A 41,030-nucleotide genomic window follows, 5' to 3' on the forward strand; every position below is an offset into this window, starting at 1 on the left:
GGAGTATTATGCTCGTTTCCTAGACCGAAAACCTCACCTATGTTGCATTTCATCGAAGTTTCGACACCGAATATATTAGCATCCTGAATATTCATGAACTTAACCTGATTACCCAAAAAAGGAATGGGTTCTATCATATCCTTATACCAAGTATTGAAGATTGCGACATCGATCATTTGACTGTGAGATATCCAATTGATTCCACCCTCGGCACTATATGCCTGCTCTGCTTTCAAGGTAGGATTTGGCCGAACTTTTAAAATACCACCGGCATTCATTTCCGTAAAAAGTTCGGCCATGGTAGGCATTCTAAAACCTGTTCCAAAATTCGACCTCGCAGCAAAATTCTCGGAAATATGATAAACAACCCCGATCTTTGGATTCAATTGAGCATAAACCTCACCATCATAATCGTCAGCAACGTTTACACGGAATACATCGCCTCTTAAACCTATGGTTGCAACCAAAGGATTGAAGGTGTTGATCTCATCCTGAAGATATAATGCTCCGCCAAATCCGCTGTGTTTCCCAAAAATAGTGGCATCGATAATTATCAAGTTAAAATCTCCACCTGTTGTGAAACGATGATCATCGGAAGGGACAAAAGTATATTGCACATCGGCCCCTGCTTTGTTTGACTCACTTCGATGATGATCGTAACCGCCGTTACCATCGTAAAGATAATCTACCCAATTGTTATAATTTGTATAACCTTTTACAATCCAAACCTGCTTTCCCCCGTTCGAGTTGCCCGAATATATCACATTTCCATTTATTTTAGAGGACCACACTCTATCGTCTTCTTTTCCCGGATCCACCATAAGAGCGTTTTTTTGGCTAAACCATTCAAGACCGCAACCTCGATCCTCATATGCAATATTCGTCATAAAACTCAAATTATTGGAATTCCCAATCCTCTTAGTAGCCTTTCCGAAAAACGACCCTCGATAAAAATAGTCCGCCTGACGGAAACTTTCATCTTGCTTCTCTTCGATAGAAAAAAGAAAACCCCAGTCTTTTATCTGACGAGTATGTTCAATACCAAGGCGATGAAAAAGCCTTGTATCTTGCGTCCATTCCCACTCCTCATATGCTGGTTTATCCCAAGCCCCAATCTCAGTTGTTATACGATAAGTCGATTTTTCTTCGGGTTTACGGGTAATAATGTTTATTACGCCCCCCATTGCATCTGAGCCATAAAGCGCGCTACCGGCAGATTTCACAACCTCCAGTTGTTCAATCTGGCCTATAGGCATGGAATCCCATTTAATCTCACCTGTATCACCTGCAGACATTGGAACACCATCTATCATCACCAAGACACGCGTGCCTGCCCCGTGTACAAATCCCGACGAATTACGAATTGATATTTGGGATTTATTCATCGAAACCCCTCCAATAAATCTCATTGCTTCATCGGCTGAAAGAAAATTCCGCTCGGCAATTTGCTCAGCTTCGATAACACTTGTAGTCACAGGGCTATCCTGAAGCTTCTGTCTCGTTCTGCTAGCGGTAACAATAACTGGCTGAGATTGATAAGCCTTTGGAAGAAGGCTGAAAGTAATTTCCTGATCTGCAACAACAGTGACATCCTGACTGGTCGTTTCATATCCAATCATTGAGACTGTAAACTCGAAGGTTCCCGAGGGTAAATCACTAATATTATATTCGCCAGCAAGATTTGTTGAAGCACCTTTTCCTATACCGGCAACCACTATATTAGCACCAGGCAGCCCCTTCCCCTTTTCGTCCACTATTTTCCCGTTTATCTTATGGGTTGTAGCGGCAAAACTGGTTAAGCCGATCAATAAACCAAGACAGACTGTTAATACAAGTCTCTTACTCATAATTGACCTCCGTTTAGCGGCTTTCAAGATGGAAATAACCCGGGTTGCCGATTCCCTGGTATGGCGTTGTAAAATCGACTAACATGCGTATTTTAGGTTTCGAAGATTCTCCTATTTCGAGAGAACCCAACTTGTTTGGATCTTCTTCATCTATGTATTCTGTCGCCAGATTCCTCCAACCAAGCCCATTTTCCGGATCGTTGAGAGCTGCGCTATCTAAAATAGCCACAAATGTCCAATTATAGGAACCTTGATTCAATTCAATTTCGAAATGAACCGAATCTGTCCTCGCCGAAACATCACTCTCAGGAATTTGGTAAAAACCTTTTAGCAAGTTTGGATCTAGAACCAACTCATCAGGTTTTTCATCGACGATGACAATAAAACACATAATTGCCTGCTCCGGCCATTCGCCGTTAAAAATAAGATCGCCTTCGACTGCCGTATATCTCGGCGCAAGGCCGTATTCACAGTTACTACCCAAAAGGAATAGCCCTGCAACAACCATAAACGCTAATATCCATACCCTATTTCTCATTTATTTACCTCCGAAGTTTAAATAAAACTCTTCTTCGGCGACACACTGTATTTGTTAAATCTAAATACGATACGAATAGATGTCAAGCGCTATAATATAGACTATTAGAATATGATACTATTACATTATGTAATAGCTATTAATAAAGCGCCTCAAGAACACAATCTATAGAACTTTTTTGTAGCAATTATTTCTGAACGGGAATATCAGATTCTGTAATAAGGTGATAGGTCACTTTCTGTTCTTGATAATATGAGAAACTGTTCTCCTCTTGAGTCGATTCATCGACACTAGTTATTGTGAAATCCAAAATCCAATTAAACATTGAATAAATAGGATAACCTGCCTTAAAATCGAAATAAACTGTTCCGTTACCCTCTCCACGACCTTCGTTATAATAGTGGTATGTTGTCCCCTCGTTGTCGACAGTTCCTTCGCCGGTATTGTCGATGATGATCTTAATCTTGCACTTTACACATGGATGGCCATCCTTCTCGACAAAATCTTGCACCGTATAGATCTTCTTGGTCATCTGGTGCATATCCCCCTCTTTGGTATTAACATCCATTGCGTTTTCTCGCACCCATTCGGACCCGATTTTCAATAGTTCTTGCGGAAAGTGGTCGAAGAAAATCGATGCGTAATTACTAGCCATCATTTCTCCACGATCGACTCCGGATTCATCCCTTTCAAGGTCTTCCAGGCCGAACCATCCGATAAGCTTGCCATCAGTGTCAACAATTATAGATAATTCTTGCCCAATAATATCATCTTCCTCTCGCTGAGGCTGATACATCCCATTCTGAAATATACCTGTTTCGCTCCCAAGGAATTTATATGTAACCCCTGTTATTTCATTCTCAACAGAATCGACTGTAAAGGATTCCCAACTTGTCGTTTTCGACAGAGTGCTTTGATGATAACCCTGTTCGGTGAATTCGGTAAGATTATCTGCATTTGAGCGATAAAAAACCTTTTGGCCTTGGGCAGGTTTATAAGAAACTGGGATGCCCTTCTCGAGATAATCGCCAATAAGCTTCTTCTCCCCACCGCAACCAAAAACCAGAAGTGCGACAATAACGCAAATCAAACCTAATATAATACCTTTTCTCATTTTCCCTCGTATTCTTTAGTGTTACTATTTTTTTATATCATAATACCGACACAAAATACATGATCGAGATTCTCGGAAACACCGAAAAATTCATACCCCACAAAAAACCTTTTAAAACTAAGAACAATTTTTGGTTTAATATAAAACTCTATATCCGTCGGCGTTTCACTAATGCTATATATTGGAGGCGGATCGAAATCTTTCTTCACTTCATCGTAAGCAGATATATTTATTAATATGCCACCATTCGCAAATGTCGAAATCGAAAAGACCTCGTTCAACTCAAGCCTATATCTAACAGATGGCCCGAGAAATAAATTAATATCTGTTCCATTTTTATACCATACATCATAAAGCAATGTATCTTCAGGCTCTGGACTATTCTTTAGATTTAATGTATCGGACCAACTCGAGATTATCATTATCCCTGCGCCAAAACCTAATCTACCGTTCTCTCCTATAACAGGAAAATCGATACTTCCACCCACACCCATAGGACTGATATCATGTGCAACACTATTGCCATATTTGAATTCTGCAAAAATCGAAAAATTTCGCTCTACGGCGAATAAGTTCGTGGAGAAAATGGATATTACGAATATTAAAATTAATAATACTAGCTTAAACTTAATCATACTAAATAATCTTTCAATGATTGGACATTAGATATTCCGCTTAAATTCACTCCCCTGAGTATCCTTTTGATTAGCCCACGAAGCACCTTGCCTGGACCCGCTTCTACAAATTGGTCGAATCCTCTTCTCGACATCGAATTCACCAATTTAATCCATTGGACCGGGCTTGATATCTGTTCGACTAAAAGCCGCCTTATCCGATCGGGATCGCTTTCCTCTTCGCCGGACACATTACTATAATAGCTGACTTTCGGTTCGTCAAACTTTATTTTTTTAAATAAATCTTCCATTGTATTTCGCGTTTCGCTCATCAGAGGCGAATGAAACGCCCCAGACACAGGCAAACGAACAACTCTTTTTGCACCACTATCGATAAGTTTTTGCTTTGTTTTATCGAGCATCGACTCCTCGCCCGAAAGAACAATCTGCCCCGGGGCGTTATAGTTTGCCACTATTATTATGCCTTTATCACTTATTTCATCGACAACACGCTGTGCGGCCTTTTCGTCAATGCCCAACGAAGCTAACATTCCACCTTTTTTTGCGTGAGACATCGAGCGCCCTCGCTCGATAACACAATTAAGCGCATCCTCGAAAGAGAGGACATTGGCGGCATAAAGCGCAGAGTATTCTCCAAGTGAATGCCCCGCTACGCCCTCGAAAGATCCACTCACCCCGGGACACGCGAGTATCCCTGCACTTAAAATAAAAAGGCAAGGTTGTGTGTTTTCTGTTTTGGAGAGTTTATCGTTATCGGTTTCAAAGCAAATATTGGCCCAATCCTTGCCGGATATCTCCCTAGCTTTTGAAAATATTTCTTTAAACTCCGGAACCGTTTCGTAAAGTTCCTTTCCCATACCCTTTTGTTGGCTTCCCTGTCCGGGAAAAACGAAAGCTCTCATTTTATCTTCCTAGGCTCTAAAAACAACACTGCCCCAGGTGAATCCAGCACCGAAAGCAACCAGTAGAACAGTTTGACCCGGCTTAATTCTCCCAGATGAAAAAGCCTCATCGAGTGCAATTGGAACACTTGACGCGCTAGTATTACCATATTTATCAAGAGTAATAACAACCTTATCCATGGGCATTTTAAGGCGCTTAGCCGTGAATTCGATAATCCTAATATTAGCCTGATGCGGAATCAGCCAGTCCAATTCGGAGATTTCCAATCCCGCAGATTTAAGCCCCTCTAAACTAGCTTCTTCCATAGCTCGGACTGCCGCTTTAAATGTCTCATTACCAAGCATTTTTATTGTATGGAGATTCTCCTTAACGGTCTTCTCGCTAGCAGGGAGCCTGCTTCCTCCAGCAGGCATCTCCAAAAGTTTAGCAAAAGTGCCATCGGCAGATAAGAAACTTCCCATAAGACCGGAAGGATCATCATCCTCAGTTCGGCCTAAAATAGCCGCGCCAGCACCATCTCCAAAAAGCACACAGGTTCCCCTATCATCCCAATTTGTTATCTTACTGAGAACTTCAACACCAACAACGAGGATATTTTTGAATCCTTTTGTTCTGATGAGTGAGTCTGCAATTACTAGAGAATATACGAAACCTGTGCATCCAGCTGAGAGATCGAAACAAGGTATGCGCCTGCAACCCAGTTTTTTCTGGAGTATGCATGCCGTGCTGGGAAAAAACATATCGGGAGTTATAGTCCCAATAATAATTGCATCTATGTCTTGCGGAGATAGATGCGCGCGTTCGAGCGCTCTTTCTATGGCTGGCATAGTAAGAGTCGAGGCAGAATCATCGGAAGAAGCTATGCGTCTTTCTCTAATTCCTGATCGACTAACAATCCACTCGTCTGTTGTATCTACTATTTTCTCCAGATCGGCATTAGTCAATACTCGATCCGGTAGATTCGATCCGGTCCCCAATATCTTCGTTTTCATCTTTCCTCACCTTTCCTTTAATGTAATCCTCGATTACTCCGGCAATATCAGCGAAAGCCATCACAGATGCCAGCGATATTGCGTTGGTTACAGCTGCGATCGAGGATTTTCCATGCCCTATAACAATATTGCCCTTAATACCGAGTAGAGGTGCTCCTCCATATTCTGCATAATCGAATTCCTTCATAATTTTGCGGAAATGGCCTTTAATAAGCAAGCCACGGGCGAGTGTAAAGAGGTTGTTTCTCCGTCCTTTTTTAGCTATGGATTTGAAAAACCCCATGCTACCCTCACCGAATTTAAGAAGGACATTACCAGCGAATCCATCGGTAACAATAACATCAGCTTCGCCGGTAAGTATAGCTCCTCCCTCGACATTGCCGATAAAATCCAAATTGCTTTCCCTCAAGAGCTTATTTGTTGCTTTTGTAAGAGTATTACCTTTGGAATCCTCTTCGCCCACAGATAACAATGCCACCTTAGGATTTGATCTATCGAGAACTTCTTTGGCGTAAAGTGAGGCCATCTGTCCGAAGCGAAGCAAATTTATAGGTTTGCAGTCAACATTGGCACCGATATCTACAACGAGCGTGGGTCTTCCTTCGATTGTGGGAAAAAGAGTCATAAGTGCTGGTCGCTCAACACCGGGAATCCTGCCAATTTTTACCAGTGCGGAAGCCATTACAGCTCCTGTGTTGCCCATACTAACGAAACCGTCGGCTTCTCCTGTGGCGACGAGATCAACGCCCATCATTATACTGCAATTTGGTCTTCTTAACGCAGCCGTTGGGCTTTCGTCCATACCAAAAGCATCATCGGAGTTTAGAATCTCGATTTCTTCTGGGAGAAATTTATTGCCGAGCTTCTCAGTAAGTTCATCTTTCTTACCAATAAGTAAGATTTTTAGGTTCTCTTGCTCGGCAACAGCATTAAGGGCGCCTTCCAATGTGACTTCTGTCCCATGGTCGCCGCCCATAGCATCTAGAGCGATAACAATAGGTTTCTCGCGTGAGGCAACCTCTCTCGCCCATCGATAGGCAAATTTCTTTGTATAATAGGACCAGCGCCCCATTGCGCCCTAAACTTGGCCTAGGTTGATTTAACAGAAACGGCTATTCGCCCTGAATAATAACCGCAACTCGGGCAAGCCCTATGAGAAAGGGTTGGCGCCTTACATTGCGGACACTCGATAACATTCGGCATCTTGGCTTTCTGATGAGTGCGCCTTTTGGCTTTACGGGTCTTTCCTGTTCGATGCTTTGGCAGTGCCATGATTATCCTTTCAATTATTATTCTTAACTTTATTAAGTTTTTCCCATCTAGGATCGATTATATTATTTTTTTCTTCATTGAATTCTATCCCAACACAATTTTCGTCACAAATTGGAATTCGGGGGATATCGAATACTATTTCTTCTCGTATCCTCTCGCGTAGGTCTATTAAACCGTTCGTTTCATCTAAAAATGCAAAATCTTCGTCCAAAAAATTAGCGAAACGAGACGCACCTCTTTCAACTTTCATCTGCAATTCAAATTTAGATTCCACCTTATATCTGAATTTTTTTAAACATCGCGCACAAATAAGTTCGACGCTTGTTTCTATTTCTGCATTGCCAGATATCATTCTGCCGAATCTTGATAATAAAATAATAATCAAGATTCTTTCCTTAAACTCGACATCGACAAATTCGAGATCGAGATCCTCTGGCAAAACGGAAACTTCCATCCGCGTTTCGCCTTCTAAAATGTCAAATACTGGAATTCTCAAGTTAAACATTTCGGGAAATTATAATTATACTGTATCGATAGGTCAAGAAGAAATTTCTCTGTTTAAATTTATGTCTATATTTTCATCTTATCTTTTTGTGTTATTACTCCAATAAAATATAGTATTATTGTAATAACACAAAGGGCAATAATAGGCCCACCCATCTTCCAAAAACCAGGTCCAGAGGACATATACCAGACCCCTACTTTCCTTAACAATTGGATTAAAAGGGATGCTCCAACACCTATAAGAAGATATTTAAAAATATGCCTTCCCACAGGCTCAAACGCTAATACTCCAGTAAGAATAATGAGAATATCGATAATAAACCTTCGAATTTCCATTGATACTTGTGATTGTAAAAGAACCTCGACCACACCTACCCATATCGCTGAAATAACAAACTGAAGCCAATATATTCTAACATTTCGTCTGCTTTTTCTCATATTAGTTAAATAGGTCTTTCAATCTACTGAAAATATTTTCGTCATTATGCTCGGCGGAATGCTCGGAGTCGAATTCTGCTAATTCTGCGAAAACTTCCTTTTCCTTTTTACTCAACCTCGTCGGAGTGCGAATGAAAGCCGTCACTACTATATCGCCCCTCGACCTTGAATTCAATGCCGGTAATCCAGAGCCTTTTAGCTTGAATGTTTGACCGAATTGAGTTCCAGAAGGGATTTTTAGCGCTTTATCCTCGCCCTCGAGGGTTGGAATTTTTACCTCCGCGCCAAGTGCGGCCCGCGAGAAGGTCAATGGGAACCTTATGTAAAGGTCTTCGCCACGGCGATTGAAAACCTTATGAGGAATTTCTTTGAAGAAAATAATAAGATTACCCGGAGGTCCTCCAGCAATACCAGCATTGCCTTTTCCATCCATAACAAGATAATTCCCTTCGGAAACACCGGGTGGCACTTCAAAATCTATCGATTGGCTTCCATCGATACGACCTTCACCAGAACACTTTGGGCAATGTGCTGTTACAGTGGTGCCTGTTCCACCGCAAGTCGAGCAGGTTGTAACTGTAGATATTGAGCCGAGAAGGGAAGCCCTTACTGTGCGCCTACGGCCGGTCCCGCCACAATCCGGACAGGTTTTTTCTTTCGCACCCGCAGGAATACCACTTCCCCCACACTCCTTGCATACATATTTTTTGGATAATTTAATTTTCTTCTTGGCCCCGCTGAGTATTTCTTCGAGCGAAACTTTAACCGTCACCTGAAGGTCGCCACCCTTTCTGCTTCTGGAAGCGCGACCACTACCACCAAATCCACCACCAAAGAAACTACCACCGAAAGGGTCCACTCCACCAACAGCCTCCATAAACATTCTTAAAGCGTCAGATATATCGAATCCCCCCATACCAGCAAAGGGATCTTGAGAACGCCCAGTTGTGCCGTAAGTATCGTATTGCCGCCTTTTCTGTGGGTCCGAAAGTATAGCATAAGCCCCAGATAACTCTTTAAAGAGATTCTCTGCTTCGGGATCGGAATTAGTATCCGGATGGCATTCCTTCGCTTTTTGTCTGTATGCTCTTTTAAGTTCTTCTTCAGTAGCGCTGCGATTTACACCTAATATTTCGTAAAGATCTTTCAAATCTAGTCCTTTTCGTCTTCCAAATGGTTGGAAACCAAGACTTTAGCAGGCCTGATAAGTCGTTCACCACACTTAAATCCTTTTTGTAAAACTCCCACTACTGTATTCTCCTTTTCATCCGATGGCACCATTGCCACTGCTTCGTGTATCTGGGGGTCAAAACAATCGCCGATCTCGCAAACCGTATGTATATCTTCAGAATGCAGCATATCCACAAATTGCTTGTGAATAAGGTCTATCCCCTCGACAAGCAAATCGACTGATGGTGGTTCCTCATAGGATTGAATTGCCCTTTCGAAGTTATCGAGAACATCTAGAATTTTGAGTAGCAGGGCATCCCTAGCTGCAGAAACCATTTCGCTGAAATTTTTCGTTTGGCGTTTTTTATAATTATCATATTCCGCCGCAAGCCTCAGATAGGCATCGTTTAATCGTTCCTTCTCTTCCTTTAACGACTCGATCTCAGCCGTCAGGTTTTCTAAGTTATCGGTTTTCTGTTCTTTAATTTCTTTTCCCTTTTTTTTCTTATCACCCATTATTTCTCCATAACTTCTTCTTATATTATTGAATAATGATGTCGCGAGCCTGTGGTTAAGCTAATTAACCGCATAAGATAAACATAACCTTGAATATGTCAAAAAGTATTATGTTATTAAACCTCATCTTATATATGATTACAATTCTTAAAATAGTCAAAAACTAATATTTAATTAGATGCCTCTAAATTAATGATTTTTATCTCCCAAAAGATTTAGACAGGGCGTCTCGAGCATATATTAATATGCTTATTGCACGAGCGTAATCCATACGAATGGGGCCTAAAAGGCCGACTATCCCACAATTAGTGGCTATCGGGAACTCGCAGGTAACTATAGACAAATCGTTCATGGAGCCACCAATACGAATGCTCAATGGTTGCCCATGCGAAACCGCAAGTAACCGCGTAAGATTCTGCCTGTTTTCGAGGAGAGAGATCAGGCCGCCAAGGTTAGAGGTTTCTCTGAATTCAGGTTTTTCCAGCAGCTGGCTCGTGCCGTAATAGTGAAGGCATTCCTCCTGGTCGAAATGGAATATCGTATCTACCGAGTTTATCAAGCGCAGAAGGAAAGCCTCTTTCAAACTAACTATATCTTCGAAGCGTTTTTCGATATTAACTCGTATCTCGCCGAATGTCTTTCCGGAGAGCCTTTCGTTAACCAAATCCACAACAATATTCAGTTTTCGAAAATCTATATTATAGCTAAAACGTAGTGGAACGCTTTTCACCATACCACTCGTTGTAGAAACGATAAGGAAAACCTCCATGGGCGATGCCGGGATATACTCGACCCGGAAAAGTTTCAAATCCTCGCCGTGTGGCGCAACTACTATCCCAAGCTGTTTACTCAGTTTGGCCAAAGTTCGCGCGACACCATCGAGTAACTCGTTTGTATTAGTATAGAAAGTCGAAGAAGAACTATCAATTTCCGCAATCTCGCTCTCTTTTAGTTTTTGGGGATCCATTAAATTCGAAACGTAATAACGAAAGCCATCGTTTGTAGGAACTCGTCCTGCGCTGGTGTGAGGCTTTTCGATAGCACCTTTAGCTTCTAAATTCACGAAGATATTGCGAATAGTCGCAGAAGATATCGTCGAGCCCAGGCGCTCGGCGATAGTCTTGCTTCCGACCGGATGCGCCGTCTCTATAAAAACCTCGGTGAGGAGTTTTAAGATAGATGATTCTCTGTCTGTCAGTTCCACAATTACTCTCTGAGCACTTCCTATAAACCATAAACCAAAGCTTGTGGTTTATGAGGGCTACCAATTAAATTAAAAAGGGGGCTATAGCCCCCCTTTATTATCGAGTTTATCTGTATTAATACATTCCCATTCCGCCACCGGGCATCTGAGGTGCCGCTGCGGGAGCTTCCTTATCCGGAATCTCGGTTACGAGACACTCGGTAGTCAGGAGCAGCGAAGAGATGGAAACAGCATTCTGAAGGGCGATGCGGACGACCTTGGTCGGGTCAATGACGCCTGCGACGAAAAGGTCTTCGAATTCCTCTTTGTCGGCGTTAAATCCAAACGCGCCTTCGTTTTCCTTGATTGTGTTGATAATAACACCACCGTCGTGGCCAGCGTTCTCTGCAATGAGTCGTGCCGGCTCTTCAAGCGCTTTGCGAAGAATGCGTATCGCAACATTAGCATCGCCTTCGAAAGCAAGTTCATCTAGCGCAGATAAACAGCGAATAAGCGTTACACCGCCACCGGGAACGATACCTTCTTCGACGGCTGCGCGAGTAGCATGAAGGGCATCCTCGACACGGGCCTTTTTCTCCTTCATCTCAGTTTCGGTAGCAGCACCGACTTTAATCACAGCAACACCACCGGCAAGCTTGGCAAGTCTCTCTTGGAGCTTCTCACTGTCGTAATCCGAGGTGGCTTTCTCAATAGCGGCACGAATTTCCTTGATTCTGCCTTGAATATCGGCCTGAGCTCCACCACCCTCGACTATAGTCGTGTTATCCTTATCTATAGTGATTCTCTTGGAGCTGCCAAGGTCTTCGACGCGGGTGTTCTCGAGTTTAAATCCGAGTTCTTCTGAGATAACCTTGCCGCCGGTGAGAATGGCGATATCCTGAAGCATTGCCTTCCTACGATCGCCATAACCTGGAGCCTTTATAGCAGCGCAACGAACGACGCCGCGGAGTTTATTCACAACAAGCATCGCAAGCGCTTCACCCTCGACATCTTCTGAAATGATGACAAGCGGTTTACCCTTTTGGGCTACCTTTTCAAGAAGCGGTAACATATCCTTCATATTAGAAATTTTCTTATCATGGATGAGGATAAGAGCGTCCTCGAAAGAGACCTCCATGGCCTCGGGATCGGTGACGAAATAGGGCGAAAGATAGCCGCGGTCGAACTGCATTCCTTCGACTGTATCAAGTGTTGTCTCGGTGCCTTTGGCCTCTTCGACAGTAATAACGCCGTCTTTGCCAACCTTATCCATGGCCTCAGCAATAAGTTCACCAATGACGCGATCGTTATTCGCCGAAATAGCTCCTACCTGAGCGATCTCCTCAGAACTTTTAACTGGGACCGAGATGTCCTTGAGTTTTTCGATAATATTAACGGTAGCAGCCTCGAGGCCTCTGCGAAGTGCCATCGGATTGATGCCCGAAGTCACATTCTTCACGCCCTCTAAGAAAATCGCCTCGGTGAGGACTGTCGCCGTGGTCGTGCCGTCACCGGCAATATCGCTGGTTTTCGATGCGACTTCTTTTACGAGCTGTGCGCCCATATTCTCAAATGGATCTTCGAGGTCGATCTCTTTGGCGACTGTGACACCGTCTTTAGTGATTGTGGGGCCACCCCATTTTTTATCCAGGACAACATTTCTGCCCTTAGGACCGAGTGTTACTTTGACTGCACGGGCTAGCTTGCTCACTCCAACCTTCAATAAGTCTCGTGCATGTTCGGAATATTCTATTTCTTTTGACATTGTTACCTCCTTATTCGAGTATTGCGAGGATATTGGATTCCTGCATAATTAAGTATTCATCACCCTCGATTGTGATCTCAGTGCCCGCATATTTGCCATAAAGCACTTTCTGTCCAGCCTTCACTGCCAGAACTATAAGCTCTCCACTGTCAGAAGTTCTGCCGGGACCTACTGCAATGATCTCGCCCTCCTGAGGCCTTTCTTTAGCGGTATCAGGAATAATAATCCCACCGCGAGCAGTTGTGTCCTGATCGATCGGTCTGACTAAAACACGATCAGAAAGCGGTTTGACGTTCATGTGTTCCTCCTTGTGAGTTATGTTTTTCAATTTGGGTTTTCAATGATTAGCACTCTAACAATTAGAGTGCCAAATTCGTGTAAATATATCCAAGGGATAAAAGATGTCAAGAGAAAATCTAAAAGTAACTACCAAAATAAAGTGGGGTAGCTAGAACTATCCAAAACCCAATATGCCAATTCAAGCTCTTAATAAATTACTAAACTAAGGCAATGGCGCGGGTAGGGCGATGGCGCGAATTTTGCCGTAATTGCAAATTTCGTGACAGAAAGGTGGTGATCTGGTGGATTTTTGCCCAAGCTATTTAAGCTGTTAACAACCTATGATACTTATAGCAAAAATCGTGACATCGCCGATATCTATAATGAAAAACGACGTTTGCCCTTAAACTTCGATTTAGTTATTAATCCAGTTGCTAAAGACTAAACTGCTCAAAGTTTTTCTTAGTTACATCGCCCTAAAACAACCCAGAAATATTTCCATCAGAGTCTATATCGATACTATCGGCTGCAGGTTTCGAGGGTAATCCCGGCATAAGGAGAACGTCTCCACACACTACTACTACAAAACCTGCGCCAGCATTGACATAAGCACTATCAACGACGAAAGTGTAATCCCTCGGACGACCTCTAAGTTTCTTATTGTCCGATAACGAGGCGGGGGTTTTCGCTATTATCAGATGTAGCTTATCGAAACCAAGAGCTGTAAGATTTTTATTAATATTACCTTTAGCTCGGTTTGAATAGGTTATATTGCCAGCACCATAAACCCTTTTAGCGATTATCTCAATCTTCTCTGTTATTGACATATTCTTATTGTATATAGGTTGGACCTTGGCGCCGCTGTGAACACTTTCTGAAACTGCTTCCGCCAACTCGATGCAACCATCACCTCCACCGTTATAAGGATCACAAATTACAGCGGAAACCCCTTTGTTCCTGGCTCGTTTCAACACAATTTCGATCTCTTCCGGATCGTTATCCGAAAATTTATTAACTGCGACAATAATAGGCAAACCAAAGTTCTGCATATTCTCTATATGAGCATCGAGGTTTTCCAGACCTTTCTTCAAAGCCTCGACATTTTTCCCAATTAGGTTTTTTTTGTCAAGACCGCCATGATATTTCAAAGCCCTAATAGTCGTAACTAAAACAACGGTATCAACATCGAATTTTCCAACTTGAGATACAAAATCGAGGAATTTTTCCCCTCCAAGATCTGAGCCGAAGCCAGCTTCGGTAATAGTTACGTCCGAATACGCCTGCGCAAGGCGTATTGCCTGAATAGAGTTGGTTCCATGAGCAATATTTGCGAATGGACCACCATGGATTATCGCGGGGGTTCCTTCGCATGTTTGAACTATATTAGGTTTGATCGCATCCTTAAGAAGTAATGCCAGTGCTCCCACTGCATTAAGGTCCTTTGCTAAAACAGGTTTACGGCTTCTAGTATAGCCAAGCACGATCTTTCCAATGCGCTCTTTCATATCATTAAAATCATCTGCAAGACAGAGAATGGCCATTATTTCGGATGCAACAGAAATAATGAATTTATCCTCGCGAACAAACCCATTCGCAGTGCCACCCATCCCAACTACCACATGCCTGAGTGCCCTATCATTCATATCCAGAACGCGCGACCATGTGATTCTCCGAGGGTCGATATCTAGTTTATTGCCATGATGGATGTGATTATCCAACATCGCAGCAAGAAGGTTATTCGCTGTGGTTACAGCATGAATATCACCTGTAAAGTGCAAGTCAATTTCATCCTCGGGAAGGACAGTGGAAGCACCTCCGCCAGTCGCACCTCCTTTTATCCCGAACGTTGGCCCCAAAGAAGGTTCGCGCAAAGTAACTATCGATTTTATCCCAATCTTATTTAGCGCCATTGAAAGACCGATAGAGGTCGTTGTTTTTCCCTCTCCTGCCGGTGTCGGTGTAGTTGCAGTTACTAAAACCTGCTTGCCTTTGGGCCTTCCATCGGTCAAATCACTGATGTTCGGATAAATCTTGGCTTTGTAAGGACCGAAATAGTATAAGTCCTTTTCATCAAGGCCAACTTGCTTTGCAATTTCCGATATGTGTTTCATTTGGTAAGTCATACCTTCTCCTTTCAGTTTTATAGAAGATATGACTTTTATACAATACAGTCAATATCTTTTAGTATTACTGTCAACAAGAAAAGAGATTAAGGTATCAGGAAACTCAATTTAACAGAAATTCAGTATGGCAATTCCTAAATCGCCCTATTGAATATAATAAAAATTTACAATTAAAGACCGAATCGAGGTAACTCCATTTTTGGAGTAGCGTATTCGCCAGCCTTAATTACATTGGTTGCAGAACCGGAGTTAAAGGGAAATCCGGCTGTAATAACGTAATGATCGCCTTTTTCGATAAGCCCTTGTTTTGCTGCTGTATCTAATGATATTCTAATCAGTTCATCGAAATCGTCAATCTCTGGTATTTCCTTTGGGATAACCCCCCAAAATGAGCCGAGACGGTGAAAAGTATCTTTTTTATGAGTAAGGGCATAAATCATTGCCTCAGGGCGATAACATGAAATCATCTTCGCAGTGAAACCACTACTGGTGGGACATATAATGACAGGTGCGTTAAGAGTTCGAGATAAACCTGCCGCCGAACCGGACACAGCCATAGGCACTGAAATCTCCTGAGGGATTTCCTCCTTGCGGAATCGCCTAAGAAAATGATAATCCTTTTCGGTCTCGATGGCTATTTGAGCCATTGTCTCGACAGCCTTTATCGGGTATTTACCGATTGCAGTTTCCTCTGAAAGAAGTAGCATATCTGCCCCATCGAGAATTGCATTAGCAATATCGGCAACCTCCGCTCTGGTGGGTCGTGGATTTCTTGTCATCGAAGCAAGCATCTGTGTAGCTATGACAACCGGTTTACCGCGTAAGTTAGCTTCATGGATTATTCTTTTTTGAATCCCCGGGACCTTTTCTTGCTGAACCTCAACACCTAAATCGCCTCGGGCAACGATAACCCCATCGGATATCCGAACTATCTCATTCAGGTGCTCGACTGCCTCGTGTTTCTCAATTTTTACAATAAAAGGTATGTATTTATCAACAGCACGAGCAATGTCTAAGAGCGGTTCTAAGTCTTCTGCAGAGCGCACAAAAGAGGGTGATACAAAATCGATCCCAAGAGAAATGCCCAATTTGAAGTCATCGATGTCCTTTTGAGTGACCGCAGGCACATCGAATGAACCATCTGGATAATTAATTCCTTTTCGCGAGGTTAATGTTCCATCCACAATGACTTCACATTCTACCTCCGGAGGTCTAACATCGATTATCTTAACCTCGATCGAACCATCGGCAAGAAAAAGATAATGGCCCTTTTCTACATCATTGGCAAAGTTCTTATGATTTACAGGTAAACGATTTCCTACATTATACTCGAGTGTAGAATCAAATATTATTTTCGAGCCCGCTTCCAGTTTAATCGATGGTTCCTTTAGGTCTCCAAGCCTAATCTTCTGCCCGCCTAAATCCTGCAATATACTAACAGGAACCCTAAGGTTTTTTCTTACTTCTTTAATAAGAGCAATCGTGCGTTCGTGTTCTTGGATGCTACCGTGAGAAAAATTAAGCCTGAATGCGTTAACTCCAGCCTTAATAAGACCTTCAAGCATCTTGCGATTCGATGAAACCGGTCCGATTGTGGCAATAATTTTTGTTCTTCTCAAATTCTTCATAATATAACCTCTTCAAATGAATTTCATTATAAGAACGAACCCGCATTTGTCAAAACCCTACAGAAAATCCTCGATGTATGCATGTATTTGCTTCCCAACCTCAAAATTAACATTGAAGTTAAAATAAAAAACTGGGTAGCGGACTTTCAGATTTTCTTCACGATAACTGTGTCTTTGCGAATTCTAATCTCGGTTCCCGGAACAGCTTCACCACTCGACTTAAACCATCTTAGCAACTTTTTTCGGTCGGGCTGGGGAGTCAAAAATTCAGAGGGAAGCAGCGAACCGCTGACGACCCCTAGATAAGGTGTTCCTGGCCTATATAAAATTGAAAAACAGCCCCTTTTCGTATTGCCTTGAGGAAGGAATTTCTTTAATCTGTTCTTTTTATCGTCGATTTTGGCCTGAATCCTCCCCTTTTTTTCAGAAAGATTATCTAATTCCATGCAAAGCTGTTCGATTATCGGGTCCGAAGATAATAGGTGCTCGATTTCTTTCGTTAACAACTCAATTAGTTTCTTAATATTTGAAGAATATTTTTCCGAAGCTGTAAGAAGTTTGTCGCTCAGGAATACTTGATAATCGGTTAATCTTTCGAGACCTATAGCCTTGTTTCTAATATTTGTTTCGAAAGCGCTTTCTATTTCACTCGTATCTACCGAAACCAAAGACCTCAATAAAATTGTATCCTCTTCAGATATTGAAATCACAAGACCTCCATGAATTTAACCCTCCAAAACAACCATCGCAATGGCGTTTCCCGCAGTATGGCTCAAAGATACATGAATCTTATTAACGCCGAGTTTATCCGCAGCCTCCTTAGCTTTGTTTGACAAACTCAAAAAAGGGCGACCGAATTCGTCTTTCACAACGGATATATCTTTCCACTTTATACCCCCGCGAAGACCAGTTCCTATGGCCTTTAAAAAGGCCTCCTTTGCGGCAAACCTTCCTGCATAATTAATAGCTGGATTCTTTTTACTATTGCAATAGACTATCTCGTTTTTCGCGAAGATGCGATTAATAATATCCTCGCCGTATTCTTCAGTGATCCGTTCTATACGAGGGATGTCTATTATATCAATTCCGATTCCGAGAATCATGCTATTAATCACCCATTAATAAAGCTTACCTTCTTCAAACCTTTTCTTTAACTTTTCCAACATATCGCGCGTCATAGAATCGAGATCCCAGTCTGGTTTCCAATCCCACTCGTTTCGTGCAATCGAGTCATCGATGCTATTCGGCCATGAATCGGCTATAGGTTGACGATAATCAGGTTTATACGTGCAATTAAATTCAGGAATATACTTTTTAATACTCTCGGTGATTCCGGCGGGTGTTACACTAAATGCGGCGAGATTAAAGTCGCTGTGATGCTCAATTTTTTCCAGGGGCGCTTCAGCAAGGTCTAGCGTGGCCTTGATGCAGTCGGGCATGTACATCATCGGAAGCATAGTGTTTTCCGAGAGAAAGCATTGATAAGAGCCTTCAGAGACAGCTTTATAATATATCTCCACGGCGTAATCGGTCGTGCCACCACCCGGCAAGGTCTCAGATGAGATAATACCTGGATAGCGTAGGCCCCGAACATCTATACCGAAGCGCTTAACGTAATAATCGCAAAGCCTTTCAGCACAGACCTTGGTAACGCCATACATAGAGGTAGGGCGAAGTATTGTGTCATTTGGTGTGTTATCTCGTGGAGTATCGGGGCCAAAAGCGGCAATGGAAGAAGGAATAATTACCCGTGTAAGATTCTTATCTATCGCGCATTTTAGTGTATTGATAGTGCCGTTCATGTTTACATCCCAACAGAGAAAGGGATTCTTCTCGCCAACCGCCGAAAGTATAGCGGCCATGTGGAAGACTGTATCGATTTTGTGTTGGTCAATAATAGCAGCTATCTGCTCATATTTAGTAACATCGCAAAACTCGTATGCCCCAATATTTTTGATATTAACCTCTTCTGAGGGTCGAATATCGGAGGCGATAACATTCTCCGCACCATATTTTTCTCCGAGTGCAAAACAGAGTTCTGTGCCTATCTGACCGCAAGCCCCGGTAACTAGTATTCTCTCGATTTTTTTAGACATATAAACCTCGATTTAGCAAGAAATTAAAATAATAACCGATGTCGTTTATTAAATCGACACCGGTTAATATAATCGAAATTTTTACAGATTCCGCTATTTTTTCTTGATTTCGCCGATAGGGAGAACAAACCTTCCATGGCTTTCATGCAAAACTTCGGCAATAGCAAGATACATTGCTGAAAAACCGCAGATGATGCCCTCGAACCCTGCAATGGTTCCGATAAGTTGGTTTCCTGTCCAATCGCGAATGGCGAGAAGCCAAAAGAGAATGGTCAAGCTAAAAAAAACAAATTGCAATGCCCGATTCTTGCCCCAGGTACCGAACCACATTCCGAATGTAAACAATCCCCACATAAACAGATACCAACCAACAAACTGCGTCGGAGGTTTAGCAATACCCATGTTCGGCATCACGAGAAGTACAACAAGAGTTAGCCAGAAAAGGCCATAGCTGCAAAATGCTGTTACTCCGAAGGTGTTGCCTTTTTTAAATTCAAGAATACCGGCGAATATCTGTGCCAAGCCACCGTAAAAAATACCCATGGCTAATATCATCGAACCAAGCGGGAAAAACCCTGCATTATGGATGTTTAGAAGCACAGTAGTCATACCGAATCCCATAAGACCAAGCGGTGCGGGATTAGCGAGTTTATTGTCCATTCTTCTCTCCTTAGGGGTTTGAGGTTTACAAATTTAATTGAGTAAAATATATCTTATGCTTTTCAAGAATGCAAGAGAAAAACTAATCAAAAAATCATCATTTCAATGTTCTTATAAAATAGGTTTTGGAATAATCTTCTGAGTGTTGTAGTATGAGTTAATGTATTCTGATAATTCACTTTTGGAACACATTTTCCTTGCTCAATTCAAAATGGCTTCATATAATCATGCCAAACTGGAGATGTTATGAAAAAAATGCAATGTACCATAAAGCGCGAAGTGAGTATTGAGGGCGTGGGCCTTCATACAGGAAAACCCGTGAAACTGACTTTTAGGCCTGCGCCGCCTAATACATGGGCTGTGTTCGTGCGCGAGGATGTCGATCCACCGCAAAGAATTTTAGCATCGGTGACCAATGCCACTGGCGAGCATGTTCGCGGAACTACGCTTGCCAACTCCGAGGGCTATCGCGTTACAACTATCGAGCATGTCCTTGCCGCCTGCGCCGGCCTTCAGATAGACAATATTGAGATTGCTCTCTCCGCTGAAGAGCCGCCTGTGCTCGATGGCAGTGCTAAGGAATTCGCAGACAAGCTTCTCGAAGCTGGTATAGTCGAGCAGGATGTCGAAAGGCAATTCTTCGTTGTCAAAGAGGTTATTCAATACAATAATATCGGGCGTCAAACCGATATCCATGTGGTGCCTTTCGATGGTTACCGATTAACATTTATGGTAGATTATCACAATCCAGCCCTCGGAACACAATACACTACTCTGGTCGATATCGAGGAGGAATTCCTTGAGGAATTCTCCTCAGCACGTACATTCTGCTTTCTCTCGGAGGTCGAGGACCTCCTTAAAGCGGGGCTTATCAAGGGCGGCGATCCGGAGAATGCTCTTGTTATTATCGACAAGGAATTCACCGAGAACGATGATAGATTCCTCAGAGATAATTTCCATATAAACGAGAAAACGAAGCTTAAGATTGAAGATAGTCCGCTGCTTTGTGGTGTCAAACAGCGCTTCTACAACGAACCTGTGCGACATAAAGTCCTGGACTTATTGGGAGACATGCATCTCCTTGGCTTCCCCATTAAAGGATTTGTTTTAGGCGCGCGTTCTGGCCACTCGGCGAATATCGAGCTAGTTAAACTTATCAAAAAACAGAAGGATAAACTAGAAATAGCCGGCCAGTTCGGATCGGGAAAAAAGCGCGCTATCCTCGATGCGAAAGCAATAATGAAAATACTCCCTCATCGCTATCCATTTCTCATGGTTGACGAAGTCGTCGATTTTGAAAAGGGTAAATGGGCGATCACGCGCAAGAATGTCACTGCAAACGAGTTCTTTTTTCAGGGACACTTCCCGGGATATCCGATAATGCCCGGTGTGCTTCTCGCCGAAGCTCTCGCTCAAACCGGAGCGTTCCTGCTCATGGATGGTTTCGATGATCCAGAGCGTTATGTTACCTATTTCCTCGGAATCGACAAATTACGTTTCCGAAGGGAAGTTACTCCGGGCGATACACTCGTTTTTCGGGTGGACATGATCAATTTTAAGCATGGTTTATGTAAATTTGATGGCAAAGCTTTTGTCGATGGCGATTTAGTTTGTCAGGGCGAATTTATGACTATGGCTGTGAAACGGCAAAAAGCATCCGGGTGATTTTAATGTTGACATCGGGCGTGAAGTAGATAAAATAACCGAAGCTCTTTGAATTGTCGCCCTTTCGGTCCGACGCTTAATTTGCGAGCGTTCATAAACACGCTCTCATACAGGAGCATACGAACGAATCAAAGAGAGGTGCTGGAGCGAAAATACAGGAATATGCTTAGCATATTTATTTAATAACTAAATAAGTAATCAATTTGGAGAGGTGCCGGAGCGGTTGAACGGGGCGGTCTCGAAAACCGTTGTCCCTTTTTAGGGACCCCGGGTTCGAATCCCGGCCTCTCCGTGTTTTAATAAAGCTCGATTAAAGAATTAATCGAGCTTTATTATTTTATAATGTGGTGCATTTACACTTGCGCCAATCTTTCATTGCTGTCGGCTTCAGACGACGTATTTATTATTCCCAGCCAGACCGTAAATCCAGCGTTAGATGGGTTTTATGCTCGTCGGCCCTGTCATTTCGGGAAAGGGGAGATATTTCCTCCATATCCAGCGAGATTTCTCGCCGCTACGCTCCTCGAAATGACAATGCAATCCTATCTTTTCCTAAAAAGATAGGAAATCTATACAAGCTCTTTTCCCTGTGAGAAAAAGATTTGATTCAACAAGGAACCGAGAGGATTAGAGCAGGCGAGACATGCCCCAATCCCTTTTATTTCATATTGTGGGACTCCCCTATCTCAGCAGCACTACTGTGCCGTTACAAACAATCTCGCCTTCTACAATAATAATATAAAGATATAATCCTTCGGGAGCCGGCACACCCTTGCTATCAAGGCCGTTCCATGTTCTGCCAGCATAATCCTCATAAGAAGCCGCCGGGCTTATCTCACTTCGCCACACCTCTATGTTACGCGAGTTGAATATCACAACAGTACCCTCTTCGGACATCATGTTCGGATATGTGAACGCTGCATTATCATTGATACCATCATAATCCGCTGTGATTGGATTTGGGAAAACCGCACAACCGACCTCTGGTTCGATAAGAAACTGCCATTCGAACTGCGCTGAATTAGCATCGCAACGATCGGGTGAGTCATATACTGTGATTCCTACAAAGACAGTATCGCCCGCGATAAAGCTAATATTGTGGTTTTCCGGAATAAAGCCAAGTATGCCATCGTTTTCGCTTGTATAACTCCAGGAGAATTCGTGGTATTCGTATTCGACGCCATCGATGTTCAGTATCAGCGCCGTCGGATCGACACCGGAGAGTATGTCCTCGATTTCGATATCGATGTTCTGTTGAACATCGCGGGTCATACTGTTTTCGACCGGAAGCGTCATTTGCGCGGTGGGCGGTGATAAATCGACCGTAAACATGAAGTCGAGCGTCGAAGTGATGTCATTGCCAAAAATATCCTCGGCGCGAAGCAGGCTAATGTTCACCACTGTGGCATCATTCCACATAGGCAAAGGCCGGAAGATGAGCAGCGGTTCCGCCCATTCGAGTTCTGAATCGTCTGTGGTATAGCTGATCGAATTGACCTCGAGCTCGATTGTCAATTCGACAACGCCATCCGGATCTTCGATACGTATAACTATGCTCTCGGGATCGCAGGCAGTAAAATCGCCATCTTCAGGCGTAACTATTGAAGGTACCGGCGGATTTGGATCTCGGACGAACCACGCAAAATGTGTGGTGTCGATGTTAGGATCGCAGTAGTCCGGCGAATCCGCTGCGACAATCTCGAAGATGATAGAATCGCCCGGTATCCATAAAAGCCCCGCGCCTGCTGCATCGAAAAGGAGTGTCGGATCGGCCCAGGATGGATTAGCACCGGCGGAATAAGGTGTTCCATCAATAATCGCAACTATCGATGTGGGGTCTATTCCGCAGCCAATTTCGAGAATATCGAATTGGAAACTCGCTGGCGAAGATGTCTGATCCACAAGCGGTGGCGAAAAGACGCTCGGCACCGGCGGCATCAGATCGACGAAGAAGCTCCACCTAAACGGAAGGCCGTTAACCGTGTTGCCATCGGTGTCTTCCGCGCGCTCGAGGCTGACATTGACCTGCTGACCGTTAGTCCATAGCTGCCACGGTGTGAATGTCAGAATCGAGTCTTCGACCCAGGTGACGACAGTGCCATCGACGAGATATATGCTGTCCTCAATGACCAACTCGAATGTCGCGGGGTCGAGCGCGAGGCCGCTGTCCGGCTGAACTATTTTAAGCGCGATAATCTGGTCGTCGCATGCCGACCACGCGCCATCGAACGGTTGGATTATCTCCGGAGTGCCTGTCTCGCAGGGATCCATATAAAACGGCGGATCGAAGCCGCCGGCAAAAGTATCGCCGGGGACGAACACTCCGCCGGTTGTACTATCCGGATACCAGACCCACATTGTATCTCCCGCGCAGTCGATTGGATAACAGAAATTATAGGATTCGATGAACCACCAATGCATTTCGCCGCATGGGAACGGCCCAACGGTGTAACATGTGTCGGTGATTTCCTCGACAACGAGGCCGCTGTCGAGATAGACGTCGAAGTAAATCGGCGCGGTGCCGCTCGGCATCTCCCAGCAAAGTTCGACCGTGCCGGGCGTAAGCGTGTCGTCCGGTTCGGGGCTATGCCACGCGAATGGCCCGGGTGCTTCGTGCTCGTAATGGACGACCATGGTATCGTAGGCCGTGCAGCCAACGCCGTCTATTATTTCGAGGACAAGCGTCGTCGTCGATTCCGGCGCGAATTCGAAGCTCGAATCAGTGGAAACGACCGCTCCATCGAGGTCTCGCCAAGTAATCGAAATCGGATTAACTGGCGAACCAAATAAAACCGGCGGACAACCCACTGTGCCGATGCCATCCGGGCAAACCCAAATATCGCCGCCCGCGTTCGCTGTAAAGCTGCTAATCGAAACATAAACGGTATCCATCGCTGTGCAACCTGTGGAATCGGTGACGAGGATGACATATTGCGTAACAGCGCCAATCGGCGGCGTGGCAACGATATCCTCGATATGTCCGTCAATATAAGCCCCGGCTGGCGCCCAGATATAGGTGAAGGGCGGAGTTCCGCCTGTGGTCGTCGCGTTAATCGGGAAGCTAAGACTGCCGGGCGCTTCGCAGATCACAGTGTCGGGCATATCAATTGTAACAACAAGGTCGCAGTCGATGATGAAGATATCCCAACATGTCGTGTCGATATTCGCGTCGCAATAATCCGGCGAGTCGCCCGATATCGCGCAGAATGTTATCGTATCACCACGCGGGAAAATGTATCCGGCGCATTCGAGGTCGATAACAAAATCGCCGGCAAGAGTATCGTATGTGACACACGGATCGCCGATGCAATGAACATCCGAAAATCCGGAGCCACTCACTTCGATACAAACCAACGACGGATCGACGCCGGAAAGAGCGTCAACAACGTTGAATCCTGCGGAGGTCGTGAAACCGGGGGCATAGCCGCCGGTCGGTGGAATCAACCCCGTAGCAACAGGCGCAGTATAATCAATTGTGAAGCTGAAGACAAGCGGCGAGACGATATCGACGCCATAGATATTTTCCGCGTGAAGCAAAGAAACATTCACGGCATCGCCATCCGACCAAAAATCCGTTGAAGGTGAAAATATAAGTATATTAGGTGCGTGGAAGGTCAGGAAGGCATCAGTTGTAGCATACGAGACGCCGTCGATCTCAAGCTCAATCGTAGCTTCGACAATGCCCGAGGTATCGTCTATCTGGATAATTATGCTTTCGGGATTGCAGGCCGAGAAGGTTCCGTCGAGGGGGCGAATAACGCTTGGTATCGGGCCATCACAGGGGTAGGTGCGGAAGGTCCGCCCCGAATCGGTAGCTACTGCCGAGTATTCATTGTCGGGACCTAAGAAAATGTATGTTGAATCGCCTATCGTATCAGCAGTGCAATAGAAGTATTCCGTTGCACAATGGTTATAGGCCACTACTCCCCAACTATGAGTCTCTCCGCAAGGGAAATCCACTGCAAAGGTTGTTTCTGAGATTGCAGTAGCAACAACCGCATCATCGACTATTACATCGTATGTAAATTCCGGAGAACCACCCGGGCTCTGCCACAGGAGATCAATCGAAGTCGGCGATGGCGGAAGTAATGAGCCAGCTGTTGGTGAAATCATAACCGGCTCACTCGTTGGGATAAAATCTACAGTTATAGTAATTGTGTCCCAGTCCTCGGTGGAAATCAAAGCGTCGTCTGTAACATGAAGAATATAACTCGTTGTGGTCGTGGGATATATAGTGGGATTCGGATCGCCACTCGTCCACGAACCGCCAATCTGTGACCATTCCCACATATATGGGGCAATACCACCATAGGCGCTCGGGTGACACCCGAGCTCTATTGAGTCACCCGGACACACTGTTACATCTACACCTGCATGAACATAAACATGAGGTGGCGGCATGATTAATGTCCAGCAAGAATCAAAAGAATTAGCGCTACATGTATCCGGTGCATCGGCCATGTGAAGGCAAATCTCTATAGTGTCGCTTTCTGGGAAATCGAGCCCTAAGGCTCCAGCATCCCAAGTAAGACATGTATCATCTGTTATCCATCCGCTGCCGAAGGTATAAGGAACACCCTCGACATTTAATATTACAGAATCTCCATCTACTCCGGCAACCTCATCCGAAATGCAAAAATCGATCACCGGGCTTGTCGAGGATATCTCTGTTCCAGGGGAAGGCGTAACACCATAAACAACCGGCGGAACGAGATCCATGTAGAAAGTTATGCAAACAGAATCGAGCATGGCATGGGCCATGGAGTCCATAAGTTCGGCTAAGCACACGGTAACTGTCTCATGTTCACTCCACACTACAGAGGGCACAAGGCAAAGCTCACCAGACATCGGTGAGATTGCCGAATAGGTGAGGAGCCCTGAGGCATAATCGTAAACTGTTCCATTGGCAACCACAACAGCGCTTGCGGGATCGATTCCATTGGAAGCCTCGACAAACCAGCAAACACCTTGGTAATCGCATGCACTGATAGTTCCCATATCGGGCAGGATAACCATAGCTGTGGGAGTCGCAAGATTAACTATTAGCATCCAACAAGTGTCAGCCGCATTCGGATCACAATAATCCGGATCATCGCGCGAACCCCTGAGGCAGAAATTTATCGTGTCACCATCGGAAAAGCTAAGCCCTAAATCAAGTAGCGAAGCAGTAAAAGTTATTCCATCCCACGAGAGACCTGCTGTTGGTAGTGTATAACTTAAGCCTTCGATTGTGATATAAATCTCATCATCAACAAGGCCAAGACCGTCATCATGGGGACGAATAGAAACAGTCGGCGAAGCACCAACGAAAGTGCCTGGAAGCGGTGTGATGTTCGTGAAATAAGGAGGCGTTAAGTCGATTGTAAAGTTGCCAGAAACAGCGGTGGGTAAGGATGAACCGGAAATACTTCTTGCTGCGATCAAGCTGAATGAGTGCAAACCCTCTGTCCAACACGGCATTGTGGGCTGGAAGACCAGCGTATCAGCAAAATATGTCAGTCGAGGATCGGTGATTCGATAAACCACACCATCAACTTGAAGCTGGATTGTCGTGTCATCAATAGCAATATCATCGTGGAGATATATAATAACCGGTTGACATGTGCATGCACTAGCCACAACACCATCGAGATTGATATCGAGAGGTTCGACAACCCAAGCCTCGGGTGTCGATAGGCGAATATAAAATTCCCAACAGAACGAAGTGTCATTCGGTGGGCAGTATGTGTAGCCGGGAGCATCGAATAAACTATCGAGACATATTCTAACGGTATCCCCATCGACAAAAGTCAGACCAGTAATACTGAGATGAGAACCATCCCATATGGGTGTCAATCCACTCACCGGAACGCCGTCAACAGTTACAGTAATATAATTAAAGCTCTCGGGACTAACCCCCGCTGGCAGGTCTTCTATATCAAGACCGATAGTCGGCGAGGCGTTATAAAGTGTGGTATCGTTCGGCGGGATGGTATCTGTTATCACCGGTGGTTCAAGATCGACTATAAAAGTGCATGGTTCCACAGTAACTGCACAATAAGCGTAGTTCATTGCCTGTGCCAATTCAGCAACGACGGTTGAACCGTGCGCCCATCCGGGATCGGCGGGAGTGAAGGTCGCAATAGTCGTTCCGGCGGATGCCGTAGTAACGACCAGCTCAACTCCTGGGTAATAAGTAACACCGTTCACAATGGCTATTGTCGATTCCGGAATCACACCGACAACATCGTCTAACATCCACCAAACGATCTCTTGATTATAACAGGAAGTAACAAGACCGCAAGGCTCCGGGATTCTCCTACCAGCAATCGGAGACTCGACAACGGTTATTCGGCAAGTATCGACATCTGAGAAGTCGTTAGAGTCTGTAACAGTAACTATATAATCGGTAGTTACAATCGGGAAAACGCTAGGATTCGCAAGGAAGCTTGAAAAACCGGATGGTTCGCTTTGCCATGAAATTCTATAGGGCGGCGTTCCGCTATCGGCTGTGGGATCTCCTCCGATTGTAACCGTGTCGCCCATACAAATAGTCGTATCCCATCCAGCATTGGCAATAGGAAAAACAGGAAGAACAACCATGACATCATCCTGAGATCCGAGAAGACCGCCTGCATTACCAGAGGTAGTTCCCGAATCATCGACTACGATTATTGAGTTATCAAATAAACCCTCGACACCAAATTCAATATCCACAGAAAAAGTAATAACAATAGAATCCCCTTCAGATGTGCTAAACCAACCCCATTCAAGAATTGAATCACCAGGAGATGGATCGAGAACACTATCGCGAGTCGCAGTTCCGAATAATTCTATAGTTGCTGGCGTTGTGCCGTATGTGAAACCCGGGGGCAGAATGTCCGCAAATTGAATACCATATCCCGGATCACCACCACTCTGAACAAGGACAATGCGCCATGTCGTGTATGTCCCACTCATTGCCGGAGTGTGTGTGCAATATTTAATAACAGAATAATCCGCATTAATTGGATTAAGGTTCTGCCCTGCAACAGCAGCATAGGAAGCCCAATCGTTATCATAACCATACATCTGAATAAGCATGGTCGTATCAGCTTCGAGGATATGCGCACCAGGATCGAGTTCAATCCTCGCGCCGCGTAGCGTGGTGCCGGGAAGATTGAACCATGCAGTCGAATAGGATGGCGGACCGCCATCGAGAACAATCGAAGCCTCGTGTCCCGATACAATTGTAACATTCAAATAATCATTTGTGTATCCTGATGGAGTCATGAAAATATAGCGCTTGGAATACTGCTCCTCAGGAGGAACAACCATAAATGCCGGGTCACCGAGGGGATCATCACCCAAACCGGTGAAAAAATCCGGTTCGCCTTTAGTTAAAACACCACCAACAATAAATTGCCCTACAAGAATAGGCTCATCGGAGGTGATTCTCGTGGGGCTATCGAGCAGCTTACCATCACAATCGGCAGCATAACCTAGAAGAGGTAAATAACTGCCCGCATCGCATGGTTGACCATTCCACTCCCATGTTTCACCGCGATTCAGTGTAACTGGAGTAGTGCCACTTGCATCCACTATCGTGATGTTCGTCCCATCGACAGATGCGACTATTTTTAAAACGTCCTCTTCCCAATCATTTCTGGGCTGAATCGGAAATACATTGAATATTTTCCCCCAAGCAGATAGTGGCGGCATCTGTTCGATAAGATAATCCGCTGCAGGAATTGTGTTGGGAACTTGCGCTATCTGACTTCCAGAAATAATAGCAATGGGTTTATCTGAAGTTATCTCAGAACCAGTTAAATCATAAAGCGTTGTCGAATTGGGTGAATTGGCTAAAACTTGATAACAATCATAGCTATTCAAAGTAATATTCCACGGAACACCTGCAGAATGCCCCCCCTCTGTTGGAACAGGTGTTGTTATCTGCACATTCGTGCCATCGAAGGGAGCTACTATTGTAAACATACTCGGGCCACGATCGATTATCAATGGATTATAAGCAGGTATATTGTCCCGCCAACACATAGTGATATACTCTGTCCCAAGACTGGGTACTGGAAAAACAAGAGCCATATCGTTTGTCGAGCCAGGAGTCCTGTAGGAAAGGAAATAGGCCGATATCGGATTGTCTGAGTGTATATACAAACCCTTGGAAACTATAACTTCAGATTCCGTGATCCAATGGGTGCTGTCTATGGCTACTGTCGTGACAGAATTTGGCGGTATCGTGAATGGAACATTGAAAGTCCCGCTAGCATTGCGAATATAACCCGTCGATGCCCATGTCGATGTAAGAATCAGCTCACCATCAAAAACCGAAGCAGGCGGAATAGGTATTCCAACCGGCTCTCGACAAGCATTGGCAGGATAACAAATATAAAAATCGGTCCCGAGATTAGTGAAACCAAAAATTATTGACGAAAATAAAATCAAAATAAATATCGCATTTTTCATAATATCTCCCAAATACATTTTGAAAAGTGATTCATTTAGAAAAGATAAATCATTATTAGTATATGTCAAGATATAAGAAGATAGACAACCATAGTTATATATATATGCTCTTCTATAACTTACCGAAACCTAAAATAAACCCTATCTAAATGCTAAATAATGCAAAAATAGCTCAAAACTAAATTCCTCACTTTCGAGGCTATTTATCTTGAAAAAGGCGGGGCGATAGCTCAAAATTCGCCGCCTTTGCAAATTTCGTGACAGCAAGGTGGTTTGGTGGGGATTTTTGCGAAAATAAATCGAATCATTAACTGCGGTTTTCAATAATAGCAAAAATCGCGACAGCGCAAAAGGAAGAAGAATTTTTAAATTATACTCCGAAACAACATTGGTTATAACCCATGTCGTTTCTACAACTTAAAGCCTTTTCATTTTATCTTATGCTTTTCCTATTTTATTAGCATTCCCATAATTATATCCTCGTCAACACCAGTCGCTGCACGAAAAAGATAGAGGCCGCTAGGTAACTGAGAGCCATCATCAGCTAAACCATCCCAGGTTATTCTGTTCAACCCAGCAGACATCTCTCGATCGAAAGAATTAACCCTCCTGCCAGATATATCGAAAACCTCGAGCCTAACTCCCTTTTCCGAGGGCAATGTTAAAAGAATCGTAGCTGTAGTATTAAATGGGTTAGGATAACAACCAATCAATGTCATCTCTTCTGGAAGAATATTTTTAAACTTCAATTTATGTAATCCTACACCAATAGATACGGGATTATCATTAACTCGTTTATCATCGATGAACATCTCCCCCATCACCGGAACATTAATCCTAATTATCGCCTCCTCACGAAGTAATATAGTCCATTCGCCATCGGAAGCCGAAGTAGAAAGCTGAATATCTCCTTTTATCAGCGTTGCTATCCGCTCTGAGGAATATGGAGTGAGAGGTGGAATTGCGATATCGCCTGAACACAAATCCGAATTTGACATGGGCGAATAAGCTATTGAAAGTGTGGCCATTTCTCCATCTGCTATAATTTCGATAGTTCCAGTCCACTCGATTGGAATTTTGGGCTGGAATTTCCGAGAACCATCGAAAGGAACCTCCAAAATTCCATCCGAACTGGAAAGCAGCCAATACGCGCATCCAGGGCGAAGCGAGTCGGTGGAATAATATTCTGAACCATCCCAAGCAAATATATCCCCAATGATTCCTCCCGAAGGAAATATTTCAATTTCGCTAATAGAAACCGCTTCAAACGGCGCGCCAATAAGATTCCATCCATTAAATACAATCCGAGAATAGGAATCGAGTCTTCCGCCAACAGTCATTATCGCGTAGGATGAATCCGCCCATATCCAATAACCTTGACCCTCCTGAATCAATTCGGCATTGCGATAGCTTGCCATTTCATTGGAATAGCGATAAACACTTAGCATAGTGTTAAAAACTTCTTGGGCGGGAACCACGGTCGGAAGAACAGGACTGCTAACCATATTCCATCCATTGTGAACTGTAAGTGAACAATAGGTGAATTCTGGGAAGAACCATTCGATAAGAAGTGTATCATTTAAACCGTAAGTTGCCGTTGAATCTCGTTTCATATCGACAATCCCTTCAAGGCGGAATTCACCCTCCGGCAAATCTGCTGGATTCCAATGAATTGTGCCGTTTGGCTCATCGAAAGTCGCAAGATTCCATGCTCTCGGTGGAAAAGGACAACGAATATCACGCAAAAGCCCTGCTATATGAGGATAAGCGGCGTCATCGAAGACAAAACGGCCATCTACCATCCAATCTGGAGCGGGAACATCGATAATGTCAATACCATAGTCATAAGAATCTCCAGCACCCCATGTTGCCCCAAAGGTAACAACTCTATCAAAATGATTGGGTAGATGTGTTCTATTAAGATATAAATCGCAAGTGAAAACCTCGGGCGTAAGCGTAACATAGAAGAAACCATCTGAGGTCTCGACTAATGGGAAGCCCAGATTGAACTCGAAACCGGTTATATCTATTGAAGTATATTGACCTCCTAATGCGTCGCAGTTAACAATTGCACGCAAGAAAAGAAAATCGCCACCGGAGCCACTGGAAAGCGGGGCACCAATTATTGTCGCACTGACTAAACCAGTTTCTTCATCAATATCGATAGTATCCACTAACCAACCATCCGTGAGTGTTCCTGAAGTCACAAGTCCAAGCGGAATAAGAACATTAGGATCGACGGTGAATGTCATCTCAGCCGAACCGATAACAGACATTTCGAGACCGTCGATAGAAAGGGGAATCAATACTGTATCACATGGCGCACCAAACATGATAGGGAACCCAACCTCGCGACTTGCTGCAGCGGCAAAAAACTCCCAGCATGTTGGTTCCATCTGGTTTGGTGAACAATAACAATAATCCGGCGAATCAAATAACTCGGAGATACATACCCGAATGACCCCGCTTCGCTCAATTATTACAGTATCAATGCTTACAATAGCGGTATCTTCGTGTAGAGTCCAGATGGGCCCTGAAGTATCGAGCGTGTCTGAATCCATTGTTACATCGATTCGTGCAGGAATTGACAACGGCGATATTCCTGAAAATTCATCTATTAGATTTGCACTGATCGAAACTTCCCCTACGAAAAGAGTATCGTCTTCGCTCGGGTAATGATAGATAAGCTCCGGAGGCTGAAGATCAACATAAAATGTGCACGGAGATTCCACTCCAATGCATCCCCAATTATTGACCAATTCCACGAACTCGAAAACAACAGTATCACGATGTGCAAATGTTGTTTCTGGAAAAAAGAACATGGTATCACCGGCTATAGAAACATCGAAAGCCACTTCGATTCCGTCCACTTTAATTCCAAGATTATAATCAGTTATATAACCATATTCTGGGTTAGTGTGAAGCACTTTTATCCATTGGTTAGCACATGAGGTTATGCCTCCACAAGGGGAAGGCATTAGTATATCAATGCGCGGTTCACAGAAACTGTTGTATGTCGAATCGTCCCAACCTATGAAATCAACACTATTCTCCACAACAACATTGAAAATAACATCTGTAAGTTCGCAAAACTTGGACGTTAGATATTCAAATTCGTAACAACAAGGTATATTTCCCAAGGCAAGCCCGAGACTCTCTACCATTGCGCTGTATTCAGCATCATATAGGTCACTCCAGATACCACCGGTTGACTCAGCAAGAACACGGTATCCGGCATAATAAGCTCGATCCGGACTATCGCCAGAAAGAGGATACCACTCCATATCGGAATCGGGTGGGCATACCGCAAAAAAAGTTACGGAATCACTCGAGCAGTAATCCATGATTTGATACAGAGAAGAATCGGAATAGTCGTAATATGGCAAACATGGTGGCGAAACAATCTGCACTTCCTCATCTGTGAACATGACGACAGCTTTATGACAACCAGGACGCCAATCGAGTGTATCGATTATCCAGTGAAGAGCACCGTATTGGTCCTCATGACCACTTCCTCTCAATGCCCATGGGAGTGAATAATAGAACAGCGTTGCCTGAAATAGCATGTAAAAATCTGTAGGATTATCAGCCCACATGTCCGTTCCAACAGTGCAAGGCGGCGCGGCGGAAAAATCCGTCAACACCATATGTCTAAGACCATTTATCTCCGCAGGACATCCATTAAAGATGGCAATACAAATACGATAATCAATGCCGGCGAGACCGGCAGTGAATATCGATAGCGCCGAAGAAAAAGTCGAAACATCGTCGTCCATCGAGCCAGAAAAATCCATTAGGAGAACAATATCGATGTATGGTGCCGGGCATTCATTAAGTTGCCTAATACTTGGTGGAACAACAGGTGTTCCATTTTCAGAAAAAGAGAAATCCTCCAATTCAAGTTCGGGTGTATATCGTCCGAGGGAATCGAAAACGCAAACCATCGTGTAAATTGTTTCGCAATCGTCTGATTTGATTATTTCCTCGATTTGGACATCACCTGACTGAGCGAAAATTGAAATGGCGGCTATTAAAGCCGCCAAGATTGGATTTTTTATTTTCATTTCATACCCCCGAAAATCGGAGTTAAAGTCACTTATCGAGCAAGCACAACTGAACCGTTACAGATAACCTTGCCATCTTGTTTAATAACATATAGATACAACCCCTCCGGCAAAAGTTTGCCCTTGGTGTCTTTACCGTCCCAGCTTCGAGCATCGAAATTCCTGGCGTCATCGATGGGGTCGATAGTTTTCGAAAAAACAGGTCTATTTCGAATATCAAATATGGTCAATTCGCCCGATTGAGTGAACATATGCGGGAAATCAAAGACCGTTACCTCGTTGATATTATCGCTGTTAGGTGTAAATGGATTGGGAATAACCAAACAGGCAATCAGCGGCTCTATAATGAAGCTATCCGTCAAGGTGTAACAATTTGCATCGCAGTAATCTGGTGAATCACAAGCCTTAAGGCTTACTTCAATTGTGTCACTGGTGTTAAACTCGATGCCTGCAAATGCTGGATCGAAAATGACAGTCCACATTCCGTCGCCCTCGTTATTCAAAATTGCGGGAGGGAATTGGATTTCATCGCCGTTAATCCAAAGACGCACCGAATCAGTATTGAGTCCGCTAAGAGGTTCATCAAGTGAAGCGGTTATTCTAGGAGCAACATCGCGAATCATTTGACTAAGCCCCATCTGAGGCGTAAGGAACTCGATCTCCGGTGCATCGAAATCAAGCCAGAAATTAAAGCAGAAAGGAGCATTAGCAATATTCTGTCCTATCCTACTCTCAGCTCTATTAAGGCATACATTCGCCATATTGCCACTTTGCCACCAACCGGGTTCAGGTGTCCAATGAAGATCGTTACTGTCACTGTCCCACCAGAGATATTCTTCATCTATACTATAAGTTATGCTATCGATCTCCAATTCAAAGGAAATGGAATCCATCGAAACCTCAGAGACTATGTGAATAATTATCTCTTGATCCAAACAAGCGCTATATGTATCACGTTCAGGATGTTTCAAATAAGCTACAGGCTCATGCGCTAAAATGAAGAATTTCCAGCAAGTGGTAGGATTGACATTCGGACCGCAGAAACTTGTATCATCCGGAGTATCTTCCATTCCCCACATACATATCTCGATAGTATCTGCTGGCAATACACCATCATATATATCAAAATATACCGTATCCGGATCCACGCCATCACAGTGTATATCGACATTATAATCGTTAATCGGAACTCCGTTTACTTCAACAGACATATTTTCAGCTAGAACTGTAGTCGAATCGATACTCATAAAATCGTCCGCTAAAACAGCATATACTTCATCGAGAACATCATAAGAAGCATAATCCATATGATCCGGGTGAACATCGATGGTATCGGGATACATATCATCGACGATTATTGTGCACACCGATGGAGTAGTCATACAGAAAAGTTCGTTATAGATAGTTTCGAGCTTAAACACCACAGTATCTCCATGCGGATAAAGTGGATTGGGATTATAAAACAGCCCTCCATGATATTCGTCGCCGTCCCAGTAAAGCCTTGGATCGTCGAGTGTAATAGTCTCGAGTGGCGTAGAGTTCGATTGGACTGTTAGCATTATTAATGTATCTAACAAAGGATAGCTAGTTCCATATATCGAATCAGCAGAGATATTAAATATCAGCTCCTGCCCTGTGTTAATCACAGAACCAAGACTGTCCATGGGGCCGCAAGAAATAACATTACCGCATTCATTGGGTCTAATTCTAACTACCGCCGGTGGATAATGACAACGAGGTGTCCATGATTGTATTGGGATATGGCGATTAGACACAATAAGCGAATTTAAACATGTAGCATGTAGCCAGAAAGAGATATCGCATGAATCGCAACTCGGATCGACTTCAAATCGCCAAATGAGAACAGTGTCAGTTTCAGGCATAAGATCGCCGATATACGTTGTGCATTGCCCCTCAATATAATCTAGGCAATTAGACCCGATCGAATCGAATTCCAAGATGCAATGAGTATAATAAGCGATTTCCTCACAGGTGGGGTTCCAGATTTTAGCGGAGAATATAAATTCACCTATGCTATCACATTTGGCACATTGAATTGGATTGGCCAAAAGCTCCGGGCCGGGAATAGCCTCCAGGCCACAAGGAATAACTCTTTGTGCACGCCATATATTATCGACTTCCCAATGTAGTTGAGCGGAAGTGTCCGACAGCATGTGCATATCATCGTCAATATTAGTATAGTAATAACTACCCGTATTCCACATTCTTCTAACTGGATTCCAATCATCGTCGTCACCGTATATGTAAATACCACGATTAGTGGACGAATAGCCGCCCCTATATGTGCTAACCGCGAATTCTGCGTGACAGTCGTTATCCAAGTCTGCTATAGGTACAAATCTATTAGGATCAGGACGATAATCTCCATCAAAATCGTCGAAGGTTGCCCAGAAATAGCCGGTTCGTCCATCGAAAACAATAAATTCGCCAGCCATGTTATAGCTACAAAGGTCCCATACGCCGTCACAACTGAGGTCGGCAGCGGACATAGAAATTATTTCCCCTGAAGTAAATGGATCGGTTTGCCAGAATATTGTTCCATCGACACGAACAACAGTAATAATACATTGCGAGCTCGAGGGTGAATGATTAACCGCGAAAGCTATTTCAGGTTCTGGAGTTGCTAGATCAAAATCGGCAATAACCGGACATTCATAATGACTGTAAACTGTGCTAACAGCATCGATAGAAATGACTTCACTTTCGAGAACACCATAACCATCGTAAATAAATATATGTGCATTGTAGCTTCCATCAACCCATTCGCAAATCACTTCAGGGTCATTATCCAAATCGATATCTGCAACAGCAATTGGTCCGCCAGGCACACGCCATAACTCTGTCCCTGTATTATCCCAACAAACAACCTCTACGTCCCCTGAACTGCCGGCTGTAATCGAAGCCAGAAGCTCATAGTTACCATCAAGGTTTATATCTTCGCAATCCATCGAAGCGTAAGACCTCTTTGAACCTGTATCAATTATAAGCTCGAGCGCACCAGTTAAGCCATCGAGAACAACGATTTCATAATTTGTTCCAGAACGGTTTTGTTGAGCGATAACTTCGACCTGACCATCACCATCGAAATCCGCGAGAAGGACCTCGTGACCGGCATTGCTGTAAAAAGCACCTCCACCATTATAAATCCAATTGACACTTCCAGTGTTACCATTTACACTCATTACACCCATTTCACCTGGCGAATCAAAATAAACGCAACAATAAATCTCCCCTATTCCATCGCGGTCGAGATCCGCGATCGCAGGTGTGAAAACACCTCTTCCAAATCGATCAGACCAAAGTGTATCGACAGTATCATCATGGAACTTGTCAACAACAGCAATCCAACCATCCCCGGAAGATGATGAAATCGTCTCTGAACGAGAAGTTATAACAATCTCGGGATGACCATCACTGTTAAGATCTCCAATCACCGGAGAATTAGGTATTTCATTTGATCGTGTTCGTAGGTTCACCTCGACTCTAGGAATAGCATAAACGGAAGTTATTGCTAATAAAAGAATTACAGTAAACTGCCAGTTTTTTCTCATAATATACTCCAATTATGTTTATTATGTTCTTTTCATGAGTTACTTATCGAAGAAGAAGGACTGTCCCATTACAAACAACCCTAGCTTCGTTTATCAATAAATATAAATACAATCCTTGTTTTAGCATTTTCCCCTGAGCATCTCTACCATCCCAGGCAAAAGAACCATTGAGTTCATAATGATAAACCTCGATATTTTCAAGGTTATAAATGGTTAATTGTGCTGTTCTCGTATAACTATGCGGATAATCGAACAGCACTATATCGTTAACGTTATCCCCGTTAGGGGTAAATGGATTAGGCTCAGCAATACAACTCGTTTTAGGTTCCACAACGAATCTCCAAACTGTTGTAGTGCAGTTGGGAGAACATAGATCGGGATCGTCACAGATATATACATGCATATCGACGGTATCCCCCGGTGTAAAAGAGAAGCCTATCTCGCTGGGTCTTATTTCGAATATTCCACCGTTTTCGCTTGAAAGCCAAATGCCATCCTCGAAATCGATAACTCGACCATCGCATATAATCTGCAGAGTGCTTAAATCTAATCCTGCTGGATAATCTTCGAGAGAAAATTGAGTTATCTGATACTCATCAGAAGTAATCGTTCCTACAACTGGAACTAAGGGTTGAACAATGGGCGATTCCAAATCAACCATAAAAGAGAAATCTGTAGTATCAATGTTTCTTGTCCCATGAATATTATAGAACTCGACTAAAGAACCTTCGACTGTTTGATTATGCCACCAATTGACAGACGGTGTAAAATAAAGCGTGTCGTTGGTAATTTCGAGTTCGGTATCGATACCTGTGGTATATTCCCGTTCATTCAATATCATCACGGCCCCAGAATCTTCGATGCCAATACTATCAAAAAGGGCGATAACAATCTGTTGGTCATCGCAAGAAGTAATATCGTTTATATTTGGAACTACAAGCTCTGCTGTCGGAGGTGAATAAACAACACTGATCTCGAAACAAGTAGTGTCGATATTTGGCTCGCAATAATCGGGAGAATCAGCAGCAATAATGCATACTTCAGGGCAATCAATCCATGTATTCCCAGTTCCAGTTAGTAGAGGTGAAAAAATTATTTCACTTCCATCCCATCCAACCGCTGCATGGCCAATATTAAAGGAATTTCCACAAAAAACAACCTGTATCGAAGCCGAATCTACACCGGTAAGAGTATCCTCGAGTCCGATAACAATAGGTAAATCATTCGAGCCGTAGAACACTCCACCCGAGGGATCTGTGAGACTAGCCACTGGAGGAGTTAAATCTATAAGAAAATCGAAAACAAGTGGCGAATCCAAATTGCATCCAAGGATATTATAACATGTATCGAGACGAGCGTTATGCCAGCCTTCCAACCAAGTCTGGCCAACCGGGAATTGCGCGATTACAGCGCCCATCGAAGCATCGACAGATAGATTACCCTCATTGACCGTGAAGTGATTCGTGTTATCAACCCAGATAACTACACGAGAAGAATCTACTATGGATTCTCCACCGACATTGATGACAATCTCCTGCCTTTCGCAACTCGAACTGGAGCTATCGGCTGGCGTAACAAGAGTGGCATTAGGGGTGTGAGTTCCAGAAACATCGACACATAATGTATGAAGAAAAGGCCCTATGGGATACTGCACAGTCGAAAGCCTGAATTCGTCGAGGAAAAAGCCCTCTCTATTATCAAAACTTGTGCTTCCGAAAACAAAACGAATTCTAACAGTATCGTCGGTGTTTAAAACCCCCATGCCGATCAAATTCTGAGAAACAACCTCGATCCATCGTCCAGAGGAGTCGCAATAAGCCATCCGGTTAGCGATTGGATTATCAACCCACTCATCGATGTATGCATCGTATCGTGGAAGGAGAAGCCCAACGCCATACTCATCTAATTGAGTCCAACTACCATGGTTTATCTCGATTTCTACAAGGAATCCATCCTCACCATCTCGCGACCAACCAGATGGGTCAATTTGCGGGACAGAAAGCCAATACCAGAAAGCGATATAAGCCTCAACCCAACTGGATAGATAAAAATATTCGCTTGTCAAAACAGAATAGACATGACTCGGGTATTCGTCCGAACCGTCGGAAGGTATTCCCACTACACCAAAACCAGTCACAGCGGACTCCGGACCGAAAGGCAAACGGACATCACAATAGTCAAAATTTTCATCGCCGATAAACAGCGGTTCATCTCCTTCAAAATTATCGTGATAACCAATTAATGAATCTGCGCTCGTAACAACAACATGCCAGCAATAAGATGTATCTTCGAGGGGGGGATCGAGAACTTCAATTTCCCAATAAACTGTATCCTTTTCTCCGGGAGCCATCGTTCCCAGCGGAACACTGGGCATTCCAAAACTTAAATCAAGTTCGGTGGGTAAATCAATAGTTAGAAATACTTCTTCGGCAGCCTCTCCTCCAATATTCTCGATAATAAATTCATGCGGAAAAGGATTAGGGTCCAAATGGCAATCGACTACGCCTAGAGGATTTGGATATTCCGGTCTTCTGATAAGTTGAGCTTCTTCCAAACCACAGCTATCATATAGATCATAGATAAACCAACCGCGAAAGCCGTTGTATAAAGGATCTTCAGTAGAAAAGAGGAATTGTAATATTATATTATGTCCGGAGTATTCCGGATCAAGGAAATATGTCCATTTTATCCAGACCCCGGGTTCTAAATATCCGCCCGACGAATAACCTTCCCAATGATCCCATCCGGGAAGACGAGAGAAAGGCGGATTCAACCAATTTAAAGTGTCCCATGAAACACCAGTATCTGTGGAAATTAAAATATACATCATATCGAAAGCATCGATATCGATACATTCGACTTCCCACCAGGTCCAGAAACTAAATGAAATATGTGCTAGTTCGTCGGTTTCTAACAAGGGACTTATAAGCCTTCCGCCATGTTCATCCTCTGAATTACCTCCGGTAAATTCAGGACCTCCAAAAGGTGAATGGTCGAATGGCTCACCGATAAATGATCCATTCTCTGGATTTCCATACCAAAAACAAGAATTACCTGAATGTGAAAAAGGCAAATAAGCAGGGCGTGGATCTCCAAGATCGATCATTGTGCCATAGATATCCGAATGAACGAATATAAGTTCGGGATTTGTCATCCTTTGCCATTGGCACAAAGGTCCGAACGCGGAAGTCGTCCATCCACCATCGCCAGCCTCGAAATCCTCAAAATAAGGAACAGAAACTGTAGCTGGCCTTAAACGCGGAGTAGTGTCAGACACAATCTCATATACTTTCGCCGCTTCGATCCTCTCAGACCTAGAAATCGAGATAGAAAATGCGCTGTTAGCGCAGATTATCATTATCAGCGCTAATAAAAAACCGTTCTTCAATTTTCTCCTAAAATAACGCGCTCTCCGCATTATTTCAATTTAACACCTTAACTTAAATTCCTATCTTGCTAATACAACCGTTCCGTTACAGATTATCTCTCCATTTTGCACAATGATGTAAATATACAATCCCTCCATCATAATTATCCCTCCAGAGTCCCTTCCATCCCAGCTTCTTGGAATTATATCCGTGAGGTCTCCGTCAACTATATCTATCCATCTCCTGAAAACCTCGA

26 protein-coding genes and 1 tRNA gene are annotated in these 41,030 nt (G+C 43.7%); 2 read left to right on the forward strand and 25 right to left on the reverse strand.

Going from position 1 to position 41,030, the window contains the following annotated elements; translation table 11 throughout:
• The 21 genes from KAH81_05470 to KAH81_05570 all read right to left on the reverse strand — a co-directional run.
• Positions 1 to 1,847: TonB-dependent receptor (locus tag KAH81_05470; GenBank protein ID MCK5833104.1), on the reverse strand; the 1,847-nt coding region annotated here is incomplete at its 3' end.
• Positions 1,848 to 1,860: 13 nt separating this feature from the next.
• Positions 1,861 to 2,385 (reverse strand): hypothetical protein, encoded by a 525-nt coding sequence (locus KAH81_05475; protein ID MCK5833105.1) that lies wholly within the window; start codon positions 2,383 to 2,385, stop codon positions 1,861 to 1,863.
• A 187-nt stretch (positions 2,386 to 2,572) separates the two neighbouring features.
• Positions 2,573 to 3,499, reverse strand: a complete 927-nt coding sequence (locus tag KAH81_05480; GenBank protein ID MCK5833106.1) for a hypothetical protein — start codon at positions 3,497 to 3,499, stop codon at positions 2,573 to 2,575.
• A gap of 32 nt (positions 3,500 to 3,531) precedes the next feature.
• A complete protein-coding gene (locus tag KAH81_05485; protein MCK5833107.1) occupies positions 3,532 to 4,134 on the reverse strand; it encodes a hypothetical protein in 603 nt (200 codons plus the stop codon).
• The gene (gene fabD / locus KAH81_05490; GenBank protein ID MCK5833108.1) at positions 4,131 to 5,036 is read right to left on the reverse strand and encodes an ACP S-malonyltransferase; all 906 of its coding nucleotides are present in this window, start codon (positions 5,034 to 5,036) and stop codon (positions 4,131 to 4,133) included. Before fabD ends, KAH81_05485 begins: the two co-directional genes overlap by 4 nt.
• Before the next feature lie 9 nt (positions 5,037 to 5,045).
• Positions 5,046 to 6,029, reverse strand: coding sequence for a ketoacyl-ACP synthase III (locus tag KAH81_05495; GenBank protein MCK5833109.1), 984 nt, complete (start codon positions 6,027 to 6,029; stop codon positions 5,046 to 5,048).
• Positions 5,974 to 7,101 (reverse strand): phosphate acyltransferase PlsX, encoded by a 1,128-nt coding sequence (gene plsX, locus KAH81_05500; GenBank protein ID MCK5833110.1) that lies wholly within the window; start codon positions 7,099 to 7,101, stop codon positions 5,974 to 5,976. The genes KAH81_05495 and plsX overlap by 56 nt, the downstream gene beginning before the upstream one ends.
• A 17-nt stretch (positions 7,102 to 7,118) precedes the next feature.
• Positions 7,119 to 7,301, reverse strand: a complete 183-nt coding sequence (gene rpmF, locus KAH81_05505; protein MCK5833111.1) for a 50S ribosomal protein L32 — start codon at positions 7,299 to 7,301, stop codon at positions 7,119 to 7,121.
• 10 nt (positions 7,302 to 7,311) lie between these two features.
• The gene (locus KAH81_05510; protein MCK5833112.1) at positions 7,312 to 7,806 is read right to left on the reverse strand and encodes a DUF177 domain-containing protein; all 495 of its coding nucleotides are present in this window, start codon (positions 7,804 to 7,806) and stop codon (positions 7,312 to 7,314) included.
• Positions 7,807 to 7,871: 65 nt separating this feature from the next.
• The gene (locus tag KAH81_05515; GenBank protein MCK5833113.1) at positions 7,872 to 8,243 is read right to left on the reverse strand and encodes a hypothetical protein; all 372 of its coding nucleotides are present in this window, start codon (positions 8,241 to 8,243) and stop codon (positions 7,872 to 7,874) included.
• Position 8,244: 1 nt separating this feature from the next.
• Positions 8,245 to 9,393, reverse strand: a complete 1,149-nt coding sequence (gene dnaJ / locus KAH81_05520) for a molecular chaperone DnaJ (GenBank protein ID MCK5833114.1) — start codon at positions 9,391 to 9,393, stop codon at positions 8,245 to 8,247.
• A gap of 2 nt (positions 9,394 to 9,395) precedes the next feature.
• Positions 9,396 to 9,929 (reverse strand): nucleotide exchange factor GrpE, encoded by a 534-nt coding sequence (locus tag KAH81_05525; GenBank protein MCK5833115.1) that lies wholly within the window; start codon positions 9,927 to 9,929, stop codon positions 9,396 to 9,398.
• Between the two features lie 199 nt (positions 9,930 to 10,128).
• Positions 10,129 to 11,133 (reverse strand): heat-inducible transcription repressor HrcA, encoded by a 1,005-nt coding sequence (gene hrcA, locus KAH81_05530; GenBank protein ID MCK5833116.1) that lies wholly within the window; start codon positions 11,131 to 11,133, stop codon positions 10,129 to 10,131.
• 115 nt (positions 11,134 to 11,248) lie between these two features.
• Positions 11,249 to 12,877, reverse strand: coding sequence for a chaperonin GroEL (gene groL, locus KAH81_05535; protein MCK5833117.1), 1,629 nt, complete (start codon positions 12,875 to 12,877; stop codon positions 11,249 to 11,251).
• A gap of 10 nt (positions 12,878 to 12,887) precedes the next feature.
• A complete protein-coding gene (locus tag KAH81_05540) occupies positions 12,888 to 13,175 on the reverse strand; it encodes a co-chaperone GroES (GenBank protein MCK5833118.1) in 288 nt (95 codons plus the stop codon).
• Positions 13,176 to 13,632: 457 nt separating this feature from the next.
• Entirely contained in the window at positions 13,633 to 15,267 is a 1,635-nt protein-coding gene (locus KAH81_05545; GenBank protein ID MCK5833119.1) for a formate--tetrahydrofolate ligase, read from the reverse strand.
• Between the two features lie 182 nt (positions 15,268 to 15,449).
• Positions 15,450 to 16,907, reverse strand: coding sequence for a pyruvate kinase (gene pyk, locus KAH81_05550; GenBank protein ID MCK5833120.1), 1,458 nt, complete (start codon positions 16,905 to 16,907; stop codon positions 15,450 to 15,452).
• A 146-nt stretch (positions 16,908 to 17,053) separates the two neighbouring features.
• Positions 17,054 to 17,617, reverse strand: coding sequence for a hypothetical protein (locus KAH81_05555; protein ID MCK5833121.1), 564 nt, complete (start codon positions 17,615 to 17,617; stop codon positions 17,054 to 17,056).
• A 15-nt stretch (positions 17,618 to 17,632) separates the two neighbouring features.
• Entirely contained in the window at positions 17,633 to 18,010 is a 378-nt protein-coding gene (locus KAH81_05560) for a holo-ACP synthase (GenBank protein ID MCK5833122.1), read from the reverse strand.
• A gap of 15 nt (positions 18,011 to 18,025) precedes the next feature.
• Entirely contained in the window at positions 18,026 to 19,003 is a 978-nt protein-coding gene (locus tag KAH81_05565; protein ID MCK5833123.1) for an NAD-dependent epimerase/dehydratase family protein, read from the reverse strand.
• A 93-nt stretch (positions 19,004 to 19,096) separates the two neighbouring features.
• On the reverse strand, positions 19,097 to 19,663 hold the full coding sequence (locus KAH81_05570) for an acetate uptake transporter (protein MCK5833124.1): 567 nt from the start codon (positions 19,661 to 19,663) through the stop codon (positions 19,097 to 19,099).
• A 246-nt stretch (positions 19,664 to 19,909) separates the two neighbouring features.
• On the opposite strand from KAH81_05570, the gene KAH81_05575 reads away from it, so the two are divergent.
• Positions 19,910 to 21,328, forward strand: a complete 1,419-nt coding sequence (locus KAH81_05575) for a bifunctional UDP-3-O-[3-hydroxymyristoyl] N-acetylglucosamine deacetylase/3-hydroxyacyl-ACP dehydratase (protein ID MCK5833125.1) — start codon at positions 19,910 to 19,912, stop codon at positions 21,326 to 21,328.
• 205 nt (positions 21,329 to 21,533) lie between these two features.
• Positions 21,534 to 21,620: transfer RNA gene (locus KAH81_05580), tRNA-Ser, on the forward strand.
• Positions 21,621 to 22,009: 389 nt separating this feature from the next.
• Here KAH81_05580 and KAH81_05585 read toward each other — a convergent pair.
• The 4 genes from KAH81_05585 to KAH81_05600 all read right to left on the reverse strand — a co-directional run bounded on the left by KAH81_05585 (position 22,010) and on the right by KAH81_05600 (position 40,794).
• Positions 22,010 to 29,770 carry a hypothetical protein gene (locus tag KAH81_05585; protein ID MCK5833126.1) on the reverse strand — a complete coding sequence of 2,587 codons (7,761 nt, stop codon included), beginning with the start codon at positions 29,768 to 29,770 and terminating at the stop codon, positions 22,010 to 22,012.
• A 449-nt stretch (positions 29,771 to 30,219) separates the two neighbouring features.
• The gene (locus KAH81_05590) at positions 30,220 to 33,834 is read right to left on the reverse strand and encodes a T9SS type A sorting domain-containing protein (protein MCK5833127.1); all 3,615 of its coding nucleotides are present in this window, start codon (positions 33,832 to 33,834) and stop codon (positions 30,220 to 30,222) included.
• 32 nt (positions 33,835 to 33,866) lie between these two features.
• Positions 33,867 to 37,406: a gliding motility-associated C-terminal domain-containing protein gene (locus KAH81_05595; GenBank protein ID MCK5833128.1), complete on the reverse strand. Its 3,540-nt coding sequence runs from the start codon at positions 37,404 to 37,406 to the stop codon at positions 33,867 to 33,869.
• 43 nt (positions 37,407 to 37,449) lie between these two features.
• Positions 37,450 to 40,794, reverse strand: coding sequence for a gliding motility-associated C-terminal domain-containing protein (locus tag KAH81_05600; protein MCK5833129.1), 3,345 nt, complete (start codon positions 40,792 to 40,794; stop codon positions 37,450 to 37,452).
• Positions 40,795 to 41,030 lie beyond the last annotated feature (236 nt).

This window comes from bacterium (genome assembly GCA_023145965.1).
GTDB lineage: Bacteria > UBP14 > UBA6098 > UBA6098 > UBA6098 > UBA6098.

Excerpts from the sequence above, each read along its gene's own strand:
- fabD (MCK5833108.1), bottom strand. The coding sequence starts at position 5,036 with ATGAGAGCTTTCGTTTTTCCCGGACAGGGAAGCCAACAAAAGGGTATG.
- KAH81_05565 (MCK5833123.1), bottom strand. The coding sequence starts at position 19,003 with ATGTCTAAAAAAATCGAGAGAATACTAGTTACCGGGGCTTGCGGTCAG.
- KAH81_05515 (MCK5833113.1), bottom strand. The coding sequence starts at position 8,243 with ATGAGAAAAAGCAGACGAAATGTTAGAATATATTGGCTTCAGTTTGTT.
- KAH81_05585 (MCK5833126.1), bottom strand. The coding sequence starts at position 29,770 with ATGAAAAATGCGATATTTATTTTGATTTTATTTTCGTCAATAATTTTT.
- KAH81_05560 (MCK5833122.1), bottom strand. The coding sequence starts at position 18,010 with ATGATTCTCGGAATCGGAATTGATATAATAGACATCCCTCGTATAGAA.
- plsX (MCK5833110.1), bottom strand. The coding sequence starts at position 7,101 with ATGGGGCGCTGGTCCTATTATACAAAGAAATTTGCCTATCGATGGGCG.
- KAH81_05545 (MCK5833119.1), bottom strand. The coding sequence starts at position 15,267 with ATGAAACACATATCGGAAATTGCAAAGCAAGTTGGCCTTGATGAAAAG.
- pyk (MCK5833120.1), bottom strand. The coding sequence starts at position 16,907 with ATGAAGAATTTGAGAAGAACAAAAATTATTGCCACAATCGGACCGGTT.
- rpmF (MCK5833111.1), bottom strand. The coding sequence starts at position 7,301 with ATGGCACTGCCAAAGCATCGAACAGGAAAGACCCGTAAAGCCAAAAGG.
- KAH81_05485 (MCK5833107.1), bottom strand. The coding sequence starts at position 4,134 with ATGATTAAGTTTAAGCTAGTATTATTAATTTTAATATTCGTAATATCC.
- KAH81_05475 (MCK5833105.1), bottom strand. The coding sequence starts at position 2,385 with ATGAGAAATAGGGTATGGATATTAGCGTTTATGGTTGTTGCAGGGCTA.
- KAH81_05575 (MCK5833125.1), top strand. The coding sequence starts at position 19,910 with ATGAAAAAAATGCAATGTACCATAAAGCGCGAAGTGAGTATTGAGGGC.
- KAH81_05540 (MCK5833118.1), bottom strand. The coding sequence starts at position 13,175 with ATGAACGTCAAACCGCTTTCTGATCGTGTTTTAGTCAGACCGATCGAT.
- KAH81_05595 (MCK5833128.1), bottom strand. The coding sequence starts at position 37,406 with ATGAGAAAAAACTGGCAGTTTACTGTAATTCTTTTATTAGCAATAACT.
- groL (MCK5833117.1), bottom strand. The coding sequence starts at position 12,877 with ATGTCAAAAGAAATAGAATATTCCGAACATGCACGAGACTTATTGAAG.
- KAH81_05495 (MCK5833109.1), bottom strand. The coding sequence starts at position 6,029 with ATGAAAACGAAGATATTGGGGACCGGATCGAATCTACCGGATCGAGTA.
- KAH81_05480 (MCK5833106.1), bottom strand. The coding sequence starts at position 3,499 with ATGAGAAAAGGTATTATATTAGGTTTGATTTGCGTTATTGTCGCACTT.
- KAH81_05525 (MCK5833115.1), bottom strand. The coding sequence starts at position 9,929 with ATGGGTGATAAGAAAAAAAAGGGAAAAGAAATTAAAGAACAGAAAACC.
- KAH81_05590 (MCK5833127.1), bottom strand. The coding sequence starts at position 33,834 with ATGAAAATAAAAAATCCAATCTTGGCGGCTTTAATAGCCGCCATTTCA.
- KAH81_05570 (MCK5833124.1), bottom strand. The coding sequence starts at position 19,663 with ATGGACAATAAACTCGCTAATCCCGCACCGCTTGGTCTTATGGGATTC.
- KAH81_05510 (MCK5833112.1), bottom strand. The coding sequence starts at position 7,806 with ATGTTTAACTTGAGAATTCCAGTATTTGACATTTTAGAAGGCGAAACG.